A 57,671-nucleotide genomic window follows, 5' to 3' on the forward strand; every position below is an offset into this window, starting at 1 on the left:
TTGCTCCTGCTGGGCCTGTTGGACCTTGTGGACCTTGTGGACCTGTTGCTCCTGTTGGACCTTGTGGACCTGTCGCTCCTGTTGGAGCTGGAGGACCTGGTGGTAGTGGTGCTCCCGTAGGACCTGTTGGAGCTGGTGGTAATGGTAAGACTGGTGGTAATTGTGGGCCTGGTGGGCCTGGTGGTATTGGCAAATAGATACACCTCCAAAAATATTTTGACGTACACTTTATCATATTTTTGTTGGACAAGTTTGTTTGGATTTTAATACTACTTCTATTAAAAATCCGCAAAAAAACTCTACTTACTAGACTCAAAACTATCAATGATAGTTAAATGTGATCTAGTTTAGTAGAGTCAAATTTTAAAAAATTATTTTTATTTCTTCTTTTTATTAATTAATTTATAGCTACTCCTGCACTAGCATATCCAGTAACAGTATTAATAAGGCTAGCACCGTTTGCAGTTGCAGTATATACCATCATTAAACGAGTTTGTGCAGCAACTGGTATTGCTAATGGTGCAGAAATACCACTAGTGATTTGGCCTAATGAAAGCGGGCCTGCTAGAGTTGGCAACGTGACGCTTGCACCTGCTAATGGAGTAAAGTTATTACTATTTACTGGAGCACTATATAATTGTGCAGTGACCACAATATTTGTTCCTAAAAGAGCCAATGCTACTACGTTACTATATGATGCTGAAATAGACGTAATTGTACCCGCTCTAGGCATTGAGAATGCAAAATCAAGAATTTCAGTTGGCAAACCAGTTCCAGTTAAATCAATCGCTGGCCCAGGAAGTAATGCAACATTCGGAATCGAACTTCCAAATCCTACAAGACCTGCTGTACCTGCTAATCCGCCTAAAACTGTTGACATTACTACTGGTGCACCTGATGCAAACGGAATGATTGCACCTGTACCTGCTATACCTGTCGCCCCTGCTGGACCTGTTGCTCCTGCTGGGCCTGTTGCTCCCGCTGGGCCTGTCGCTCCTGCTGCACCCGGTGTTCCTGCCGGGCCTGTTGCTCCTGCTGCACCCGGTGTTCCTGCTGGACCTGTTGCTCCTGCTGCGCCTGGTGTTCCTGCTGGACCTGTTGCTCCCGGTGCTCCTGCTGGGCCTGTTGCTCCCGGTGTTCCTGCTGGACCTGCTGGACCTGTTGCTCCCGGTGCTCCTGGTGTTCCTGCTGGGCCTGTTGCTCCTGGTGCACCCGGTGTTCCCGGTGTTCCTGGTGTTCCTGGTGTTCCCGCTGGGCCTGTTGCTCCTTGTGGACCTGGTGATCCTTGTGGACCTGCTGGACCTGTTGCTCCTGGAACACCAGCTGGACCTGCTGAGCCTGTTGCTCCTGCTGGACCTGGGATTCCTTGTGGACCTGTTGCTCCCGCTGCTCCTGGTGTTCCTGCTGGGCCTGTTGCTCCTGCTGGACCTGTTGCTCCTGCTGGGCCTGTTGCTCCTGCTGGGCCTGCCGGGCCTCCTGAAGGACCTGTAACTCCCGCTGGACCTGTTGCTCCTGTTGCTCCTGCAGTACCCGGAGTTCCTGCTGGGCCCATTGGTCCCATAGGACCCATTGGTCCCATATGACCTCTTGGACCTCGGTCTCCATCTTCCCCTTCTTTTCCTCGTTTACCTCTTTCTCCACGAGGACCTTGTTGACCTTCAGGACCGCATGGACCTGTAGCTCCTGTTGGACCTGTTGGACCCATTACTGGTCTTGGAAGGAATGAAGAAATTTGTTGTAATAACTCTGATTGATCTGTGCTTTGTGTAGTATCTGGTTCATTTGGTTGATCTGATGGTTGTTGTGGTAGTGGTGGAATTGGTGGTAGTGGCAAAAAAATACACCTCTCAAAAAAATTTTAATTGTACAATTTATTGTATAAAAAAAGGACAAATTGGTTCATTCTCACCATAAAAATGAGTCAAAAAATAGGTGAATACTCTATTAAAATTATCTAATAGAATATTCACCTAAAAAAAAACCGAAAATCTAAGATTTCCGGTTTTCATTTGCTTAAAAATTATTAAATCAGTAAGTTAAATTACTAAAAAACTGATTAAAATAAACGAATTTTATTTAAACTTCACTACTATACGTTCAATAAAGTAGTATAATTAACCTCTTAATTGAGCATTATGTGTTTCTTCTACAGCTTTTAAAACTTTTGAATGAGCTTTAGTTACTTCTTCATCCGTTAAAGTGCGTTCTGGATCGAAATATGTTAATGAGAAGGCAACTGATTTTTTACCAGCTTCCATCTTATCACCTTCGTATAAATCAAAGATTGTAACATCCTTTAGAAGTCTTCCACCAGTTGAACGAATTGTAGATAAAATATCGCCAGCAAATACTTTCGAATCAACTACTAATGCCATATCTCGGTTCATTGATGGGAAACGAGGAATTACATTGTATAAAATATCATCAAATTCAGTATTTAATAGCTTTTCAAGAGATAATTGGAAAACATAAGTTTCTTTAAGATCCCACTCTTTTTGAGTAACAGGATGAACTTGACCGATAAAACCAATTTCTTCTCCGTTTAATAAAATACTTGCAGTACGTCCTGGGTGTAATTCTTCTTTCTTAGCAGCAACGTATGAAATTTTACTAGTTAAACCTAGTTCATTAAATAAACCGTCTAAAATACCTTTTACAACATAGAAATCCACAGCTTTTTTCTCGCCTTGCCAAGCATGTTGCAACCATAAACCAGTTAACGCTCCAGCTAAATATTCTTCTTCATGAGGAAGCTCGTTCTTTTCCTTTGTTAAAAATACAGAGCCTGTTTCAAATAGTTGAACATTTTCTTCCTTACGTGCAACATTATATGCAATCGCATCTAATAAATGTGGTACTAAACTGAAACGTAGCTCACTGCGTTCTTCACTCATAGGTAATGCTAAACGTACTGGTTCTGCATCTACTGTTTCTAGCGCAAAGCGTTTTACTTTACTATTGCTTGTTAGAGAATACGTAACAGCTTCGTAAAGACCTGCATGCTGTAAATACTGACGAATTTTTCTACGTTTTGCTTGGTAAGGTGTTAATTGTCCACGACTAGCAACACCTGTTGGTAAAGTAGCAGGAATATGATCATAGCCATATAGTCTTCCTACTTCTTCAACTAAATCTTCTTCTATTGAAAGATCACCACGACGACTTGGAACAGTAACCGTAAATACTTCACCGTCCCCAGTAGCTTCTAATCTTAAGCGACGGAAAATTTCTATTACTGTCTCAGCATCAATTGATGTACCAAGTACACCATTAATCTTACTTACAGAAACTGATACTTTTTTAACATCTTCAACTAAATTATCGGCAATTACAGTACCTTCTACAATTGTTCCACCAGCTAGTTCAGCCATTAACTGAGCAGCACGTTCAGAAGCAGGGAATGTACGAGAAGCATCAATACCTTTTTCAAAACGAGCACTTGAATCACTACGTAAGCCTAGGTCTTTTGAAGTTTGGCGAACACTTTGACCTCTGAAAACAGCTGATTCAATTAAAACGTCTACAGTCTCCGCGTCAACCTCAGTACTTTGACCGCCCATTACACCTGCAACTGCTACTGCTTCTTTTTCTGTTGCGATTACTAAATTATGTGGCTGTAATGTGCGCTCTTCACCATCAAGCGTAACGATCTTTTCGTTTTCTTTCGCATGACGAACGATAATTTGATTACTATTTAATTTATTAAAATCAAACGCGTGTAATGGTTGACCATATTCAATTAAAATATAGTTCGTAATATCAACCACATTATTAATCGGACGAATACCCGCACTCATTAAACGAGCTTGCATCCATAATGGAGATGGACCAATTTTTACTCCTTTAACTAATTTAGCACTATAATATGGTGCATCTTCTTTTGATTCAATTGAAACTGAAACATAGTCAGCAGTTGTAGCTGAGTCAGAACTAATCGCTGGAAGTTTCACGTCACGATCTAAAATTGCAGCTACCTCATAGGCAACACCAATCATATTTAAGCAATCAGCACGGTTTGGTGTTAAACCAAGTTCTAATACTGCATCATCACGATAAAGTACATCTAATGCATTTGCTCCTACTTCAGCATCACTTGGTAAAACAAAAATGCCATTTGAGAATTCTTTTGCAACTACTTTGCCTTCAATTCCTAATTCTTGAAGAGAGCAAATCATTCCTTCAGAAACTTCACCACGTAATTTTGCTTTTTTAATTTTGAAATTCCCCGGTAAAACAGCGCCTACCTTTGCCACGATCACTTTTTGACCCTTAGCAACATTCGGTGCGCCACAAATAATTTGTACTGGTTGCTCTTCCCCAACATCAACTGTACATTTTGATAATTTATCTGCCTCTGGATGTTGTTCACGTTCCATTACATAACCAACAACAACATTTTTAATTCCTTCTGAAAGATGATTAACACCTTCAACTTCAATACCTGCTTTTGTTATTAATTTTGCAAGCTCGTCTGGTGTAACACCACTTAAATCAACGTATTCTTGTAACCATTTTGTTGATACAAACATGTTTTGTCCCCTCCTACCTTACATTTGTTGGAATTGCTTTAAGAATCTTATATCGTTCGTATAGAAATGACGAATATCATCAATACCATATTTTAATAATGCAATACGCTCTGGACCCATACCGAAAGCAAATCCCTGAACTTCTTTTGGATTATATCCAGCCATCTCAAGTACGTTAGGATGTACCATTCCTGCACCTAAAATTTCAATCCATCCAGTGTGCTTACACATGTTACAGCCTTTCCCTCCACATTTCATACAAGAAATATCCATTTCTACTGAAGGCTCAGTGAATGGGAAGAAGCTTGGGCGTAAGCGAATTTCACGATCTTCACCAAACATTTTTTTCGCAAAAAGTTGTAAAGTGCCTTTTAAGTCACTCATTGAAATGTTTTCACCAATTACAAGACCTTCAATTTGCATAAATTGGTGAGAATGTGTAGCATCATCGTCATCACGGCGATAAACTTTACCAGGACAAATTATTTTAATTGGACCTTTTTCCACGTTTGCTTCCATTGTTCTTGCTTGAACAGGTGAAGTATGAGTTCTCATTAATGTTTCTTCAGAAATATAAAATGAATCCTGCATATCACGAGCTGGGTGACTTTTTGGTAAATTTAATGCTTCGAAATTATAATAGTCCTTTTCTACTTCTGGACCTTCTGCGATTTCATATCCCATTCCAATAAATAAATCTTCAATTTCTTGAATGACCGCTCTTAATGGGTGAGCTCCACCAGCATGAACTGGTCTTCCTGGAAGTGTTACATCAATTGATTCACTTTCCAATTTTTCATTAATTGCATTTTGTTCTAATACAACTTGCTTTGCCTCAAGTCTTTCTTGGATTGCCGCACGTACTTCATTAGCAACAGCACCCATTTTTGGGCGCTCTTCAGGAGATAAATCCTTCATTGCTTTCATTGCCTCAGTAATCGGACCTTTTTTTCCTAGATAGGCAATTCTTATTTCATTTAATGCTTTTAAATCTTGTGCTTCTTCTATTTGCTTAATCGCTTCTGCTTGTAAAGAAACTAAACGCTCTTGCATGAATAATCCTCCTATTCAAATTCATAAATTTAAACATAAAAAAACCTCGCTCCCAAAAAAGGGACGAGGATTGATCGCGGTACCACCCTAATTAACAGTTAATATGTTACAAAAAACTAACTGCTCACTTCATTCATATAACGATCTACTTAGATAGACCGAGTCGCCTTTACATTCTAAAATGGTCCCGGCGCTAGCTCAAGAGGTGAATTCAATTTGGTCTACTATAAAAGTGCTTACAGTCTACGGCACCTTTTCCCTAAATAGCGATTCAAATTTACTATTCTCTGTCAAAGCTTTTTATGTATTAAATTTTTCTTAATTAATTATATTGATTTTTTTCAATTAATGCAACTGCTCAACCTAATTATTTACTAAATGATTTGAATCATTTTTACTGTCCTAGAAAGCTCATAATGAGGCTTCTATTATTTTTCACAGGCTATACATTAGAATCCCTGCTGCAATACCAACGTTTAATGATTCAGCTTTACCATAAATCGGTATATATAGATTTTCATCAGTTAATGAAAGTAATGTTGACTTCACACCCTTACCTTCATTTCCTACAATAATGGCAAAACGATTTGTAACGTTGACTTCATTAAACGGTTTTGCATTTTGAAGCGATGTTCCGTAAACAGTTATTCCTTTATCTTTCAAATTAGAAACTGCTTCAACTAAATCACCACGTAATATTGGTAAATGGAATAATGATCCTTGGGTGGATCGAATTGTTTTAGCATTATATAGGTCACTTGTACCCGAACCTAAAATAACCCCATCAAAACCAGCAGCATCCGCTGTTCGAATCATTGTTCCAACATTCCCTGGATCTTGAACTTCATCAATTAATAATAATTTTGACACTTTCTCAAAATCAATTCTTACAAAAGAAAATTCAATAATTGCAAAAATCCCTTGAGATGTTTCTGTTTCGCTTAATTCTTTGCTAACCTCTTTAGATATATACGTAATCTCAAATGATCCTGTTGAAAAATTAGAAGGTAAGTCAATAGCTTCACTGATTAATAAATGAAGAATCGGTGCATCATTCTTAATTGCCTCCTCGACTAAATGAAAACCTTCTACGATATATTGTTTAGCTTTATCTCTTCCTTTTTTTGTATGTAGCTTTTTCCAAGCCTTTACAGAATTATTTTGTATGGAATCAATTTGTTTCATAAGTTTCCTTTACCTTTCATCGTATCTCATATCGTTTATCATACATAAAATCGTTTCCGTTTACAAATACTACATAAAGCTTAATATGAAAGGAGAATCCAAATGAATTTTAATATTCGCGGAGCAGTTCTTCACAATATTTCAGGTAATAAAAGTGATCAATTAGAAGCAACAATTGTAGATGCGATTCAAAGTGGCGAGGAAAAAGTATTACCAGGTTTAGGTGTACTTCTCGAAGTTTTTTGGAGTCACGCTTCAGAAAATCAAAAGCATGAACTTCTTACAGTTTTAGAAAATGGAGTAAGTCAGTAATCTAATCTGTTAAAAACATAGAAAAGGACTAACCAAAGTTAGTCCTTTTCATTTTTCAGTATGATTTTGGTTACTTCGTTTTACCTTTTAAATCATCGATCGAATTAATCTTCATATATTCTGGAACTACTAAGCCTAATTTTGTCCCTTTTAAATTCGGTCCAAGATCAACTAATTGTTTTTTGTACTCATTCATGTAATCTTTATGAGTTGTTGGAAGCCAAGCTGCGACCATTGCATCTGCACTTCCATCTGAGATACCAGCAAACATTGGTCCTGCCTCAACTTGTTTTAATGTAACGTCATAGCCTTGGTTTTCAAGTACTTTTCCAATCACATTTGTACTGGCAACTTCAGATTCCCATGAAACATAAACGAGACTAATTTTTTCACCATTTCCTTTTGAAGCATCTTTCGTCCAATTATTTACTTGATCTTGATGCTTTTTGATCCATTTCGCCGCTGCATTCTCAGGTTTCGCACCTTCTTGAATATCACTCATAACTTCTTCCATATCAGAAGGTTTCCATGAAAAGTTATCTAAAATCTTGTATGCACCTGGCATGTCTTCTTTTAATCCTTTTCTAACTACTGTATGAATTTCTTCATCCTTACCAAATGACCCTTTTGGATCTTCTAAATACTTTAATTTATATTTTGAAAACATCCAGTGAGGCGTCCATCCGGTAACGATAATAGGTTCTTTATTTTCATAAGCTTTTTTCAATTCAGCAGTCATCGCTGCAGAAGAACCTTCTTTTAATGTCCAATCCTTTAAGTCGTAATCCTTCATTGCTTTTTCAGTTGCTTTCATTAACCCAGCTCCTGGATCTATTCCAGTAATCTCAAAATTAACTTGTGCACCTATTTTATTTGAAGTTGATTTTTGATTCTTACCACCTGCAATGGCAACTGAAATGGCGGAAATACAAAAGATTAACGTAATTAATCCATAAACATATTTTTTAGCAATTTTTTTCCCATAAGCAGGTTGACGAAGATTTTGAGAAATTCGATCAAGAATAATTGCAACAATAACAATTGATATTCCGGCCTCAAACCCTTCACCTACTTTAATCTGAGTCACAGCACGATAAACCTCTGCACCTAATCCTGGAGCACCTACTAGTGATGAAATAACTACCATCGATAATGCAAGCATAATACTTTGATTGATACCCGCTAAAATCGTAGGTGCTGCTAAAGGTAGCTGTACTTTAAAGAGTCTTTGCCATGTTGTTGATCCAAAAGCGTTTGATGCCTCTATTAAATCATTTGGAACCTCTCGAATACCTAAATTCGTTAATCGTATTGTTGGTGGTATTGCAAAAATAACAGAAGCTAAAATACCAGGAACTACACCAATTCCGAAAAAGAGAATTGCTGGTATTAAATAAACAAATGCTGGCATTGTTTGCATAAAGTCGAGTATTGGTGTAATCACTTGTTTCACTCGATCGTTTTGCGACGTCCAAATCCCTAAAGGAATTCCAATTACAACTGTAATAACGATTGATGATAAGATCAATGCTAACGAATCAACTGTAGCATCCCAAAGTCCAAGATTATCGATTAATAATAAACCAAGTAATGTAAACAGACCAACTGTCCACCTACTTGTATAAAAAGCAAGTAATGAAATTAATATTATTAGAATAATAGATGGGCCAAGTCCTAAAACTTTAACAAGGTTATTTAAAAGGGTTTCTGTGATGTTGGTTATTGCGCCAAATAGAGGATGGAAAGTTTTAATGATCAAATCGACAATTTTATCAATCCAATCTGCTAACGGAATTTTTGGAATACCCATATATTTAACCTCCCTTTATATTTAAATCGTCTGTTTTACCCGCTAATGCACCGATAACTGCTCCACGGATAATGACACCTTTTAATCGATCATTTTTATCTATAACTGCTAATGGTAGTACAGAAGTTGCAAGTGCTCCAATTACATCAGTTAATAAAGTATCTTCATAAACAGACACAATTTCCTTCTGCATAGCTTCCTCTACCGATTTATTTTTAATAAGAGCATTTGAAGCATCTTCAGCAGTAATTGCTCCAAGTAGCTTTTGTCTACGATCAACCACAAATATACTTGAATATCCTTGGTCTCTCATTACTTGTAAAGCAACACGTGGTCCACGGTCAGGCGTAATTCTTTCAGCACGCTTCTGCACATGCGCCGCCGTTAATACTTTTGATAGGTCTACATCTTCTACAAATCGTTCAACATATTCATTGGCTGGATTTACCATGATCTCCTCAGGAGAACCAATTTGCATTATGTTACCATCTTTCATAAGAGCAATTCTGTCACCAATTCGTAAGGCCTCATCAAGGTCATGTGTTATAAATATAATCGTTTTTTTCATCGTCTCTTGCAGTTCTAATAATTCGTCCTGCATATCTTTACGAATTAATGGATCGAGCGCGCTAAATGCTTCATCCATTAATAAAATATCCGTGTCACTTGTTAGTGCCCTTGCAAGACCAACACGTTGTTGCATACCACCACTTAATTGTGATGGGAACTGATGCTCATATCCTTTTAAGCCAACTATTTCTAATGACTTTAAAGCTTTTTCAGTTCTTTCTTCCTGTGAAATATTTTGTATTTCTAAACCATATTCTGTATTTTCAAGAATTGTCTTGTGCGGGAACAGAGCAAAATTTTGAAAAACCATACTAATTTTTTTACGACGAACATCTCTTAACTGCTGAGGATTCATTTTTACAATATCCTCATCGTCTATCAAGATTTGTCCAGTAGTTGGTTCAATTAATCGATTGAGCATTCGAATTAAGGTAGATTTACCACTACCTGACAGTCCCATTACAACAAAAATTTCACCCGGGAATATTTCAAAGCTAGCATTATTTACACCAATTGTTGAGTTTGTCTGCTCTAAAATTTGCTTTTTTGAATATCCCTTTTCTAGTAACTTTATGGCGTTCTTTGGAGACTTACCGAAAACCTTTGTTACGTTCTTCACTTTAACTTTTGCTTTCATTAACTCACCTCAAAACTTATATTTATTTTGCTTCTCCGTATTTAAAATAAGGATTCTCCTCATAAAAAAAATCAGCCAAGTACTAATTAAGTCTTGGCTCCTTAAGAAACTCCATTTACAAAATTGGAGTCTAAATTTTATTTATAAGCTTTAAAAAATTCCCTAAGAAACCATTTTTCAGACTCTATTTCCGAGTATCCTTATTTGAAAAGCGTGCATTCATGATAACAATAAGATATGACAAAACTATTTCAAACAAGTTATAGGAATGATACAATTTGTTTCAGTTCGATAACGTTAAAGAAGGAAAAAGTGGGAAAATCAGGTTGGAAAGGTAAGTCGAAGAAGCGAAAAAACCTTAATAAATGGAGGTTTATGAGATACTATAACTGCAAAATTTTTGTATTTAGTTCCTCATTAGGGCTTCATGAGGTACTATAACCACAAAATCTTGGTTTTTAGTTCCACATAGGAGCTTCATGAGGTGCTATAACCATAAAATCTTGGTTTTTAGTTCCTCATAGGAGCTTCATGTGGTACTATAACTACCAAATCTTGGTTGTTAGTTCCTCATAAGGGGTCACCTAAAATACAAGATGTAAGCAATATCAATTTAAAACTACAAAAAAAATCCCTCAATAAATGAGGGATTTTTTTTTCTTAGTTATATGTTATACGATCTACTGTATCGCGATCTAATCGTTTGATTACTTCTACGATTAATTTAACTGTATTTTCATAGTCATCACGATGAAGGATTCCAGAATGAGAATGAATATATCTCGTTGGAATTGTAATTGCTAATGCTGGAACGCCTTTCATAGTAATATGCATTGAACCAGCGTCAGTTCCTCCGCCAGGCATGGATTCATATTGATATGGAATTCCAATTTCATCTGCTACATTTACTACAAATTCACGTAAATCTTTATGAGACACCATTGATGCATCATATAAAACGATTTGTGGACCTTTGCCTAATTTACCTTGTGCTTCTCTTTCAGATACACCTGGCATGTCACCTGCAACACCGACATCTAATGCAAAACCGATATCTGGTTCAATTTTATACGTAGATGTTTTTGCACCACGAAGTCCTACTTCTTCTTGTACTGTTCCAACTCCAAATACGATATTCGGATGTGCTTGGCCTTGTAATTGTTCTAAAACGTCAATTGCAATAGCACAACCGATACGGTTATCCCATGCTTTTGCTAATAATAATTTTTCATTTTTCATCGTTTGGAATTCAAAATATGGAACAACCTGGTCTCCAGGACGAACCCCAAATTCTAATGCCTCTTCTTTACTTGAAGCACCGATATCAATAAACATATCCTTAATGTCTACTACTTTTCTTCTTGCTTCTGCACTCATAATATGAGGCGGTTTCGAGCCAATAATACCTGTAATATTACCTTCTTTTGTTGAAATGGTAACACGCTGAGCAAGCATTACTTGGGACCACCAGCCACCAATTGTTTGAAAACGTAAAAATCCTTTATCATCAATTTGTGTAACCATAAATCCAACTTCATCAAGATGTCCAGCAACTTTAATTCTTGGACCATTTGGGTCTCCGGTTTTAACTGCTATTAAGCTTCCTAAATTATCAGTTACAACCTCATCAGCAAGTGGTGTAATATATTTTCTCATTACTTCACGTGGTTCGTGTTCAAATCCAGCTACGCCGTTTGCATCTGTTAGTTCTTTTAACATTTGTAACTTTGCATCTAAAGTAGACAAACTCATCCATCCTTTATTAATTAAGATTATGTACATATAACATTATACAATTTGGGATTCCTTTTGACAAAATTTTTAGATAGTTCTTCAGCCCTCGTATTAAAACATATAAATTTTATATTAATTTTCTCCAAATTATTTGTGGGGTATAATAATGAAGCTTATAAATTATTACTAGTTTTTTAAATTAACCATCTGGAGATTAATATGATAACTACTTCCGCTTTATATAAAGAAGCATTTACCTTTATATCACAATGCTATAAGGAACTCGATAAATCCGATCAAATAGAAAAACGATTAAAAATTATTGAAGCTGAAATTCGAGATACTGGTTTTTACACTCATAATTATGAAGAATTAGAGCATGGTGCGAAAATGGCATGGCGTAATAGTAACCGCTGTATCGGTAGACTATTTTGGGATAAGCTTCATGTTTTAGATGCTCGCCATATTAACGATGATAAAAGTATACAGATCGAAATATTTCATCATATAAGCTATGCTACAAATTCAGGTAAGATCCTACCTACAATTACAATTTTCAAACCAAATCTAGGAACAAATAATACTCTTAAAATCCATAATCACCAGCTGATCCGATATGCTGGCTACGAAACAGAAAATGGAATAATTGGAGACCCGAAATCGATCGAGTTTACAAAGGAATGTGAGAGTCTTGGTTGGAAAGGAAATGGTACTAACTTCGATATTTTGCCCATTGTTTATTCCTTAGACAATCATGAACCAAACTATTTTACGATCCCAAATGAAATCGTACTCGAAGTACCTATTGAACATCCTGAATATGATTTTTCCCCTCTAAATACTAAATGGTATGCTGTTCCGTTGATCTCAGATATGACTCTAGAGATTGGTGGTATATCTTATAGTACTGCCCCATTTAATGGATGGTATATGGGAACTGAAATTGGTGCTCGAAATTTTGCGGATGAATTTCGTTTTAATCTGTTGCCTAAAGTAGCAAAAATTATCGGTCAAGATACGAAAAGAAATAGTACACTTTGGAAAGATCGTGCACTAGTTGAATTAAATATTGCCGTTTTATATTCATATAAAAAAAATGGTGTTAGTATTGTTGATCATCATTCTGCTGCACAGCAATTTCTTCAATTTGAAAAACAAGAAGAGTCATGTGGCCGTGAGTTAACAGGTAATTGGAAGTGGTTAATTCCGCCTATGTCGCCTGCTACAACTCATGTATTTCATAAACGATACGATGATACAACGCTTTTGCCAAATTTCTTTCCAAGATAATCATAATTGATATAACCTTAATGAACTGACACAATTGTAGTTATTTCATTAAGGTTTTTTCTATTATTTGGTACAATATTAAATAACGGCATAATTTTCTAAAAATTAAATAAAGGAGTAATTCAATGATTTTATTTCAAAATGACAATCTTACAGTATTTCAAAGTGCATTATTTCAAACAAACTCAACAGTTGTAGCAACCGACGATTGTATTATTATTGTAGATCCAACTTGGTTACCTCATGAAATAAATGAGATAAAGGAATTTGTTGAATCAATAAAAAATGAACGATCAATTTATTTATACTTTACACATGGAGATTTTGATCACATTATAGGTTATTATGCATTTCCTAACGCTAAGACTATTGGTAGTGAAAATTTACATAACCATCCTGAAAAAGATATTAAACTATCGAAAATCCGTCAATTTTACAATGATAATTATATTAATCATGCCCAGCCAATACAATTTCCAAAAATTGATTTAATTATTAGTGAAGATGGTCAGGAAATTAAAATCGGACAAACAACATTAAGATTTTATCATTCTCCTGGGCATACGAAAGATGGTTTATTCCTTTTTATTGAAAATTTAGGAATATGGGTTACAGGGGATTATTTATCTGATTTTGAACTTCCGATTGTATTTGATAGTGTAAAAAGTTATTACAATACTTTAGATAAGGCAGAAGAACTGATTAATAAGTTTGATTTCTCATTGTTAGTTCCAGGCCACGGCCAAGTTTCATCAAATAAAGAAGAGATTGCTACTCGAATTGAGCTAGGTAGAAGTTACTTAGAAAGACTTCAAAAAGCTGTACAGAATAATAATGAGGCAGAAATAAATTTATTAGAAAAAGAGTTTTCATTTCCATCTGGTTTCACAAAATATTGTCATGAATCCAACGTCAATAACATGAAAAAAGAATTTAGTTTCGTTTAAGAAAACTATTCAAATAAAGAAAACTTGCCGATTGGCAAGCCTTAAGGCGAAGACAGAGGTTTAGTTGCACTTATACTTTATTCCTAAAATTGGATACCACGTCGAATTAACTTCCTCGTTGCCAATTTATACTTTAAAGTGAAAAAAAATCCTTAACAAATGTTAAGGATTTTTTAAACGAATTATTTTAAGTTAGCTTTTGCAGCGTTTGCTAATTCAGCAAATGCTTTTTCGTCAGCAACAGCTAGGTCAGCTAACATTTTACGGTTAACTTCGATACCTGCTAATTTTAATCCGTGCATTAAACGGCTGTAAGAAAGTCCGTTCATACGAGCAGCCGCGTTGATACGAGTGATCCATAATTTACGGAAATCACGTTTCTTTTGACGACGGTCACGGTAAGCATACATTAATGATTTCATAACTTGTTGGTTTGCAACTTTGAATAATGTATGTTTAGAACCGTAATAACCTTTTGCTAATTTAATAACCTTTTTACGACGAGCGCGTGTAACTGTACCGCCTTTAACTCTTGGCATATTGTTTCCCTCCTAGATATCTATCTAATACGTTTATCGTTCTTATTTCATGTTTGTAAGCATAAAGCGGATACGTTTGAAATCGCCTTTGCTTACTAATGAAGCTTTACGTAATTTACGTTTTGCTTTTGTAGATTTGTTAGCGAATAAGTGGCTTGTGTATGCACGACCACGTTTTAATTTACCAGATCCAGTCTTTTTAAAACGTTTTGCTGAACCACGGTGAGTTTTCATTTTAGGCATATCGTGTTTCCTCCTCAAATAAATTACTTTTCGTTTTTAGGTGCTAAGACTAAGAACATACTACGACCGTCCATTTTTGGATGTGACTCAACAGTTGCGACTTCTGCACAAGCAGTTGAGAAACGATCAAGTACTCGTTGTCCAATTTCCTTATGCGTAATAGCGCGTCCTTTGAAGCGAATAGACGCTTTAACTTTATCGCCTTTTTCTAAGAACTTAATTGCATTACGAAGTTTTGTGTTAAAGTCATGTTCATCAATTGTAGGACTTAAACGAACTTCTTTCATGCTAATAATTTTTTGGTTTTTACGGCTCTCTTTGTCTTTCTTTTGTTGCTCGAAACGGAATTTTCCGTAGTCCATAATTCGACATACAGGTGGTTTTGCCGTTGGTGCTACCATCACTAGATCAAGATTAACATTCGAAGCTAACTCAAGAGCCTCTTGTTTTGTCTTGATTCCAAGTTGATCTCCGTTAGGACCAATTAATCGAACTTCACGAGCACGAATTCCATCGTTTACCATCATGTCTTTGCTAATAGTAAAACACCTCCAAGGTATTGTAAGAATGATCTTAATTTGTATCGTTGAAGCAATCATAACCCAACAAAAAAGTGTGGGTATATAAATACACCCACACTGACAGTATCAAAGTAATTAATGATTCTGTTACCTGATAACAGCGTGTAGCGTCATCCAGGTGAGAAGCGGGTGCTTCTTCTTCAACAAATAAGTATTCTTTTCTTTCGTTACTATAACATAGCGACATGATGTTGTCAATATTCGTATGCTTTGTTCGCAACGAAATTTATTATATCAAAGAAACTTATTTATGACAATGCTTTTTTAAATTATAAATTTTCATTTCAATTTTTCCTGTGAAAACTCTTGTAATGTATGTATTAGGACTCGTTCTTGAAAGATATTTTGAAGTGTAATGATTAATGAATTATCGACTGATGAAGTGTATAAATGAATTCTTTTAGGCGCAATTGCCGTTAAGGGCAAAATTAATTCGTTATCAATATACTCTCTATTTTCCACTTGTTTGCCATATTCTTTTAATACATCTTTAGTAAGAGGTAAAAAGAGATGATCATATACGCTAAACTTCCCGTCAAAAACGATATGCACATGAGGAATTAGCGCATCCGTTTTAAGTACCTGCTGTCTTAGACTCTCAATAAGATTTTGGTATTCGTTTTCTAATTTGTACTCATCTATTGCAATTTCACAAACATAGGCTAACTGCTTATAATATTCCTTTAAACGAAATGTAATAAATGAATCGAAGCTAAAATTTACTCCATCTTTTAAATACTCAGAAAGTGCATATGAAACTAAATTTTTACTTCTACGAATTTTTTTCTGGTTTGGTATGCTTCTTCTAGTTCCTCTTAATAATGATTGTGCAATAGGTATGATTTGACTTTGCTCGTCTTCCTCATAGAAAAAAGATGTATGTAAAATGGATTGAATCCACTTATCTTCTTTTTGAAGTAAAATAAATTGTACTAGTGTCGGAACTAAAATACTTTTTATTAAATCTTCAGTGTTTTGAGGAAATGTGATTAAAATTGTATTGATTTTGTGTCTTCTTAAAATGTATGGTCTCGATTGCTTTTTTAAGCGTTTTTGTAATCGTTCGTAGACATAAGCTGCGTCAATGGGTTCATTGAAAAAAATTTCAATCACCCTGTTCCCCCCTTTCTAGCACCACCTAGTCCTATATATATTAAAGAAATAATTAAAAAATGACGCAAAATCACTTAGTAATTTGTGATTTTACGCCATTTTTTGATTTTTTTATGAATGTCTTAAATTTGAACCAGAAATTTTAACTGGTTTAGCTAAAAACTTAACACGATCTACAATACGTGCTGCTTTAACTCTTTCTTCTTCTCCACGTTGAGAATATGTTAAGTGATGCTCTAATTGATTTAAATCAGCATTAGATGTAAAGAAGGTAGGCAATTTTTCTAGCATGCGATATTGAAGAATTGTACCTAATATTTCATCTCTTGCCCAACTAGACATTTGCTCTGCACCAATATCATCTAACATTAGAACTTCCACTTTTTTTACAGCCTCAATTTTTTCCTCTAATGTGCCATCACTAATAGAGCTTTTTAGTTCGCGTAAAAATTCTGGTAAATAAACGAGCATTGAAGTTATTTCTTCCTCTGCTAGTTCATTTGCTATAGCCCCAAGAATAAACGTTTTTCCAACCCCAAATGGACCATGTAAATATAAACCTTGAGCCATTTTTCCTTTTTCATAGTTCATAATAAACTGTCTAGCAGCAGAAATTGCTTCAAAACGGCCAGGGTCTTCTAAAGACAAGTTTGACATAGAAGCTTGAAGAATATCCTTTGGTAAGTACATGCATTTTATCAATGATTCATGTTTTTTGCGTTTATCATTTTTCACACCATTTGGACAACGATCATATTGTACATCAATGCGTTTTCCTTGAATAATCAAATGAGGATGATAACCATGCACCATATTTTTACACTCATTAAAAGATGGGCAATCTTCACAATTGACACTTTGTCCAATATACTCATATAGCTTAACTAGGCTACTATCAATCATTTGATCCGTAATTTCATTTTTATGCTCATTTAAAAATGAAATTATTTTTGGGTGACTACGGACTTCTTGTCGCATTTTTTGAAATGTGTCCTGGAATTGTTTATTTTTCATTAATGCACTAAATGCGTTTTGAATAGGTTCCATCAGCGTCCTCCCATTTAACGTTTCTTTTTATTTTTAAACATTTCTAGTTCTTTTTCTAATCGTTTTCGCTCTTCATCTATCGAAGAATCATTTTGGTTATTGATTGTTGCCGTTGCAGTCTGTGAATCATTCGACTCACTCGATTGGAGCCAGTCAGGTACAATCTCAGTTCGAATTGTCTTATTTCGTCTATTACTTGAGCGAGTTTTTGCAGCAGTTGCACTCTGTTTAGTTTCTTCAAACTCTTTACGGGCAAGATCCATAGCCTGTTTAACTGTTGTTACACCTTTTCTCGCCCAATGACTTGCTATCTTAATTACGTAATTTCTAGAAAGCTTTTTATCTAAACGGATCATTACATAGTCAATTAACACATTTGCGACTCCAGGTAGAAGCTTTTGATCAATCATAATCTCTTCGATAATTTTCAAATCTGCTTCACTTGGTTCAGCTCCACCAGATATCTCCTTAAGGTACCTGCGAGGAGATATCGTTTCGAAGCAATGAATTAATTTTTCTTCTTGAGTTGATGGCTGCTCATTGATCATTAGTCTATGCTGAATGGGTTGAACTTTTTCTACAATTGTAGGCAGAGCTTCATGATGTTGGAATTGATACCAGTCTCTTGCTTCAAGTCGAAGCGTCTCAATATTGATTTTATTGTCTTCATTTAATGAGCGCATAACAATTGTTTTCATTTGAATTGGATTTATTCCATATAAAAATGCAAGTTTTAAAATTGTTTCTTTTACTTCTGTAGTAAATGCTCTTTTTGGAACAAATGAATCTGAAATTCCATCTAAAAATAAAGCATAGTCAAACTCTTCCATTTTGACAGATATTTTAATTGGCTGATTGTCTTGTAAAATTCTATGATCATGTGACGTAGAAAGATCGTTACTTTGCTGAATTTCATTTAATTGCTCAACAGTAATTGCTTGGAATACCGAATCAAATGAACGTGAAATCTCACGAAACCCTTCTTTCGAAAATGCCTGTCTACTAAAAAAGGTTTTAGTTCGTTGATATTGTGTTTTTCCAATTGTTTTAAACAGAAAAATATTTAGGATAGGGTCTTCGAAAAAAGAATGAGGATCTAGCGGAGATTGAAGCTCATATAGAAGCTTTTTTGTACTATTTTCAAATCCTTCATAAACTTTAAGTAAGCCGATTCCTTCAAGGATTAATCTTTGTTCATAAATTGATTTTAAATTACTTTTCATTCCAAGCATTAAAGAATGATGTGTTAACGTATTAGGATTAAGGTCCGTTTGTTCACATTCACTCCAAAGCGTCATATATAAACTTAAAGCTTGACTACCAATTATTGGTTGATACAACATCGTCAATACTTGCCTATGAAAATTATGTAAATACCCAGCTGCCATTACAGTATAAGGATCCGCAGGTAGAACATCCATCCAATGTTGCTTATCAATAGACATTCAAACATTCCTTTCTTGAATCAAAAGAGCGAAGTATTATTCGTCTTTACCTCGCTCTTTGTTAATTAAATCTTTTAATTCATCAATGAATACATTAATATCTTTAAATTGACGATAAACTGATGCAAATCGTACGTATGCAACTTCATCAACTTTAGATAAATGCTCCATGACCATTTCACCTAGAACTTCACTTGGAACTTCTGAAGTGCCACTATTTTTTAATTCCTTTTCAATGCTATGAATAATATCTTCTAGCTGAGATAAAGAGACAGGGCGTTTTTCACACGCTTTGATTAGTCCTCTTAACATCTTATCTTTACTAAATTCTTCACGAGCTCCCTCTTTTTTTACAACTAAAATAGGATTATCTTCAACTCGCTCAAAAGTTGTAAAACGATGCTGACATTCTTCACATTCACGTCTTCTTCTAATTGAACGACCTTCATCTACTGGTCTACTATCAAGTACTCTTGTCCCATTAAAGTTACACGTTGGACATCTCATCGTTATAGTTCAACTCCAAACACTTAATTGTTTAAACGTATTATTATAACTCTATACTATAACAAATTCAAAATAAACTAAAGTTTATTTCTTAAATGTCACAAAGCCTATTTTCGTCTTAATCAACGAAATTTCATTATTTTATGTTAATGGAAATATTTTTCACTATGTAAAGCTAGTTCATTCTCAAAATAGAGTATTGGAAACTAGAATGTTTAAATCATCTGTTTCCGCTCCATATGTAACCTAAATGAGGCATTATGCTATACTCTTTATATCAAAAAACAAAAAAGAGAGATGAAAAATCACCTCTCTCAATTCTTTTTAGTTACCATTTACAACTTTTACATTATCTACTTGAATGGGACCCATTCCTCTTGGTAACTCAACGTTTTCGCGAGTATCAGCTTCTAAAGCTTCAGCGATAAAGTTTGCAGCTACATTCGGATCAATTCTATCACCGCAAGTGTAAACATCGATACTTGCATAACCATGCTCAGGAAAACTGTGAATAGTTAAATGTGATTCTGAAATGATTACGACACCACTAACGCCATGAGGAGCGAACTTGTGAAAAGCAACTTCACGAACTTCTGCACCAGAGCGTAACGCAGCATCAACAAAAGTTTCCTCAATAAATTTCATATCATTTAATTTTTCTGTATTACAACCCCATAATTCTGAAATGACGTGACGACCCATAGTATCCATATTCATTTCCCCCTTAAAATAATTTGTCATGACTTCTATTGCGAAAGTATGATCAACTACCACGGGGGAAAGTTAGTCCAAAGAGGTCCTAACCCTTTAAGTAATTAGTTATACTTTTAGAAGTTCACGAAAGTTAGTATACTTTTTTTAAATTTGAATTGCAAGATAAATTTTATTTTTTTGTTATTTACTAAATTAATTGTGAAGAAATTGCGTCAGGCAGATTTAAAAACGCGGGAATGACAAGAAAAGCAAGTTAAATAGAAGCCATGCCTTTTAAGAGGATTTTTAACTTTTTCTGGTCTTAAAAATTTTTTCTAATCCTAGTTCAACGTTCTTCTTTCATAGATATTAAGTCATACTTCACCCTTTTATGTAGTCATAAATTCACATTATTACTCAATATGTCATACAACTTCAAAAAGACTAACCAGATAAACTAGTTAGCCTTTTGTATTCGTTTACAATTTTTTATAAGTACAATATTTTAATGATTAAACAGTTTCAAGCTTTTTTATTTTAGATGCAACGATTGACACTAAGTCAACTACGCGTCTTGAGTAGCCCCACTCATTATCATACCAAGTTAATACTTTAACTTTTGTACCATCGATTACCATTGTAGAAAGAGCATCGATAATTGCAGAGTGTGTATTTGTATTAAAATCAATTGATACTAATGGTTCGTTACAATATTCGATAATTCCGTGCATTGAACCTTTAGAAGCTGTTTCAAATACTTCATTAATTTCTTCAACAGTTACTTCTCTCTTTAAGTCAACAACTAAGTCAACAAGTGATACGTTTGGAGTAGGAACACGTAAAGCCATACCATGTAACTTACCATTTAAATGTGGAAGTACTTTAGATAATGCTTTTGCTGCACCTGTAGTTGTTGGAATAATTGATTGACTGCAAGCACGTGCACGACGTAAATCTTTATGTGGATTATCAATATTTTTTTGATCATTTGTAAATGAATGAACAGTTGTCATTAATCCATTAACAATACCAAATTGCTCATCTAATACTTTTACAACTGGCGCTAAACAGTTAGTTGTACAAGATGCGTTTGAAATAATATGATGATTTTCTAGGTCTAATTTATCATCATTTACGCCAATTACTACTGTGATATCTTCATTTTTACCAGGTGCTGTTAAAATTACTTTTTGAGCTCCTGCAGTAATGTGCATTTTTGCTTTTTCAGCATCATTAAATTTTCCAGTTGCTTCAATTACTATATCAACATTTAGCTCGTTCCATGGAAGTAACTCAGGATTTCTTTCACTAATTAATTCCACACGCTTACCATCAACGATTAAATGATCTGCATTTGCAATTACTTCACCATCAAACTTGCCATGAACTGTATCATATTTAATTAAGTGCGCTAAAGTTTCAGAAGGATAACTTGCATTAATTGCAACGATATTATAATCTCCATTTTTAATTGCTTGACGGAAAACCATGCGTCCAATTCGACCAAATCCATTTATTGCTACATTTACCATAAGTAAACCCCCAATTAAGTTATACTGTTTATTATATCCCTGCAATTAGTATAACACATAACTCGGATTTTGGTTAAACTATTTACATTATTTTATGAAATAATTTTATTTAATAGGTCTTTAACTTGTCTTTTTGTATCCTCAAAGTCACCATTGTTATTTATTACATAGTCAGCTCGTGCCGCTTTTTCTTTAACCGGTATTTGGGATGCAATACGTAAAAGTGCATCCTCTTTCGATAAACCATTACGAATCATCAAACGCTTTAGTTGATTTTCTTCCGACACTGACACTACAATTACTTTTTCCACCAATTCAATTGAGTTACCCTCATATAAAAGGGGAATATCTAAAATAACAAGTGGTTCACCTTGTTTTATGTATCGATCAGCTTGTTCTTTCATTTCACGTCTGACTTCCGGATGTACTATTTCATTGAGTTGTAAGCGCTTTTCTTTACTATTAAAAATAATACTTCCGAGAAATGGTCGATTAATTTCACCAGAATCTAAAAGAATCTCACTTCCGAAAGCCTCAACAATTTTTTTATATGCAGGTTGTCCAATTTCAACCACTTCTTTTGCAATTACGTCTGCATCAACAATTGGAACATTTAATTCCTTTAAGAATTTGGAAACTGTACTTTTTCCACTTGCAATGCTACCAGTTAGTCCAAAAATTTTACCCATCTTTTATTCTCCTAACACTAGATAAAGAGGACCAAATGGAATAAACCCATTCGGATACACTCTTTCATAATTTTTATTACATCTTCATTAATCCAATTAATATTAAAAAAACACCTGGTAAAAAAGTTAACTTTTGAAGCCACAATGTTTTCGATAACACATTTCCTAATTTCATACCAAATAATAAGAATAAAGCACTTGCAGTAGATGTTACGATTGCCGTTAATAGTGGAGAAAATCCAAGTAATGATGCACCTATACCAGCCCCAAAGGCATCAAGAGAAAGTGCAAACCCAAGTAACATCGCTTCCAATCCATTAATACTACCTGAACGATCTATGTCTGCAGTTGTAGGCTTCTTTAAAATTTTTACGACTACACCTAGAATTTCAAATTCCCAGTCAATCCCTTTATCTTCAATCTCATTCTTTTCTTCTATATTTGATCCTTTATTTGATCGGTAAAATTGAAAAAGTACCCATAAACCTATACATACAAGTACAAATCCTCCGATTCTTTTTGCTATTATTGGTGAAAAAAAGTCTGTAATTGCATGCCCAATCCCCATGGATGTCATTAAGATGATCCCTGAACAAGATGCAATTGTAATGATTGATTTTAAAGGAATTTTTACTTTTCGAAGTCCATAAGTAAAACCAACACTGCAACTATCTAAGCTTAGTGCGCATGCTAGTAGTATTAATGATAGCATATTTACCATAAAAATAGGCTCCTCTCTTTCGTACTCTTGATATAGTATGAAAGAAAGGAACCTTATGTTAATTTTTTTTAGGCTGACAGACCGGGCAAAAAGAAGTACCTCTGCCGCCAACTTTTATTTTTTCTATTGGTTGGCCGCAATTATGACACTCTAAACCCTTTCTGCCATATACTTTAATGATATCTTGAAAAGTTCCTATTTGACCTTGTGAATTTACATAAGATCGAATTGTGCTTCCACCTAAATCCACAGCCTCTTGTAAAGTTGCTGTAATGGATTCTGCAAGTATTTTTATTTGTTTAGGCTTTAATGATGATGCAGGTGTTTCCGGATGAATCTTAGCCCTAAACAAAACCTCATCAACATAAATATTGCCTAAACCGACTACTAATTCCTGATCTAATAAAACGACTTTAATTTTTCGGTTTGTATTTTCGAGCTTTTTTCTTAAATAATCAGCAGTAAATTCATCGGAAAATGGCTCTGGACCTAATTTAGCAAGTGGTGGTCCCTCATTCTCTTCACCTTTATTAAATAAATGCATTGTGCCAAATTTACGAACATCTTGATACCGAAGTTCTGTTCCATCTTCAAATAGGAATCGAACATGAGTATGAGGTGCGACAGGTTCTTCCGCTGGGAACACTCGAAATTTCCCTTCCATTCTTAAATGCGAAACAAGTGTAAAATCACTTAATTGAAATAGTAGAAACTTACCTCGACGATTTATATTTTCTACTGTTTGACCTTTTAGTAAAATCTGAAACTCATCTACTTCATTAGGTTTCTTTATTATTTTTCCCCATGAAACGATTACTGTTGAGATTGTTTTCCCAACTATTAGATCCAGTAAAGTTCGTCTGACCGTTTCAACTTCTGGTAATTCAGGCATACAAAGTCATCCTATCTATTTATTTTGCTTCAAACCAAGAATCTCCAAAATTATAATCAACCTTTAATGGCACTACTAGCTCGACAGCATGTTCCATTACTTCTGGTACGATTTTTTCTAAAATTGCTAATTCTTCTTTCGGAGCCTCTAATATTAATTCATCATGTACTTGTAAAATTAATTTTGCCTGAAGTTTTTCTGCTTTAAGACGCTCATCTAATAAAATCATAGCCTTTTTAATGATATCTGCAGCACTACCTTGGATTGGGGTATTCATCGCTGTTCTTTCAGCAAATCCACGAACATTAAAGTTTGAGCTTGAAATTTCAGGAATATAACGACGTCTATTTAAGATTGTACTTACAAAGCCATCTAGTTTAGCCTTTTGAACAATATCTGACATATAATCTTTTACTTTTGGAAAACTAGCAAAGTACTTTTCAATAAATATAGACGCTTCTTTTCTTGTAATACCTAATCCTTGTGATAATCCATAATCACTAATTCCATATACAATCCCAAAGTTAACAGCTTTTGCTTGTCTTCTCATATTACTTGTTACCTCATCAGCACTAACATGGAAAACATCCATAGCGGTCTTTGTATGAACATCAAAGTCATTTTTAAATGCATCCATTAAATTATCGTCTTGTGCTATATGAGCCAATACCCTTAATTCAATTTGAGAATAATCGGCAGCAAAGATCAGCCAGTCTTTTTTAGATGCGACAAAAGCTTTTCTAATTTTTCTACCTTCTTCTAAACGAATTGGAATGTTTTGCAGGTTAGGATCAATTGAACTTAAACGACCAGTTTGTGCCAATACTTGATTAAATCGTGTATGAACCTTGGAATCTGATTCATTTATTACTTTTAGTAAACCTTCTACATAAGTAGAATTTAATTTCCCTACTTGACGATAGTGAAGAATTAATCCAATGATTTCATGTTCTGCCTCTAATTTTTCAAGTACATCAGCAGAAGTCGAATAACCAGTTTTTGTTTTTTTACCAGATGGTAAATTTAACTTTTCAAATAATATAACACCTAATTGCTTTGGTGAATTAATATTGAATTTTTCACCAGCTAACACATAAATATTCTCTTCAAGCTCTTTTAAGGTATTAGCTAGTTCTGAACCCATCGTACGAAGAGTCTCTTCTCTAACTGTTACTCCTTCAAATTCCATATCACCTAAAATAAACGTTAATGGTAATTCTAATTCTGTTAGTAGTTCAAATTGACTATTTTTTCGCAATGATTCTTCTAAAGTTTCTTTTAATTTGCCAATAGCAATTGTTTTACGAACAATATATTCTGATAAAACTTCATCTGATGGCTTAGTTTGCTTTGCACCCTTACCATAAATCGTTTCTGCGGTTTGAATTGAAAAATCTATTTTACCATTTACAATATCAGCAAATTCTTTATTAGACTGGGCAGGGTCATATATATATGAAGCAAGTAATGGGTCGAAATTAACACCATTTAAATTAATCCCTCTCCACTTTAGTGCAACATAAGCACCTTTTGCATCATATACATTCTTGTAAACACGCTCATCCTCGAGCCATTTTTTAAATAAATCCGACTCTAACCCTACAGCTGTTGGAATAAAGAAATGACCTTTTTCATTTGAAAAACCAAATCCTTGAATTTCTTCTGTATGATAATTTTCTCCGATCATTTCAACGATTAAGCTAGAATGATTAGCTAGATGTTTCTCTTCAATTGAATCTAGTACTTCATAGTTAATCTCTTCTAGTTCTTCAATCGATTCTTTGATATCCAATTTAGCTAACAATGATGTAAAACCAAGAGATTTGAAAAATTCCGCTACTTTATTCGTATCGGCTTCCGGAAGCGTTGTGTCATTTACAGTTAATTCAATTGGTGAGTTTTTATTAATTGTCGCTAATTGTTTACTCATTAAGGCTTGATCTTTATTTTCACTTAAATTTTGAAGAAGCTTTGCTCCACTTACTTCCTCTATATTTTCATAAAGACCTTCTACTGTTTGAAACTGTTTTAAAAGTTTAATTGCAGTCTTTTCCCCAATACCTGGTACGCCAGGAATATTATCAGATTTATCACCCATTAATCCTTTCATATCAATAATTTGATCAGGTGTAATCTCATACTTTTCATGAATTGCTGCAGGAGTATATTCTTCAACCTCAGTAATACCTTTTTTAGTCATACTTACTGTAATACGATCATCGACTAGCTGTAATAAATCTCGATCACCTGAGATAACCTTTACTTCATATTCATCTTTAGAAGCTTGACCTGCAAGTGTACCAATAATGTCATCTGCTTCATAATTCTCTAATTCATAACGTGCAATTCCGTATGTATCTAATAGCTGGCGAACAAGCGGAAACTGTTCACTTAACTCTGGTGGAGTCTTTTGTCTTCCACCTTTATATTCTTTAAATGTACTATGTCTAAATGTTGTTTTCCCTGCATCAAATGCAACAAGCATATGAGTCGGTTTTTCATCTTCAAGAATTTTCATTAACATCATAGTAAATCCATAAATTGCATTCGTATGTACACCTTTATCATTACTCAAAAGTGGCAATGCAAAGAAAGCTCTATAGGCAATACTATTCCCATCAATTAAAACCAATTTCTTCTTCAAAATAGATCCCCTTCCAATTACAAATCTCACTATCATTTTATGTATAATTTTTATTTCATACTTTATCTTTTCAAGAAATTAATCGTTTCCTCATTTCCTTGCTCTTAACATTTTAACACGAACTATTCATAAAAGAAAAAGAGGTCGTCTTTGATTCAGGCATATTAAAAGTTTTTATTCACTTGAGATTAAAGTTGAATAATTATGACTTTTAAGAATGAATCGTAAGACTACCTCTGTAATTAATTTAAGTCGATTTCTCGCTCAAAAATTAGTTCAACACATGAACCTTCTATTGCTTGCTGATTGTTTACAACCTGATGAAGGCGCCAGCCACTTTTAGCATAGTTCCCAACTACATCATAATAATGACGATTTGATGATTTCGTGTTAACTTTTACAAATTCGTATTCGTACATCTGTATCCACCCTCCGATGTATGATTCAACACTCATAATTTCCCCAAAAATTATAAAAGTAATATGATCAGATAAAGAAAACTCATCGTCTGACAAGCCTTTTAGGTAGAGGCGTAGTTGCATTTATACTTTATTCCTAAAATTGGTGTTTACTTTGAGCGCGATTACTCGCTGCCAATTTATACGATCTTAAAGTGCAATAAAAAAGGTATCCACTAGTATGGACACCTTAAAGAAAAAATAAAACAGTATTAAATATAAAAAATCCCGGAAGTATAAATACTCCCGGTTTAAGACAACTCCTTGGATGAAGGGGTTTTCATCATAACTATAACAATTTTTTATTAATTATTAATAAATACAATGTAAAAACATTGTAAATGTCACATCGAAATATTTTTATTTAATGTTACAATGAATGATGTCCCATGACCTAGTTTACTTTCAACTTCGATTTTGCCTTTATGAGCTTCGACAAGATGTTTTACGATCGCTAGTCCTAGGCCTGTCCCTCCAGAGTTCCTACTTCTTGCCTTATCTACTCTGTAAAAACGTTCAAAAATACGAGATATGTCTTCCTTTCCAATTCCAACTCCTGTGTCATTGACCCTTAAAACAATATGATCATTTGTCTCAGAAGCAGTAATAAATACTTTACCACCAGCTGGAGTATAGTGAATTGCGTTATCAACTAAATTAATAATTACTTGTTTTAATCTTAACGCATCAGCATAGACAACTAACGGACTATTTAAGTATAATTTGAAGTCTATATTCTTCTCTTCTGCTTTTTGATTAAGCATTTGCTCTACATCTTCAATAACTTGTTTTGCGGATACTTCTGCAAGATCTAATTTGAAATTTTGTTGCTCAATTTTTGAAAGGTCTAACAAATCTTGAATAAGTGTCTGCATACGATCACTTTCCGTTAAAATAATCGATAAGAAGTTTTTACATAACTCATCATTTTCCATTGCTCCATCTAGTAGAGTTTCAGTAAAACCTTTAATAGATGTAATTGGCGTTTTAAGCTCGTGAGATACATTTGCAAAAAAATCTTTTCGAACTTGCTCTAATTTCTTTAATTCACTTATGTCATGGAAAACAAGAACGATTCCTTTCCACTCGTGATTTATCCCAATAATTGGTGCACCATATATTTCAAAATGTTTTCTTTCAATTGATAATGGCAGAATGATTTGCTTTCTAACTTTTATTTCTTTTAGAAAAATTTCTTCCACAATTTCAATAACTTCTTTATGTTTAAATGCGTCATAATAAAGCTCCCCCAGTATACTTCTGGAGTCAATTTTGAACGTTTCTCGATATGTTTTATTAATAAGGTTTACATGACCTCTACTATTAATTAAAACAACTCCGCTACCAATATTATGGATCAATGTGTTTAAACGATCTTGCTGCATTTCTTGTTGACTAGTCATTTCTTGTAGATTTTTTGCAAGAACATTCATTGCTTGACTTAGCATTGTTGTCGATTCATTACTTTCGGCTAATGTTCTAGCTTTATAATTACCTTTGGATAATTCTATTGCAACTTGTGTAATATCTTCAATTGGTTTTGAAAATTGATGCGAGTAACGGATCAGTAAAATTATGATAGCAAATAAAACAAAACCTAATAATGAAAATAATAACATCCAAATGCTTCGGTAAACTTCTTTGATTGACTTAGTTGAATAATCAACAATCAAAAATTGCTTATTACCATGTTTATCTGTTATTTTCTTGCCATAATATTTAGCTGCAGAATCTTTTTCGATAAATTTAGCCGCATTCTCTACTTTATCAAGTCGTTCTAAATAAACTTTTAAATTCTTTGATGATATATTCAATTCCACATTCTCATTGCTAGATTTAGCGATCAGATTATAATGATCATCAAATAAAATAATATCGATATTTAAGTCCTTAGATATCTTTTTTAACGTTTGATTAGATATATTCTTTGTTAATGGTGTATTCGACTCCATTATTGAAGCAATTAAGTTAGTCTCTTTCTCAATTCTTTGATCATAGTTTGTCATATAAAAGGATTTAAATATTTGCCCTAGTACGATACCTAATATAACAAGAATAACGATTATTATTGCAGAGAATCCATAGAGCAATTTTCGATTTAGATTACTCATTTAATCTTGGTTCCTCTAATTTATAACCTAATCCACGAATTGTTTTTATATAAACTGGTTTTTTCGAGTCTAGTTCAATTTTTTCTCTTAAATGGCTAATATGAACATCGACAATTCTAGTGTCTCCAGCAAAATCATAATTCCAAACGGCACTTAATAATTGATCTCGAGTTAATACTCTACCTTTATTTTTCGTTAAATATAATAATAACTCAAATTCCTTAGGTGTTAACTCCAGTTTTTCACCTTGGAAATATGCTTCATAGTACTCAGGTAGGATTTTTAAATCAGCTATTATTAATGTATCAGCGTCGTCGTTTGACTGTACTGGTGTCTCAGTAATTTTAGATCTTCTTAAAATAGCTTTAACTCTAGCTACAACTTCTCTTGGGCTAAATGGTTTTGTCATGTAATCATCAGCACCAAGTTCAAGTCCTAACACTTTATCAAATTCATCATCTTTTGCTGTAACCATTAAAATAGGAGTAGTATTTCTTTGAAGTCTTAATTCTTTACAAACTTCCATACCATCTTTTTTAGGTAGCATTAGATCTAGAACAATTAATTCCGGTTTTTCCTCTACAGCCTTTTGTAAACCTTCTTCCCCATCAGTAGCTGTAACAACTTGAAAGCCTGCCTGTTCTAGGTTAAATTTGATTAAAGTTAAGATATGCTCTTCATCGTCAACTACAAGAATTTTATTGTTCATTTCATATTCCTCCAGGTCATTGTTAAACCCTCATCCATTTGGTCCTATTTATTTATCTATATCTACTTTTTAATCATACTAAAAATTCTATCAGACGTAAAACGTAAAAAGCAGGGATGGAAAGTTCCTACAAAAGCAAAACAACAAAAAAAGAATGTCAGTAGACATTCTTTAAGTTAAAAATTTTCATATAGAAGAGCATTCGATTGGTTTACGGTTGGTGGAATTACTGTCAGTTTTCCATTAGCAATTTCAGTTTGTGTTTTATTTAAAACGCTTACATTAATAAATACTTCATTTAAATCTAAGTTAATTTCAACTACTTCAAAATGAATAGAAATTGTTTCATTGTGATATATATGTTGATCGAATTGTAGTTCTTTTTTAATTATATGACTTCCTGGGCCAGGTAAATGTTTTGTAACTGCTGCAGAAACTAACCCGCTTATAATAAAACTTGGAACAATCGGTTTATTATATTTTGTTTGCGAAGCATAGTTGTATTGAGTATATAATGGGTTTGTATCGCCTGTTAAAGCCAGGTATAAGTAAATATGTTTTTCATCAATATGTTCTGTTACAATTAACTTTTCACCAATTGAAATGTCTTCAAGTTTTCGTCCGATTTTTGCTTTTTTAGTTAACATATTAAACCCCCTGTTTATCTTAATATTTTAAAAATTCGATAAACAACAGCAAATTTCCTTCTTAATCGGCAAATTTTTTATAAAAAACTTATAAAAAATTTTAATATTCGTCTATTCATATTTTCCCCCTTATGGAAGATAAAATTCTATCTTTCTCCTTTATAAGTAATTTAAATACTCCGGTTAGATACTACCTTTTAAATCTGTTTACCTTGCTTGAAAATCATATGGTTTGTTGCATAAAAAATTTGTACATACTTATACCGTGAAATATCATTCGGATGCATAAGTTTTTGGTATAATTTAGTAGATAAGATGCTTAAATTGAAGTTTGGCTAAGTGAAAAGGAGAGATGGACATGTCTTATACAGTTGATTTTAAAAATGTGTCTACGGTTGGTTTAGAGTCTTCCCCAGTAGTAGATGCACTTGCTGGTTTACGCGCTAATGAAGCTCGTTATTTTATGAACAAGTACAAACATGAATTTACGGTTGTTCCTGCCAGTGAAAGTCAGGAGACACTTGATTATGTTAACCGTATTTTGAAAGAAGAACGTGATATCGTATTCGCTGCTAAACCTTTAGAAACTTCTCGTTTTCAAGTGGAAAATATTAAATTTACCTACGTCTTTTATGAGGATGGACTTTCGGTAAATGTTATGTATACCGTTGATGATCCTAAAAAGCGTGCTGTTGGTTTTAAACTTTCTGACGGAATGGAAATTCCAATGGAGTTAGTAGAGAAGTTTAAGTTTGCTAGACAGAAGTCTAAATTAGCTGGAACGATTCGTGGCTCGTATTTTGTTATTAAAGGTGAATATTAAAGTAGGCTAAAAATCAAAGACCCACAAGGTAATTAGAAATTATCTTGTGGGTCTTCTTTTTAAGCTAAAACGTTCATAACGTTTTTGACAGCTGCAACTGAACGATCTAACGCTGTTTTTTCTTCAGCGGTTAAATCTAATTCGATAATTTGTTCAATACCGTTTCCGCCAATAATTGTAGGAACTCCTAAGTAAATACCGCTATACCCATATTCGCCTTCTAAATAAGCGATTGTAGGTAACACGCGACGTTGATCCTTAAGTATAGCTTCAACCATTTCTACTAAAGATGCAGCAGGTGCATAATAAGCACTTCCGTTACCTAGTAGATTAACGATTTCTCCGCCACCCTTACGAGTACGTTCAACAATAGCATCTAAACGATCTTTTGGAATTAATTTTTCTAATGGAATACCACCAGCATATGAATAACGCACTAATGGTACCATATCGTCTCCATGACCACCTAAAACAAATCCAGAAATATCTTTAACTGATAAATTTAATTCTTGAGCTACAAACGTTCTAAAACGAGCTGTGTCAAGAACTCCAGATTGTCCAATAACGCGGTGTTTAGGAAAACCAGCTTCTTTGTATACTGTATAAGTCATTGCATCAACCGGATTAGTTAAAACAACGATTGTACAGTTAGGAGAGTATTTTACGATTTCACGAGTAACTGCTTTCATGATGTTTGAGTTAGTTGATACTAGATCATCACGGCTCATACCCGGTTTACGAGCGATACCTGCTGTGATTACTACTACATCTGAATTAGCTGTGTCAGCATAATCACTAGTACCAATAATGTTAGCATCAAATCCTTGAACTGGACTTGCTTCAAGCATATCTAAGGCTTTGCCCTTAGTAGGGTTCTCTAGTTGTGGAATATCCACTATTACTACATCCCCTAATTCTTTTTGTGCAAGCAAGAAAGCTGTTGTAGCACCAGTAAATCCAGCACCTACTACGGAAATTTTACGTCTACGAATTGACATACAAATACCTCCCTTTTGTTTACAAACACAATTTAATTATACAAGAACTGATTCCATATTTGAAATTAATTCGCTTGCAAATTCAGAACATTTCACTTCAGTAGCTCCATCCATTAGACGAGCAAAGTCATAAGTAACAACTTTTGAAGCGATTGTTTTTTCCATTGACTTAAGAATCATAGAAGCTGCTTCACTCCAACCCATATGCTCAAGCATTAATACTCCAGAAAGAATAACTGAAGATGGGTTTACTTTATCTAATCCAGCGTATTTAGGTGCTGTACCATGAGTAGCTTCAAAAATAGCATGTCCAGTTTCGTAGTTGATATTTGCTCCAGGAGCGATTCCAATTCCACCAACTTGAGCAGCAAGTGCATCAGAAATATAGTCACCATTTAAGTTCATTGTAGCTACTACATCGAACTCACGTGGTCTAGTTAAAATTTGTTGTAAGAAGATATCAGCAATGCTGTCTTTTACTAGGATTTTGCCAGCTTTTTCAGCTTCATCCATTGCTTTGTTAGCAGCATCTTTACCGCTTGTTTCTACGATGCGATCGTATTCTGCCCATGTAAATACTTTATCGCCGAATTCTTGCTCAGCAACTTCATAACCCCAGTTCTTAAATGCACCTTCAGTAAATTTCATGATATTACCTTTATGAACTAAAGTTAAAGATTTACGGTTTTCTTGAATTGCATAATTAATTGCTGCACGTACAAGACGTTTTGTACCTTCTTCAGAAATTGGTTTAATACCGATACCAGATGTTTCTGGGAAACGGATTTTATTAACACCCATTTCTTTTTGTAAGAATTCGATAACTTTTTGAACTGCTTCAGAACCTTTTTCATATTCGATACCAGCATAGATATCTTCAGTGTTTTCACGGAAAATTACCATATCTGTATCTTCAGGACGTTTAACTGGTGAAGGTACACCTTCAAAGTAACGTACAGGACGTAAGCACACAAATAAATCTAATTCTTGACGTAGAGCAACGTTTAAAGAACGAATACCGCCACCAACTGGAGTTGTTAGAGGTCCTTTAATTGCGATCATGTACTCTTCAATTAAGTTTAAAGTTTCTTGAGGTAACCATTCACCAGTAACATTAAATGCTTTTTCACCAGCAAGAACTTCTTTCCATTCAATTTTACGATTACCATTATATGCTTTTTCAACAGCTGCATCTAAAACACGTGAAGATGCTGCCCAAATATCTGGGCCTGTACCGTCGCCTTCAATAAAAGGAATAATTGGATTGTTTGGCACGTTTAATTGGCCGTCTACTAATGTAATTTTTTCAGCTTGCATTACATGCTCCCCCTTGTATAAATAAATTAAATTCATTAAAATACATGCTTTTGAGAGGAAGATTCCTCTTCCTCTCTTTACTATACCACTATTATTCGAATATTAAATACTATTTTAAGTATTCAATTACTTCCTTATGCACGCTCTTCAATTGGAATGTAAGAGTTTTTCTCTGGTCCTGTATAATCTGCACGCGGACGAATAATACGATTATTTTCATATTGTTCTAAAATGTGAGCAGTCCAGCCAGACATACGGCTAATAGCAAAGATTGGAGTGAATAAATCATGTTCAATTCCTAAGCTGTGATAAACAGATGCAGAGTAGAAATCAACATTTGGTGGAATATTCTTTTGAGTTGTAACAAGTTCTTCAATTTTTTCAGACATTGTGTACCATTTTATCTCTCCAGTAATTGCACCTAATTGACGAGACATTTCTTTTAAATGTTTCGCACGTGGGTCCCCACCACGGTATACTCGATGTCCGAATCCCATAATTTTAGCTTTAGCATCCATTTTCTCTTGAATGTAAGATTCAACATTTTCAATCTCACCGATTTCAGCTAACATTTTCATAACGCTTTCATTTGCTCCGCCGTGTAATGGACCTTTTAAAGCTCCAATTGCAGCTGTAATACCTGAATAAATATCAGATAATGTCGCTACGCAAACGCGTGCAGTAAATGTTGAAGCATTTAATTCATGATCAGCATGTAGTACTAAAGCCTTATTAATAGCTTCTTCTGCAATATCATTAGGTTTATCACCTGTTAGCATGTATAAGAAGTTAGCTGAAAATGATAAATCTTTATTAGGAGCGACTGGTTCAAGCCCCTGACGAATTCGAGAAAACGCTGCCACAAATGTTGAAATTTTAGCTTGAAGTTGGATTGCTTTAAGATAATTTGAATCTGAGTCCATTGCTTCAGCATTTTTGTCATACAATGCAAGCATTGAAATAACTGTACGTAATACAGTCATAGGATGTACATTTTTTAAATTAGTTGATTTTAAGTAAGTAATAACTTCTTCTGGTAATTCAGCATTATCTGCTAATTGAGAAGAAAGTTTTTTAAGTTGATCCTTATTTGGTAACTTGCGATGCCATAATAAATATACTACTTCTTCAAAACTTGCATATTCTGCTAATTCATCAATACCGATACCTACATACGTTAATGTATCATCAATAATAGAACTTATAGAAGTCGTAGCTGCCACAACACCCTCTAAACCACTTTTAACTGTCATATTCCCCTCTCTCCTTTACGCAAAAATTTCCCTAGTATTTAATACATATATATACTGGTATAACTCTTTTAAATTACCGAGTATACATAGAAAGGAACCCTACTATCATTTATTATAAACAATAATCTGACTTTTGTGAATGAAAACAATTTACTAAAATATAATTATTATGCAATTACTTAATTAATTCTACAATCCAAATGAATAGATATGCGATTCCAGCTCCAATTAAAGGCCCTACTGCAACCCCTTTAAATACCGCTACAGACAATACAGTACCTAGTACTAATGCTGCTGTTATTTGTGGACTAGTAGCTAATAATTGTACTCCACCTTTTGCCAAAAGAGCCACGGCGATACCAGAGAGTAGTGCGATCCAGGCAACAGGGGTTTTTAATGCATCAATCAAATTTTTAAAACCGATTTCACCCGTAGCGATTGGTACTAATACAGCAATCGTAATGATTGTTACACCTAAATTAATACCTTTTGATTGCATATAAGGAAATACTCGAACTCCTAGAGGAGTATATTTTAGTACTAACAATACTATAATTGAAATAATTAAAGATTTATTTTTAGCAATTGCACCAATTAATAATAAAACTAAGAGAAAAATTGTCGATTCACTCATTTGTTAGTATCCCCTTAATGTATAATTTATTAATAAATACTATCAAACTTTACTATTATAAAAAAATAATTCTTGATAAAATAAGACAAGAGGACTCATTTCACTTTGGAAGGAGGTAAAAGTTTGAATAGAACTTTAGTTTTTCAGATCATTCGGTTTTTATTTGTAATCGCATGTACTATTATAGGTCTTTACGTGGCACTATTCATCTCAAAACTTACATACCCTTTCATCATTGCTTTAATCATCGCATACCTTTTAAATCCACTAGTAAATTTATTAAACGAAAAAGCCAGAATACCAAGAGGAATAGCAGCATTTTTATCAATTATTTTACTTTTAGCTGTCCTAGCAGGATTATTTACATTACTAATTACGGAAATCATTTCAGGTTCAACCTATTTAATTCAAGTTGTTCCAGAAAGCTTTGAACGATTAATTTATTTCGTTGAAAATATTGTTACTGATAAGGTGATTCCTTTATATGACTTAATTATGAGTAAATATAGTCAACTCGGTGCTGGTCAACAACAAACGATTCGCACAAATATACAATCGATTGGCGATTCTGCAATTAATCTAGGGAAAGAAGCATTAAACGGAATTATTGTAGGAATTAAACTAGTAATCGCTTTATTACCAAATACTGCTACTTTAATATTCGTTTCTTTATTAGCAACATTCTTTATTAGTAAAGATTGGTACAAAATAAAAAATTTATTCGCAAAATACACCCCAGATCGAATTCAACATTACAGCAAAACTATTTTTATTGATTTACGAAAAGCTTTATTTGGTTTTATTAAAGCACATATCACTCTTATTTCTATGACGACAGTGCTAGTCTTAATCGGATTATTAATATTAAGAATTCCTTTTGCAATTACTATAGCTATTCTAATCGGTTTCATCGACTTACTTCCTTACTTAGGAACCGGCTTAATTTTCGTACCATGGATCTTATATACATTTTTGTCTAGCGATTATAAATTAACGATTGGTCTAGCAATTTTATATGGTGTTGTAATTGTCCAACGACAACTTGCAGAGCCAAAAGTTCTATCTTCAAATATTGGATTACAACCGCTTCCTACTCTAATCTCGTTATTTGTTGGTTTCAAATTTTTTGGTCTACTAGGATTGATTGCCGGTCCAGTAACTTTAGTAATTTTATCAACTTTGTATCGAGCAAGAGTCTTCCATGAAATTTGGTATTATATTAGGGGTTCGAATTAAATTCAAAATAAAAACGAGTAAGCTAACTGCTTTCTCGTTTTTACGTTGTTGAAAAAAACTTGTCAATTTATTATCAAATTTTCGTAAAAGGAGNNCCTCCTCGGCAAGCCTGCGGGTTCTCAGCCTTCCCGCTTAATAATATAATTCATTTTTTGATGATCTATTTATGATTTTAAATGTTAATATGTTTATGCAGTTTTATAATATCAACCCAATAAGATTCACTTAAAAAACGTTTAACCATTTTATATTTCAACACGCTGAAAAACGAGAAAGCTAACTGCTTTCTCGTTTTTTGTCTCTTATAAAAAAATATTTTGCATTTTTAATGTTTATTTCTTTATAAATCCAGTCCAAACAACATTACCTTTTAGCCTTTTCATGACAAAATAAATAAGTTGTTGAACAAACTTGGTTCTAATTGGTTTAATTAGTAACACGATTGCCAGTAAGTCGGTAATTGGTCCTGGAATAAAAAATAGGAGGCCAATTAGGAAAAATGATAATCCCTCTATCATGATTAAATCTGGCATTTTGCCTGCCCGAAGCTGTTCTCCGGCTTGTTGTTTAACTGTAACCCAAACGGTTCTCATGATATATATACCAATCAAAAGCGTACCGATTAGCCAAAGAAATACTGATAAGGAACCAATTACTCTACCAAGTAATGTTAAACAGATTAAATCAATTAATGGGATTAACAATAGCCAACCAACAAGTTTTTTCATGATAGTTTCACCTCTTGCTTAGAATTAAAAATATCTCTTAATAATTTTTTTCATGTCAAAAAATAAAGAGAAGGAAACTTTGTCCTTCTCTTTATTATATCTTAAAATATGCTTTTATGTCCTGTACTAACTATTCCTCTAGAAGCATCTACTGTAACAGCTTGACCGTTTACTAAGATGTTCGTTGCATTTTCAACTCCAACAATTACTGGAATTCCTAAGCTAACACCTACTACTGCAGCATGGCTAGTTAATCCACCTTCTTCAGTAATAATAGCAGCTGCTCTTTCAATCGCTGGCATCATGTCTCGATCTGTACTATTTGTTACAAGAATACTTCCTGGAGTAACTTTCGATACAGCTTCTTCACCTGTTTTTGCGATGACCACTTTTCCTGCAGCAGTTTTGCGACCAATACCTTGCCCTTGAGCGATCACGTCACCTACTACATGGATTTTCATCATATTTGTCATACCTGTTTCACCGACTGGTAGTCCAGCAGTAATAATGACAGTATCACCATTTGAAACAAATTTAGCGTCTTGAGCCGCTTCCATAGCATGTTGTAACATTTCATCAGTTGAGTTTGCTCTTTCTCTATACTCAGTTTGAACACCCCAAACTAAAGTTAGGCGGCGACAAATACGAATATCAGATGTAATAGCTAAAATAGGAGCTTTTGGACGATATTTTGAAATCATTTTCGCAGTATGTCCACTCTCAGTAGGAGCAATAATAGCGGCTACTTTTAAGTTTAAAGCCGTTGCTGCAACCGATTGACCAATTGCATCTGTAATCGTTCCTTTATTTTCTCTTTGACGCTTTTTAAATAATTCTTCGTATTGTAAGCTTTTTTCAATTCGAAGCGCAATTGAGTTCATCATTGAAACAGATTCGACTGGATATGAGCCTGCAGCAGTTTCTCCTGATAACATAATTGCATCAGTTCCATCAAGAATGGCATTTGCAACGTCACTTGCCTCTGCTCGAGTAGGTCGAGGATTACGTTGCATAGAATCTAACATTTGAGTAGCAGTAATTACTGGCTTACCTAAATTATTACATTTTTTAATTAATAGTTTTTGAACGATTGGTACCTCTTCTGGTGGAATTTCTACACCCATATCACCACGTGCAACCATTAAACCATCTGAAACCTCAAGAATTTCATCGATATTATCGATCCCTTCTTGGTTTTCGATTTTCGGTATAATTTGAATATACTCAGCGCCATGTTTACCTAAAAGCTCACGAATTTCTAATACATCAGAAGCTTTACGAACGAATGATGCAGCAATAAAATCAACTTTTTGCTCAATACCAAATTCGATATCGCTTATATCTTTTTCAGTAATACCAGGTAAATTTACACGTACATTTGGTACGTTTACACCTTTTTTATTCTTTACTAAACCGCTGTTTAACACTTTAGTACGAATATCATTTCCTTCAATACCGATTACTTCTAATCCTATTAAACCATCATCGATAAGAATTTTAGAACCAACATGTACGTCGTCAATTAATCCTTCGTAAGATACTGCAAATTTTTCTGCTGTACCTACTACTGGTTCCGTAGTTATAATAACTTCATTTCCAGTTTTTAATTCTGCTTGGCCACCTTCAAAATCTAAAGTACGAATTTCTGGACCTTTTGTATCTAAAAGAATCGCTACAGTTCTACCAGTTTTTTTTGAAGCCTCGCGGATACTTATAATTCTTGCAGCATGCTCTTCGTGAGAACCATGCGAGAAGTTTAAACGTGCTACGTTCATTCCTGCATTAATTAACTCTACTAATTTATCTACCGATTCACTAGCAGGACCAATCGTACAAACTATTTTTGTTTTACGCATTTTTTACCCTCCAAATTTATATAAAACTCTATACTATTACGAAATTTATGAAATCGATTGCCCAATTAAATCTATCTAATTAAATTGAAAGTTCTTGAGATAATTGATACATATCTCGATCAAGTTCATGCTTTTTAGATAGTGCTTCAATAATGTCATGGTCAACTAACTTATTATTTTGGATTCCAACACAACGTCCACCTTTGCCCTCCATAAGTAGTTCAACCGCTCTCGCTCCTAGACGACTTGCTAAAACTCGATCAGCAGCACTTGGTGAACCACCACGTTGAACATGGCCTAAAACTGTTACACGCGTGTCAAAGTTAGTTCGATCTTGTATTACTTTTCCAATTTCAATTGCACTTCCGACGCCTTCTGCAACTACAATGATACTATGTTTTTTACCACGCTCACTACCACGGTTTAATTTACTAATAATATCATCCATATCATAGTCACATTCAGGTATTAAAATCGTTTCTGCTCCATCAGCTAACCCTGCCCATAATGCAATATCACCTGCATTACGACCCATAACTTCTATTACATATGTACGCTCATGTGATGTCGCTGTATCACGAATTTTATCAATCGCATCAATAACAGTATTTAATGCTGTATCGAATCCAATTGTAAAATCTGTACCTGGAATATCATTATCAATTGTACCTGGAACACCAACGCAAGGATAACCATGTTCAGTCAGCTTCTTTGCACCTTGATATGACCCATCTCCACCAATAACGACTAATCCTTCAATTCCAAACTTTTTAAGCTGTTCGATCCCTTTCATTTGTCCTTCTAAAGTTTTAAATTCTGGACAACGTGCACTAAGTAGTTTTGTCCCACCACGATGAATAATATCACCAACAGAACCCAACTCAAGCTTCTCAATATTTCCATTAATAAGACCAGAATAACCTTGGTATACACCATAAACTTCTAGACCATGGAAAATCGCTTTCCTTACGACTGCACGTACAGCAGCGTTCATTCCTGGAGAGTCTCCTCCACTAGTTAATACGCCAATTCTTTTCATTATGTATTCACCTCAATGATTTTACCTTATGCATTTATTCATTTTAATAAAGTACCATGTAATGCCTTTTTAAACAATAGAAATAATGTGAACTTTTTCATAAACTTTTTTTAATGAATAAAACACTTTTAAAAAGTATGACGACATCTTTATGCATATTGCTATTTTTTACTAATTTTATAAAAAAAATACAAAAAGAGCATGCTAACATATTGTTTCACACACTCTAGAAGTTAAACTAAATATTATTGGTTAAAAGAAATTTTCCCTAACTTTGCGTGTTTTTCATATCGTTGTTGAACTAGCTCTTCCTTATCCATAGTTACCAGTGACTTTAATGTTTCGTATAAGTACTTGTCGATATATTTAGCCTGTTGTTCAACATCATTTTGTGCTCCACCTTTTACTTCAGGAATAATTTGGTCAACTACACCTAATTCTAATAAGTCTGGAGCCGTAATTTTCATTGTTTCAGCTGCCCTACGTGCTTGTGAAGAATCTTTCCATAATAATGCTGCTGCACCTTCTGGTGAAATAACAGAGTAAGTTGAGTTTTCTAACATCAGTAACTTATTACCAATTCCTAATGCTAACGCTCCACCACTACCACCTTCGCCAATTACAATACAAATAGTAGGTACTTTTAAGCCTGCCATTTCAAAAATATTTCGGGCAATTGCTTCACTTTGTCCACGCTCTTCAGCTGCCTTACCAGGATATGCACCTTTTGTATCGATAAACGCGATAATTGGTCTGTTAAATTTCTCTGCTTGCTTCATTAAACGAAGTGCTTTTCGGTAACCTTCTGGATGTGGCATACCGAAATTACGTCTAATATTTTCTTTTGTATCTTTACCACGTTGATGTCCAACGACAGTAACTGGTAATCCACGGTAAGATGCGATACCTGATACGATTGCAGCATCGTCTCCAAATAATCGATCACCATGACACTCAAAGAAATCTGTAAATAATCTATTAACATAATCTAAAGTAGTTGGTCGTTCTGGATGTCTAGCAACTTGTACGCGATCCCAAACTCCCATGTTACCGTATATTTCATTTTCTAAGGTTTTTAAACGTTCTTCTAAACGTCTGATTTCTTCAGAAAAATCAACATCATGTTGACTTGTATAAACCTTAAGTTCGTCTATTTTCGTCTTTAGTTCATGAATCGGTTTTTCGAATTCTAACATAACCACTATTGCAAGACACCCCCTTGATGTAAGTTAAGGATTGTAAATAATTTTGAACGTAATTCTAATCGTGAAATAACTGCATCAAGTTGACCATGATTCAAAAGGAATTCTGCAGTTTGGAAGTCTTCAGGTAGTTCTTCACGGATCGTTTGCTCAATAATACGTCTACCAGCAAAACCAATTAATGCTCCAGGCTCAGCAAAGTTAAAATCGCCTAAAGATGCAAAACTAGCAGATACTCCACCTGTAGTTGGATTTGTCATAATTGAAATTGCTAAATAACCTAGCTCGCTATGCTTTTTAAGCGCAGCACTAGTTTTTGCCATTTGCATTAAACTTAAAATACCTTCCTGCATACGAGCCCCGCCAGATGCAGTAAAAATAATAAATGGTGAACCGTCAGATGAAGCTCGCTCAACTGCACGAGTTATTTTCTCTCCGACAACAGATCCCATGCTTCCCATTCGGAATCTTGCATCCATAACTGCAATTACAACAGGAATACCGTCGATTTTTCCTTTTCCTGTAACAATAGCCTCGTTAAGCTCTGTTTTTTTACGATCCCCTTCAAGCTTTTCTATGTAATCAGGGAAGTGTAAAGGATTTGCAGAAACCATATTTTGATCAAACTCTTCAAAAGTATCTTCATCAATTAAGCTTTCGATTCTTTCGAATGCTGTCATTTGATGGTGATATCCACAACTATTACAAACTTTTAGGTTTTTTATTAATTCTTTTGTAATACTAATTTTTTTACATTTAGGACATTTTGTCATAACACCGTCAGGTAAATCTTGTCTCATTACTTCTGAAGGTATAGATGCATATTTTTTCTTTTTGGAAAATAAGTCTTTTATTTGCAACCTAATTCCTCCTAACTTTTTTAGTACTAAATACTAATAGGATACTATAAATGTTATACACTTTTTGTTAACATTTGTCGATAAAATTCAGCTAAATTTCGTCATTTCAACCATTTAACCAACTTGAAATTTGTAGAAAATCTTAAAAAATTAATTTAGTCATTTTTTATGAAATTCCTTTAATTTCCAACAATTTCTGCGCTTTTTTACCACATCTAAGTATTATATCAGATAAAAAAGGATAGTACTACATTACTTAATTTTAGTATTGTAATACTATCCCCATTAATATTGATATCTGGTAATAAAACTATTTAATTAAAGCTAGTTTTTTTGTTTTTTCTTCGATTTCTTTTGGGTCAACATTCAGTCTTGCAACCCCTGTTTCCATTGCAGCTTTTGCCACACTAGCAGCTACTTTTGGAGCCACTCGAGGATCAAATGGTGCTGGAATAATAAAATCTGGAGATAAATCTGCTTCACTTACTAAGCTTGCAATTGCATTTACTGCAGCAATTTTCATCTCTTCATTAATATGAGTAGCACGAACATCTAATGCTCCACGGAAAATTCCTGGGAATGCAAGAACGTTATTTACTTGGTTAGGATAATCACTTCGACCAGTACCAATTACTAAAGCTCCTGCTTCTTTTGCATCTTCAGGCATAATTTCTGGGTCAGGATTAGCCATTGCAAAAATAATAGGATTTTCATTCATTGAACGAACCATTTCTTGAGTTACTGCTCCTTTTACAGAAACCCCAATAAATACGTCTGCCCCTTCAAGTACTTCTTTAAGGCTACCTTGTATTTTATCTTTATTTGTGTATTTTGCAACTTCATTTTTTACGCTATTCATACCATTTGGACGACCTTCGTAAATCGAACCTTTTGTATCACACATAATAATTTGGCGAACACCAAAACGATACAATAATTTTAATATAGCAATACCTGCAGCTCCTGCACCATTTAGAACCACTTTAATATCTGCCATATTTTTATTCACTATTTTTAAAGCATTTACTAAACCTGCAAGTGTAACGATAGCCGTTCCATGTTGATCATCATGGAATATTGGTATATTTGTTTCACGCTTTAAGCGTTCTTCTATTATAAAGCAGTTTGGAGCTGCAATATCCTCTAAATTTATTCCACCAAATGTAGGTTCTAACAATTTTACTGTTTGAATGATTTGCTCTACATCTTGCGTATTTAAGCAGATTGGAAATGCATCAACACCAGCAAAGCTTTTAAATAACGCAGCTTTACCTTCCATTACAGGTAATGCAGCCTCTGGTCCAATATTACCTAGTCCAAGAACGGCAGATCCATCCGAAACTACACCAACCATATTACCTTTCATTGTGTATTCATACACTCTGCTTTTTTCTTCGTAAATTTCTTTACACGGCTCGGCAACACCTGGTGAGTACGCTAAACTTAGTTCTTTAGCATTTGTAACTGGCACCTTAGAAACTGTTTCTAATTTACCTTGATGTACTCTATGCATATGTAATGCTTCTTCACTTAATAATGACAAACTATTCACTCTCCCTAATGTTGACGAGTTGACTTTTCAACTGTATATTTCTTAGTGATTTTCTCTTTAAAAGGTAAAATTTTCTTTTTGTATGATATCACATGTATGTTAATAATAAATAGTTTAGAGAAGAATGTCTATTTCTTTAATACAACATTTTCATCTCCTACAATATTTCTTAACATCGAAAGACAATTCACAGAAGGATTCACATAATAGTGTTCAGATAATTGAACAGCTTTTTTATCTTCTTCATAGTAAAGCACAACTTTCGCATGCCCTTTAAACTTAGAGAGCGTTTGCTGTATTGTGTAGGAAATATTTTTATTAGTATGTCCCGTAATTTTAATAAATAAAGTATACTTCTTTTGATCGTTTATTTCTTCCATTTCTTCGATTGTAAGGACTTCATTTATTATTAATTGTTTTCTTTCATCCCGTTCATCAACTTTTGCTTTAACTACAACTACTTCTTTTTCTTTTAATTTATGACGGTATTTTTCAAAAGTAGTCGGAAATATAACAGCATCAATTGAAGTACTTAAATCTTCAACTTGTAAAAAAGCCATATGCTGTTGTTTTTTTGTTTTTGTAATCCTTAAATCCTTAATATAGACAAACAGTAGATGCTCTGTATCTTTCTTCATCATAATTGATGAAATAGTCCCGGCATCACTTTCTTTAAGCAGCTTCTCGTATTGACTAATCGGATGACCTGATAAATAAGTACCTAAAGCCTGTTTTTCAAGTTCAAGCTTAATTGAAATTTTCATTGGCTCAACTTTAATAATTTCTGGTTTAGGCACAAAATCTTCATCAAGAAATAAATCAAATTGATCTTCATTTTCAGGTCTTACTATATCCACATAATCAAAAATCATATCAATATTTGCTAATAGTGTTGCACGGTCGAGCTCAAACTCATCAAAGCATCCCGAAAAAATTAAATTTTCTATACTTTTTCGGTTTAATGCTTTTGGTGAAATTTTAATGCACACTTCAAAAAAATCTTTATATGGCCGCTTTTGTAGAATTTCTCTCACAGTTGCCATTCCTATATTTTTAATAGCTAATAAGCTATATCGAATTCCATTTCCTTCAACTACAAATGCATATTGACTTTTATTTATTGAAGGTGGATAGATTGGGATCCCTTTCAATTTTGCTTCCCCAATATAATTCGATACTTTCTCTTCACTTCCTATAAAACTCGATAAAAGTGCTGCATAAAATTCAAGAGGAAAATTTGCCTTTAAATAGGCTAGTTGATACGCGATCATACTATACGCAACAGCATGACTCCTATTAAATCCATAGTTAGCAAATTGGACAATTAAATCGTATACTTCATTTGCAACTTGTTCATCATAGCCTTTAGCTATTGCACCTTCTACAAAATGAATTCTTTCTTCGTCTAAAACTTCCTTCTTCTTTTTACTTACAGCTCTTCGAAGTAAATCTGCTTCACTTAAAGTAAACCCTGAAAGAGTTGAAGCAATTTGCATGATTTGCTCTTGATATATAATTACTCCATATGTTGGTTTTAATATTTTTTCTAAAACTGGATGAGGATACGTTACCTTTTCCAATCCATGTTTATATTGAATAAATCTAGGGATTTGCTCCATTGGACCCGGACGATATAACGCGTTTACAGCCACTATATCTTCAAACTGATTAGGCTGTAATTGCTGTAATACCCTTCTCATCCCTGATGATTCTAGCTGAAATACGCCTGAGGTATCTCCTTTACTAAGAATTTCAAATGTTTTTAGATCTTTTAACGGAATTTCTTCCAAATTAATTACTTCGCCTTTTGCTTCATAAATTAATCGACAGACCTCTTCCAATAAACTTAAGTTACGTAGGCCAAGGAAGTCCATCTTTACTAATCCAAGCTCTTCAAGGATTTCTGCAGGATATTGTGTTAAAAACACTCCATGATTCCCTTCTTGTAACGGGACAACATTTGTTAACGGAAGTTCAGAAATAATAACACCTGCTGCATGAATGCTTGTATGGCGAGGTAATCCTTCAACTTGGCAGGCTACCTCAAATATTCGTTTATGAATACCAGAATGTTCAACATGACTTTTAAATGCTTTTGATTGCTCATAAACATCTTTTAATGAGTTTCCTAGTGATGATGGAATTAGCTTCGAATACCGATCTATTTCAGTTGGTGTAAGTCCCATTACCCTAGCAATATCTCGAATGGCTGCTTTTGCTCCTAATGTTCCGAATGTAATAATTTGGGCAACATGCACATCACCATATTTTGAAGCGACATATTCAATCATTTCATCTCGTCGATGATCTGGAAAGTCAATATCAATATCTGGCATTGTAATTCTTTCTTCATTTAAAAAACGTTCAAATAGTAAATTATAATGTATTGGGTCTACATTCGTAATTTTTAATACGTAAGCCACTAAAGATCCCGCGGCGGAACCACGTCCTGGACCAACAAATATCCCTTGTTCAAGTGCATATTTAATAAAGTCCCATACAATGAGGAAGTAATCATTAAATCCCATCTTATTGATTGTATTTAATTCAAATTCTAATCTTTGTTTAAGTTCATCATTTATTTCCCCGTACCGCTCAATCATGCCATTTTCACAAACCATTTTTAAATATTCCACTGTTGAATATTCATCAGGTACTGGATACTTAGGCAATAAGGGCTGATGAAAAGGAATCGTTACATTACAACTATCTGAAATATGTATAGTGTTTTGAAATGCTTCTTCTTCGTCAGAAAACAACTTCAATAATTCGGCTTTTGATTTATAATAATATTCGTTCGAATGTAATCTTGGTCTTGATTCGTCCGATAACTTAGTACCATTTTTAACTGAAAATAATGCATCTTGAATAAGTGCATCCTCTTTTTCAATATATCGAACATCATTTGTAACAACTAGACTGATGTTTGTTTCTTTTTGTACTTGTTTAATTAATGGATATAGAGAACAATCTTCAGCTAAACCGTGATCTTGAATACTGACAAAAAAGTGATCAAAAATTGATTGATACTCTTTTAAATGAACAATAGCTCTTTCAATTTCTCCATTCAAAAGTAAGTTTTCAATTTCTCCCTCGATTCCTGGCGTCATTGCAATCACGCCGTTACTATATGCCGACAACCACTTTTTAGGAATTCCTTCTGGTGATTTTGTCCCTATAATACTTGTAAGTTTTAAAAGGTTTTGATAACCAGTCAAATCTTTCGCTAGTAAAATCATCGGATAAGACTGCTGTTCATCCATTAAAATGGAGAGTTTCACACCAATAATTGGCTTAATCCCTGCTTTTTTACACGCATGATAAAAAGGAATTACCCCGTACATGACATTTTCATCTGCAATAGCAAGCGCAGGATGTCCTTCTCTAACAGCAGCATTAATTAATTCATCTATTTTACATGCGCTTTGCAATAAACTATAAGAACTTTGAACTTGCAAATGAACAAAACTCATCTACATTCCTCCTTACCATCTTTTCAATATAATCTATTCTATCACAAAATACGAACTTACATTCTATTTTTTGTTCGTGATAATTAAAACAAATCTTTTATTTTAAACTTACTTTAATACTCATCATACACATAACACTTTGTCCATATATATTAATTGAGGGAGTGAGGAGAATTGGAGCTTAAGTTGCCATTTATACCAGCATTAATTTCAATGTATTTTATTTCATTAGGAATCATAATAGGTGGATCGATCATTGGTTCAATCGGTTACTACGTTATTGGACAGCCACCACTTAGCAGCATGTATGATTTATCAATGAAGTTACGAATTTGGGCAATTGTTGGAGCGATTGGCGGAACATTTGATACATTTTATAGTTTTGAAAAAGGATTATTTGAAGGAGAAACAATCGAATTCATTAAGCAAATTTTCATGATTATAGCCGCCATGGGAGGAACTCATACAGGTACAATCATTATCCAATGGTTTACAGGAGAACATGTTTAATGAAAGCTCCTCCAGAACAACTCTCCCACGCTTGGGCAAAATTTTTTGTAGGCATTTTTTTCGGGTTTATCATTAGTTGGCTTGTCTTTATTTATTTTTATGGTGTGACAGAAGAAGAGCAAGTAAAACAAATATCTGAATTGAAAATGCTCAATAAAGCATATTTAAGGGATAAAAATATATTTTTTGAAAATATGGAGCGAATGAACAAGGAAAAGAAACGAAATTTAACAGTTCAAGAAATCAAAGTGACAATACTAAATTACAAACAATACAATCTAAATGAATTTACGAATCTTCAACTTGTTTCTGATGTTAAGGATGACCTAAGTAATTTACTTACTCAAGATATAAAAAGCGTTTCTCAAAATCGGGAATTATTAAGACGTGCAATCGAAAACAAAGTTTATATTAAAGATGATCGGCGATTTAAACTTGAAATAGATACAATCTTCTTTGACACCGTATTAGAAATCACATTAAAAATAAAAAGCACAAAATAAATGAGAGGCTAGAATTTACGATTAGCCTCTCAAATTTATTTTTAAACTTTATTTTTCTTCCCTACAAACCTTTTTTAATTCTTCCACTACTTTTTCTGCTTCTTCCCATGAGAAGACTTTCGCTCCAGATGCAAGCGGATGTCCACCACCGTTAAACATAGCAGCTACTCCATTTATAACTGGTCCTTTTGAACGAAGACGTACTCGAATTAAATCCTCTTCTTCTAAAAAGATACCCCAAGCTTTTACCCCTTTTATATGTCCAAGTGAACTTACAGCCAATGAAGCTTGTTCAGAGTTTACATTGTATTCATCCATTAGAGCCTTTGTCATGTTTATATGACCGACTCCCTCTTCTGTTAGTTTAAAATTTTGAAGAACATATCCATTTAAATGAGCCATCTCAATTGATGTTTCATACATATTGTCATATATTTCATTAATAGAAAAATCCTTTTTTATCAAATTACTAGCTGCATGAAAAGTTCTTTCTGTTGTACTTGGAAATAAGAATCTTCCTGTATCTCCAATAATACCCGCATAAATTAGTCTCGCAGCTTTGTCAGTTACGACTAATTGTTCATTACTACTCTCTGCCAGTTCAAAAATTAGCTCACTTGTTGAACTCGCAGTAGTATCTACATGCATAATGTCACCATATGGATCTACGTTCGGATGATGGTCAATTTTAATCAGTTTCTTTCCAGTTGAATATCTCGTGTCATCTACTCGTTCAGTATTGGCAGTGTCACAAACAATGACAAGTGCATCTTTATATACTTCATCTTCAATTTCATCCATTTTATATAAATACTCTAGAGATTGTGGCAAATGTCCTACTACAAATACTTTTTTTACAGGATAACTTGCTTTAATCATCTCTGCTAAACCGCATTGTGAACCAATTGCATCTGGATCTGGGCGAACATGACGATGAATTATTATCGTATCAAACGAATGTATATCTTTTAAAATTTGTTCCTTCAACATTAAACTCTCCTTTATATGAAAACTTTTGAAATATAGTTTCTATGACTGTAAAATAGAATTATGTATTAGTCATTGAAAGGTGGAAGCTAAGTGAATAGCATTGCAACAATCGTAATTATATCTTTTCTATTCTTCTTATTTTACGTTACCAAATTTTTCTTTACAAGCGAACTATTAACAAAAAAAATTGCAGGATCGCGTGCAAGATTAACTTTTGGATTATTCCTATTGCTTTACGGTATAAATCAAATTGTAGCAAAGCTTGAATTAATAACAATTTGTGTCGGTATTATTTTCATTCTATTTGGTGTGGCAAATCTATATCGTGGATACTTACAGAATAAGCATTATAAAGCAATTGAAAATAAACAAACTGTTTAATCTTATAGTAATCTAGAAAGTGAGAAAACTTACATGATAACTGAAGAACTATTTTCATCAAAATTTGATGAACTAGTAGAATTATCACATTCTAGTATTAAACTTCAAAAACTACTTACTTTTGCAGAAGAATTAGAGAATCAAGAGGAATGGGGATATCTATATTACGTTAATATGGAATTAGCAGAAACTGCTTTTTCTATTGGTGAAATAGACTTATTTATTGATACTTTTTTGTGGTGCGTAGATTTATATGATCAAAACGAGGAACGTATCGAGCAAGAGCAAATCCTATGGCTGTACAAGTGGTTGTTAGAAATAATACCTCAGTCCCTGAGATTCTCGTTAGAAGAAATTCACCATTATTTCGAGGATTTTAAGAATCGTTTAGTGATTGCTAACTATTCTTTAAGACCTTATTTTCAAGCTCTATTTATAATGAACTTATATTTAAATCAAATTGATTACGCAAAACAAAACTATCAACTATATAAAAAATCTCCAAGGGATCATTTAAGTAATTGTGAAAAATGTGAAATGTATGGTGAAATGATTTATTTACTAAAAACTGATCATCTTCAAGAAGCGTTAAATTTGCAAAATAAAATAATGAATAGCTCAGTTGATTGTGACGAAGCGATTCACAAATCCTACTCAAAATTACTGCTCCCTTTATTAGAAGAAAGCAAAATAGATGAAGCATTAATTATTCAACAAAAAGCTTATTTTGTAACATACAATCGCACAAAATACATTCCTGAACTAAGTGAGCAAATGATTTTTTTAACTTTTTGTGATCCTGAAAGAGCAATTGAATTGTTCTATAAACATGTTGATTTATGTGATAATCTTTCGAATCTATCATATAAATTCGAGTTTTGGCTAGCAGCATTATTTATGGCGAAAAAATTGAAAATAAATGAAGATGAATTTATTTATGACTTAGAGAAATTAGAGAAAATTGTATATGACTTAGCAAAAGATTTTGATACTAGAAACGAAAATAATGAATTTGTTAATCGAGTTAATAAACTACTTTCGAATTAAAAATACGGGATGATTTTTTCATAAACTTCAAAGGCAGGGAATGGTTTCCTGCTTTTTTTTATCCCTACTTTTTTATAATTAAATATTAATGGAAGCCTAAATAGGACTCCCATTATTGTGATGTAAAAAAAAGAAGTTGTCATTTAAATAAGTAATGTCTTGTTGATTTCCACTACAGGGTGCTCGCTTTCCATGGGGCGAGATTCTCTAGCCTCCTCGGCATGCCTGCGGGGTCTCAGCCTTCCCGCTAATCCCATAGGAGTCGAGCACCCTTTCGTTCCAATCAACTTACTCATCTAAAAAAGTTTATCTTTAAAAACTTTAGAATAAGCTTTTTGAGGAAGTACTCATAAAAAAAAATCATAACCTCAATCAAAATCAAGAAGCTAAACAAAAGTCCATGAATCATGAAGAAAAAGAGGAGAAGAATTATAAAAATAGATGAAATTACATTAAAAATCAAAAACAAAAATTAAATCTTCTCAATTCATATTCAAAATAACGGTTTATACTTTTTATCAAAATCTTATCGAAACATAAACATAAATAACCCCATACCAACGAAGATCATTACTTTATCAATAAATCTTAGTGATCCATTTTTAATATTGACAATGCTTTAATTCAACACTTTAAAAAATGGAAGCCTATTAGGGCTTCCATTTTTCATCGATCTAATAACTGCATCATCATTAATGCTTTACCTACTAATATTCCTTGTTGAAATACTTCAACATCAACTTTTCCAAACTTACGACCTAATTCTAAAACTTTTGGTTTAATTTCAATTACATCATCAATTTGAACTGGTTGTACGAAGTAAATTGTAATATTTTCTACGATTAAATCCCCTTTTTTCATATCACGAACTGCTCGTTTACCTGCCTCGGTTACAATCGTTGTAAATACGCCATGTGAAAGAGTACCAATTACATTCGTCATTTGAGGAGTTACATTACATCTAATCGTAAAGTCATCATTTTTTTGATCTTTATTATTATGAAATTGACTAGTAACTATATCATCAATTGTTTCTCCCACTTGAGGTTGTCGTTGCAATTGCTGTAATGCTTCAAGTACATCTTGACGACTAATAATACCGATTAAGTTATTCGATGTATTTACAACTGGTAGCAACTCTATGCCTTCCCAAACCATCATTCTAGCAGCTGCCGCAACCGACATTTTTTCATTTACACTTATTGGTTGTCTAGTCATTACTTTATCAATTCTCTGAGTACGTTGTTCATGTATAATATCCTTTGAAGTTACAATTCCTATTAGCTTACCTCGATCATCAATTACAGGATATCTTCCATGACCTGTATCTCTGTTATGTTCATACCACTTTTCAACTTCATCAAATGGAGATAGTGTAGCTGTTTTTTCAGTTGGAATGAGTATATCCTCAACTAGTACTATATCTTTCTTAATTAACTGATCATAAATTGCTCTATTAATTAACGTCGCAACAGTAAACGTATCATAACTCGAAGAAATAATTGGCATTTTCATTTCATCCGCAAGTCGTTTTACACTTTCATCTGTATCAAATCCACCTGTTACTAAAACCGCTGATCCTTCTTTTAATGCTAATTCATGCGCTTTCACTCGGTTTCCGACGATTAATAAATTATTTGCACTAATATATCTCATCATCGCATCAAGCTGCATTGCACCAATAACAAACTTATTAAGTGTTTTATGTAATCCTTCTTTACCACCTAAAACTTGTCCATCAACAATATTAACAACTTCGGCAAAAGTTAATTTTTCAATATTTTCTTTTCTTTTCGTTTCAATACGAATCGTACCTACACGTTCAATGGTACTAACAAACCCTTTGTTTTCCGCATCTTTAATTGCTCTATATGCAGTACCTTCACTTACACTTAAATCTTTCGCAATTTGTCTTACTGATATTTTATGACCTACCGGTAGTTGTTCAATATGTTCTAGTATTTGATCGTGCTTTGTAGTCACTTACCTCACCAAGCTTTCAATGGTTGTATTAATATTTTTATTAACTATTATATAACAATTCATACCATGAAAAAAAGCACGTTTCAACGTGCTTCTAATACTGTACTAATATTTTCTTCGATGGCCTATACTACAATAGTGAAATTGTTGTATTTGGCTCATGAATGAAACCATTTTTCTTTGGTAATTTTGAAAGGAACTCATTTGGGTCTACTTGGATTGGTGGAAATGTATTATAATGCATCGGAATTACTTGCTGTGCGTTAATCCATTCAGAAGCAATTACTGCATCGTCGATTCCCATTGTAAAATGATTACCAATTGGTAAATATGCTATATCGATATTTTCATACTCACCTAATGTTTTCATACCTCTGTATAATGCAGTATCACCAGCATGATAAATTGTTTTACCAGCTATTTTTAATAAAACGCCTGATGGTGGTCCTACATTAATAATTTGTTTATTTTCTTCATCAACAATACTTGAACCATGGATTGCTTCTACTAATTTTAATTTACCAAATGAAAACTCTTTTTCTCCCCCGATATGCATAGGGACAACTTTGACACCTTGCCACGAGATCCAAGTTGCTAATTCCACAGGAGCAATAACAGTTGCATCATTTCGTTTTGCTAGTTCAACCGTGTCACCTAAATGATCGCCATGACCATGTGTTACATAAATATAATTCACTTTAATATTTTCTACTTTCACATTAGTATGTGGATTACCGTTAATAAATGGGTCAATAATAATTGAATCTTGACCGTGTTCTACTAAAATAACACTGTGCCCAAAATATGTAATTTTCAAATGAAGTCGCTCCTTTATTATAAAATTAGTCTCTACCACATTTTAACAGATTATTTTCTATTACAAAAATAAGAAATAAGTTAACTATTTTACGTAATTCGATAAAAAATGATAAAATAAGAGTGTTATAAACTGTAAAGGCTTTTTTGTTTATTGCAGTAATTTGTTTTTTAAGAAAGGATGTTACAAATGGAACACCGTATACAAAATCTATCAACTTGGTTAAAAGAGCAAGATATTCAACTAGGATTTATTACATCTACTGAGAACGTATTTTATTTAACTAATTTCCATTGTAATCCACATGAGCGTCTTTTAGCTTGTCTTGTATTTCCAAATGATGAGCCAATCCTTGTATGTCCACAAATGGAAGTTGGACATGTACAAAATGCTGGCTGGAAATATGACGTAATAGGCTTTAATGATAGTCAAGATCCTTGGGCAATGATACAAGAATCATTAGCAAAACGTAATATTACAGTTAATCGTATGGCGATCGAAAAAGAACATCTTCTTGTTGGCCGCTATGAAAGATTAGTACAACTTTTCCCTGGCGTACAATTCCTTGCAGCTGAGGAGAAATTACATGACTTACGTTTAATTAAAGATAGTGAAGAAATTCGTCGTATGCAGGTTGCTGCTGAAGCTGCTGACACGGCTTGCCAAATTATTGTTGATCGTATTGCTGAAGGCAAAACAGAAATGGATTTAATTGCTGAAATGGAATACGAGATGAAGAAAAAAGGTATTTCTAAAACTTCATTTAGCACTTTAATTTTAACTGGTGCAAACTCAGCGTTACCACACGGAAATCCAGGTACAAACCCAATTAAAAAAGGTGATTTCATACTTATGGACTTAGGTTTTATCGTTGATGGATATTGCTCAGATATTACTCGTACAGTAATGTTTGGTCAACCAAATGAGCAACAACGAGAAATTTATGAAACCGTTTTAAAAGGTCAACTTGCTGCAATCGAAGTGAGTAAACCAGGCGAGGTATTAGGAAATGTTGATCGCGCTGCTCGTCAAATTATCACAGACGCTGGGTATGGCGAATATTTCGTTCACCGAATTGGTCACGGATTAGGTATTGGTATCCACGATTACCCATCAGTAAATGATTCAAATACTGGTATTATTAAAACCGGCATGTCATATACAATTGAGCCAGGAATCTATGTACCAAATGTTGGTGGAGTTCGTATTGAAGATGATATCGTTATTACAGAAACAGGTGCAATGACATTAACGAAGTTCCCTAAAGAATTAATCATCCTATAATATGAATCAAGACGGATTAATAAATATTCGACAAGTACTTCCGTCAGACATCCCTATTATGCATACATGGGAATGTGATAATGAGATTGGTAAGCTTGTAGGAATAGAAAAACCACGTTCTTTAGATGAATTGGTACAAGGCTATGAAAAATATTTTGACGGACTTAAACCTAATCTCCACTTGTACACAATCGAATACAATAGTATTTGTGTTGGAAGAATTGAATTAGGAAATCTTGATCAAGAGAATAATCATGCCGCTTTTGGAATCGTAATTGGAGATCAATCAATGCAAAATAAAGGAATTGGTTCATTTGCTTTAAACTATCTACTAAATTATGCTTTTAATGAATTAAAACTCATAAAAATATATGGTGAAGTATACGAATATAATATCGCTTCACAAAATTTCCTTACAAAATTAGGCTTTCATTTAGATGGTATATTGCGCAAGCACGAGTTTTTCAAAGGCGCTCATCGTGATATGTATCAATATAGCATGTTGAAAGAAGAATATAATTTGAGTTGGGAATAAATACCAAATAAAAACCCCTTTCTTCATTAAGATGAAGAAGGGGGTTTTTCATTATACATTATGAAGGTTCGTATGTTGTAACGGCACACCACTCATTGATACATTTCGTTCAATTAGATGATATTGTTTACCATTTATTATAAAAAGTCTATTTCCTCTGTAATCAACTGTTTTACCTTGGCTTTCTAATTCAGCCTTCACAGCCTTCGCATATTCATTTAGATTTAAATAACGCTCATCTAAATCTAATGTAATATTTTGATTACGATAACCCATTAGCCAGTTAAACCCGAAAAAACCTGCAATCAGAAAAATAAGGATAATACTATATTCCAATACTCTCACTCTTTTTTTACATAAAATGGAAATTATGATATCATTTTACTATAAAAATAAAGTGAATGTTAATAGAATTAGAATAAAATAAAATCCCTTTACCGATTTCGATAAGGGGATTTTACTTTTTATTAGTTTGTAGAAACAGATGTACCTTGTAATAAAGTAGTTGCTTCTTTATATTCTAAGCCGTGAGCTTCCGCTACTGCTTCGTAAGTTACATATCCATCAAGTGTATTAATACCTTTGAATAATGCAGAGTTATCTAAGCAAGCTTTTTGATAACCTTTGTTAGCAATTTGAACTGCATAAGGTACTGTAACATTTGTTAATGCCATTGTAGAAGTACGAGGTACTGCACCAGGCATGTTTGCTACAGCGTAGTGTACTACTCCATGCTTCTCATATGTCGGGAAATCATGAGTTGTAATACGATCTGTTGTTTCGAAAATACCACCTTGGTCAATTGCAATATCAACTACAACTGAACCTGGTTCCATTGATTCGATCATTTCTTTTGTAACAAGTTTTGGCGCTTTTGCACCTGGAATTAATACTGCACCGATTACAAGATCAGATTCTTTAACCGCTTCAGCAATATTGTAAGGGTTTGACATTAAAGTCGTAATTTGATGACCAAAAATATCATCTAATTGACGTAAACGATCTGGATTTAAATCAATCATCGTTACATGAGCACCAAGACCAACAGCTACTTTAGCAGCATTTGTTCCTGCTACACCTCCACCAATGATTGTAACTTTTCCACGACGTACTCCTGGTACTCCACCTAATAAAATACCTTTTCCGCCTTTATTTTTCTCAAGGAATTGAGCACCGATTTGAGCTGACATACGCCCTGCTACTTCACTCATCGGAGTTAATAACGGTAATGTATTACCAACTTGTACAGTTTCGTATGCAATTCCTACTACTTTATTATCAATTAAAGCCTTAGTTAATTCAGGCTCTGGAGCTAAATGTAAGTATGTGAATAAAATTAATCCTTCACGGAAATATCCATATTCGCTTGGAATTGGTTCTTTAACTTTCATAACCATTTCATTATTCCAAGCCTCTTCAGCTGTTTCAACAATTGTTGCGCCAGCATTTACGTATTCTTCATTAGTAAATCCTGAACCAAGTCCAGCATTTGTTTCAATGTAAACTGAATGTCCATGTCCAACTAAGTTCATTACTCCAGCTGGTGTCATTGCTACACGATTTTCGTTGTTTTTTATTTCTTTTGGTACCCCAATACGCATGTTATTTCCCCCTGAAATATATTTAATTCGTGCCTCTTAGGATGAGCTCTATTTATTAAAAAATAATACATTTTTATATTAACACAAAACATATAGTGCAGAAAATGAAAACGCTTAATTTCGTTTAATAAATATTAATTCAGAATCTTTTTTACTATAAATTATGCTTTAAAAATGGAATTGTCCCACGAATTCTCATGATAATGGAATATGTCTGTATTTATTAATGACATCCAAGCCACCAGTGACTTCAAATATATCACCTGTTATAAAATCAGACTCTTCCTTACACAAAAATTGCACCATTCTTGCTATATCTTCTCCAGTACCAGATCTTCCAACTGGTGCAAGACCTTTTCCATCCTTACTCGCTTCAGTTTGATTTGCTTCTTTCATATCACCAAAAATATC

53 protein-coding genes and 2 other annotated features (1 of these 55 running past the window's edge) are annotated in these 57,671 nt (G+C 33.8%); of the genes, 11 read left to right on the top strand and 42 right to left on the bottom strand.

The window, feature by feature from the left end:
* The 5 genes from CN946_RS20965 to CN946_RS20985 form a co-directional block, all read right to left on the bottom strand.
* Positions 1-193 (bottom strand): hypothetical protein (locus CN946_RS20965; protein ID WP_176547400.1); only part of this gene is annotated, 193 nt, incomplete at its 3' end.
* A gap of 204 nt (positions 194-397) precedes the next feature.
* Positions 398-1,834 carry an exosporium glycoprotein BclB-related protein gene (locus tag CN946_RS20970; RefSeq protein WP_098862848.1) on the bottom strand — a complete coding sequence of 479 codons (1,437 nt, stop codon included), beginning with the start codon at positions 1,832-1,834 and terminating at the stop codon, positions 398-400.
* Between the two features lie 280 nt (positions 1,835-2,114).
* Positions 2,115-4,529 carry a phenylalanine--tRNA ligase subunit beta gene (gene pheT / locus CN946_RS20975; RefSeq protein WP_098862849.1) on the bottom strand — a complete coding sequence of 805 codons (2,415 nt, stop codon included), beginning with the start codon at positions 4,527-4,529 and terminating at the stop codon, positions 2,115-2,117.
* Between the two features lie 18 nt (positions 4,530-4,547).
* Positions 4,548-5,582 (bottom strand): phenylalanine--tRNA ligase subunit alpha, encoded by a 1,035-nt coding sequence (pheS, locus tag CN946_RS20980; RefSeq protein WP_098862850.1) that lies wholly within the window; start codon positions 5,580-5,582, stop codon positions 4,548-4,550.
* A gap of 56 nt (positions 5,583-5,638) precedes the next feature.
* Positions 5,639-5,885: a binding site (T-box leader), on the bottom strand.
* Between the two features lie 132 nt (positions 5,886-6,017).
* A complete protein-coding gene (locus CN946_RS20985) occupies positions 6,018-6,767 on the bottom strand; it encodes a TrmH family RNA methyltransferase (protein WP_098862851.1) in 750 nt (249 codons plus the stop codon).
* Between the two features lie 102 nt (positions 6,768-6,869).
* Here CN946_RS20985 and sspI point away from each other — a divergent pair, with 102 nt between their 5' ends.
* Positions 6,870-7,079 (top strand): small acid-soluble spore protein SspI, encoded by a 210-nt coding sequence (gene sspI, locus CN946_RS20990; RefSeq protein ID WP_098862852.1) that lies wholly within the window; start codon positions 6,870-6,872, stop codon positions 7,077-7,079.
* A 70-nt stretch (positions 7,080-7,149) separates the two neighbouring features.
* Here sspI and CN946_RS20995 read toward each other — a convergent pair whose 3' ends face one another.
* From CN946_RS20995 to CN946_RS21005, 3 genes are all read right to left on the bottom strand, one after another.
* A complete protein-coding gene (locus tag CN946_RS20995) occupies positions 7,150-8,889 on the bottom strand; it encodes a glycine betaine ABC transporter substrate-binding protein (RefSeq protein ID WP_098862853.1) in 1,740 nt (579 codons plus the stop codon).
* A gap of 4 nt (positions 8,890-8,893) precedes the next feature.
* Entirely contained in the window at positions 8,894-10,096 is a 1,203-nt protein-coding gene (locus tag CN946_RS21000; RefSeq protein ID WP_098862854.1) for a quaternary amine ABC transporter ATP-binding protein, read from the bottom strand.
* 660 nt (positions 10,097-10,756) lie between these two features.
* On the bottom strand, positions 10,757-11,842 hold the full coding sequence (locus CN946_RS21005) for a M42 family metallopeptidase (protein ID WP_098862855.1): 1,086 nt from the start codon (positions 11,840-11,842) through the stop codon (positions 10,757-10,759).
* Between the two features lie 207 nt (positions 11,843-12,049).
* On the opposite strand from CN946_RS21005, the gene CN946_RS21010 reads away from it, so the two are divergent.
* Both CN946_RS21010 and CN946_RS21015 read left to right on the top strand, forming a co-directional pair.
* Entirely contained in the window at positions 12,050-13,120 is a 1,071-nt protein-coding gene (locus CN946_RS21010) for a nitric oxide synthase oxygenase (protein WP_098862856.1), read from the top strand.
* Positions 13,121-13,245: 125 nt separating this feature from the next.
* Entirely contained in the window at positions 13,246-14,067 is an 822-nt protein-coding gene (locus CN946_RS21015; protein WP_098862857.1) for an MBL fold metallo-hydrolase, read from the top strand.
* A gap of 182 nt (positions 14,068-14,249) precedes the next feature.
* On the opposite strand, the gene rplT is transcribed toward CN946_RS21015, so the two are convergent.
* The 17 genes from rplT to CN946_RS21100 form a co-directional block, all read right to left on the bottom strand.
* Entirely contained in the window at positions 14,250-14,606 is a 357-nt protein-coding gene (rplT, locus tag CN946_RS21020; RefSeq protein WP_025568430.1) for a 50S ribosomal protein L20, read from the bottom strand.
* A 42-nt stretch (positions 14,607-14,648) separates the two neighbouring features.
* Positions 14,649-14,849 (bottom strand): 50S ribosomal protein L35, encoded by a 201-nt coding sequence (gene rpmI, locus CN946_RS21025; RefSeq protein ID WP_025568429.1) that lies wholly within the window; start codon positions 14,847-14,849, stop codon positions 14,649-14,651.
* A 23-nt stretch (positions 14,850-14,872) separates the two neighbouring features.
* On the bottom strand, positions 14,873-15,376 hold the full coding sequence (infC, locus tag CN946_RS21030) for a translation initiation factor IF-3 (RefSeq protein ID WP_069034593.1): 504 nt from the start codon (positions 15,374-15,376) through the stop codon (positions 14,873-14,875).
* A gap of 74 nt (positions 15,377-15,450) precedes the next feature.
* Positions 15,451-15,577: a sequence feature (ribosomal protein L20 leader region), on the bottom strand.
* Positions 15,578-15,709: 132 nt separating this feature from the next.
* Positions 15,710-16,543, bottom strand: coding sequence for a sporulation protein YtxC (gene ytxC, locus CN946_RS21035; protein ID WP_098862858.1), 834 nt, complete (start codon positions 16,541-16,543; stop codon positions 15,710-15,712).
* Between the two features lie 111 nt (positions 16,544-16,654).
* Positions 16,655-17,590, bottom strand: a complete 936-nt coding sequence (gene dnaI / locus CN946_RS21040; protein WP_098862859.1) for a primosomal protein DnaI — start codon at positions 17,588-17,590, stop codon at positions 16,655-16,657.
* 14 nt (positions 17,591-17,604) lie between these two features.
* The gene (locus CN946_RS21045) at positions 17,605-19,035 is read right to left on the bottom strand and encodes a replication initiation and membrane attachment family protein (protein WP_098862860.1); all 1,431 of its coding nucleotides are present in this window, start codon (positions 19,033-19,035) and stop codon (positions 17,605-17,607) included.
* Positions 19,036-19,071: 36 nt separating this feature from the next.
* Positions 19,072-19,542 (bottom strand): transcriptional regulator NrdR, encoded by a 471-nt coding sequence (nrdR, locus tag CN946_RS21050; protein ID WP_025568424.1) that lies wholly within the window; start codon positions 19,540-19,542, stop codon positions 19,072-19,074.
* A gap of 324 nt (positions 19,543-19,866) precedes the next feature.
* A complete protein-coding gene (gene speD, locus CN946_RS21055) occupies positions 19,867-20,253 on the bottom strand; it encodes an adenosylmethionine decarboxylase (protein WP_088013420.1) in 387 nt (128 codons plus the stop codon).
* Between the two features lie 494 nt (positions 20,254-20,747).
* Positions 20,748-21,767 (bottom strand): glyceraldehyde-3-phosphate dehydrogenase, encoded by a 1,020-nt coding sequence (locus CN946_RS21060; protein ID WP_098862861.1) that lies wholly within the window; start codon positions 21,765-21,767, stop codon positions 20,748-20,750.
* 92 nt (positions 21,768-21,859) lie between these two features.
* Positions 21,860-22,456: a dephospho-CoA kinase gene (gene coaE, locus CN946_RS21065; protein ID WP_098862862.1), complete on the bottom strand. Its 597-nt coding sequence runs from the start codon at positions 22,454-22,456 to the stop codon at positions 21,860-21,862.
* Between the two features lie 76 nt (positions 22,457-22,532).
* Positions 22,533-23,216 carry a sporulation membrane protein YtaF gene (gene ytaF, locus CN946_RS21070; protein ID WP_286134016.1) on the bottom strand — a complete coding sequence of 228 codons (684 nt, stop codon included), beginning with the start codon at positions 23,214-23,216 and terminating at the stop codon, positions 22,533-22,535.
* A 19-nt stretch (positions 23,217-23,235) separates the two neighbouring features.
* The gene (gene mutM, locus CN946_RS21075; RefSeq protein ID WP_098426581.1) at positions 23,236-24,069 is read right to left on the bottom strand and encodes a DNA-formamidopyrimidine glycosylase; all 834 of its coding nucleotides are present in this window, start codon (positions 24,067-24,069) and stop codon (positions 23,236-23,238) included.
* Between the two features lie 19 nt (positions 24,070-24,088).
* On the bottom strand, positions 24,089-26,749 hold the full coding sequence (gene polA, locus CN946_RS21080) for a DNA polymerase I (RefSeq protein ID WP_098862863.1): 2,661 nt from the start codon (positions 26,747-26,749) through the stop codon (positions 24,089-24,091).
* Positions 26,750-26,955: 206 nt separating this feature from the next.
* Positions 26,956-27,132 (bottom strand): DUF4177 domain-containing protein, encoded by a 177-nt coding sequence (locus CN946_RS23620; RefSeq protein ID WP_167555369.1) that lies wholly within the window; start codon positions 27,130-27,132, stop codon positions 26,956-26,958.
* 383 nt (positions 27,133-27,515) lie between these two features.
* Positions 27,516-29,282, bottom strand: a complete 1,767-nt coding sequence (gene pnpS / locus CN946_RS21090; protein WP_098862865.1) for a two-component system histidine kinase PnpS — start codon at positions 29,280-29,282, stop codon at positions 27,516-27,518.
* A complete protein-coding gene (locus tag CN946_RS21095; protein ID WP_056472254.1) occupies positions 29,275-29,991 on the bottom strand; it encodes a response regulator transcription factor in 717 nt (238 codons plus the stop codon). The genes pnpS and CN946_RS21095 overlap by 8 nt, the downstream gene beginning before the upstream one ends.
* A gap of 176 nt (positions 29,992-30,167) precedes the next feature.
* Positions 30,168-30,638: a MaoC/PaaZ C-terminal domain-containing protein gene (locus CN946_RS21100; RefSeq protein ID WP_098862866.1), complete on the bottom strand. Its 471-nt coding sequence runs from the start codon at positions 30,636-30,638 to the stop codon at positions 30,168-30,170.
* A gap of 358 nt (positions 30,639-30,996) precedes the next feature.
* Between CN946_RS21100 and CN946_RS21105 the strand changes: the two genes are divergently transcribed.
* Positions 30,997-31,461 carry a hypothetical protein gene (locus tag CN946_RS21105; protein ID WP_025568414.1) on the top strand — a complete coding sequence of 155 codons (465 nt, stop codon included), beginning with the start codon at positions 30,997-30,999 and terminating at the stop codon, positions 31,459-31,461.
* A 59-nt stretch (positions 31,462-31,520) separates the two neighbouring features.
* On the opposite strand, the gene mdh is transcribed toward CN946_RS21105, so the two are convergent.
* The 4 genes from mdh to CN946_RS21125 form a co-directional block, all read right to left on the bottom strand.
* On the bottom strand, positions 31,521-32,459 hold the full coding sequence (gene mdh, locus CN946_RS21110; RefSeq protein ID WP_098862867.1) for a malate dehydrogenase: 939 nt from the start codon (positions 32,457-32,459) through the stop codon (positions 31,521-31,523).
* Positions 32,460-32,495: 36 nt separating this feature from the next.
* Positions 32,496-33,776: an NADP-dependent isocitrate dehydrogenase gene (icd, locus tag CN946_RS21115; protein WP_098862868.1), complete on the bottom strand. Its 1,281-nt coding sequence runs from the start codon at positions 33,774-33,776 to the stop codon at positions 32,496-32,498.
* Positions 33,777-33,910: 134 nt separating this feature from the next.
* Complete coding sequence (citZ, locus tag CN946_RS21120) at positions 33,911-35,029, bottom strand: citrate synthase (RefSeq protein ID WP_098862869.1); 1,119 nt, start codon at positions 35,027-35,029, stop codon at positions 33,911-33,913.
* Between the two features lie 175 nt (positions 35,030-35,204).
* Positions 35,205-35,663, bottom strand: coding sequence for a DUF441 domain-containing protein (locus CN946_RS21125; RefSeq protein ID WP_098862870.1), 459 nt, complete (start codon positions 35,661-35,663; stop codon positions 35,205-35,207).
* Between the two features lie 123 nt (positions 35,664-35,786).
* Between CN946_RS21125 and ytvI the strand changes: the two genes are divergently transcribed.
* On the top strand, positions 35,787-36,899 hold the full coding sequence (gene ytvI, locus CN946_RS21130) for a sporulation integral membrane protein YtvI (protein ID WP_098862871.1): 1,113 nt from the start codon (positions 35,787-35,789) through the stop codon (positions 36,897-36,899).
* Between the two features lie 332 nt (positions 36,900-37,231).
* Here ytvI and CN946_RS21135 read toward each other — a convergent pair whose 3' ends face one another.
* The 7 genes from CN946_RS21135 to dnaE form a co-directional block, all read right to left on the bottom strand.
* Positions 37,232-37,627 (bottom strand): FxsA family protein, encoded by a 396-nt coding sequence (locus CN946_RS21135; protein ID WP_098862872.1) that lies wholly within the window; start codon positions 37,625-37,627, stop codon positions 37,232-37,234.
* Positions 37,628-37,728: 101 nt separating this feature from the next.
* The gene (pyk, locus tag CN946_RS21140) at positions 37,729-39,483 is read right to left on the bottom strand and encodes a pyruvate kinase (RefSeq protein WP_098862873.1); all 1,755 of its coding nucleotides are present in this window, start codon (positions 39,481-39,483) and stop codon (positions 37,729-37,731) included.
* 79 nt (positions 39,484-39,562) lie between these two features.
* Positions 39,563-40,522, bottom strand: coding sequence for a 6-phosphofructokinase (gene pfkA, locus CN946_RS21145; protein ID WP_098426570.1), 960 nt, complete (start codon positions 40,520-40,522; stop codon positions 39,563-39,565).
* A gap of 245 nt (positions 40,523-40,767) precedes the next feature.
* Positions 40,768-41,724, bottom strand: coding sequence for an acetyl-CoA carboxylase carboxyl transferase subunit alpha (gene accA / locus CN946_RS21150; RefSeq protein ID WP_483295413.1), 957 nt, complete (start codon positions 41,722-41,724; stop codon positions 40,768-40,770).
* Complete coding sequence (accD, locus tag CN946_RS21155) at positions 41,724-42,524, bottom strand: acetyl-CoA carboxylase, carboxyltransferase subunit beta (protein ID WP_098232217.1); 801 nt, start codon at positions 42,522-42,524, stop codon at positions 41,724-41,726. The genes accA and accD overlap by 1 nt, the downstream gene beginning before the upstream one ends.
* A gap of 370 nt (positions 42,525-42,894) precedes the next feature.
* Positions 42,895-44,097, bottom strand: coding sequence for an NADP-dependent malic enzyme (ystJ, locus tag CN946_RS21160; protein ID WP_175403520.1), 1,203 nt, complete (start codon positions 44,095-44,097; stop codon positions 42,895-42,897).
* 167 nt (positions 44,098-44,264) lie between these two features.
* Positions 44,265-47,609 (bottom strand): DNA polymerase III subunit alpha, encoded by a 3,345-nt coding sequence (gene dnaE, locus CN946_RS21165; RefSeq protein ID WP_098862874.1) that lies wholly within the window; start codon positions 47,607-47,609, stop codon positions 44,265-44,267.
* A 174-nt stretch (positions 47,610-47,783) separates the two neighbouring features.
* Between dnaE and ytrH the strand changes: the two genes are divergently transcribed.
* Positions 47,784-48,119 (top strand): sporulation membrane protein YtrH, encoded by a 336-nt coding sequence (ytrH, locus tag CN946_RS21170; protein WP_056472224.1) that lies wholly within the window; start codon positions 47,784-47,786, stop codon positions 48,117-48,119.
* The gene (gene ytrI / locus CN946_RS21175; RefSeq protein ID WP_098862875.1) at positions 48,119-48,622 is read left to right on the top strand and encodes a sporulation membrane protein YtrI; all 504 of its coding nucleotides are present in this window, start codon (positions 48,119-48,121) and stop codon (positions 48,620-48,622) included. Before ytrH ends, ytrI begins: the two co-directional genes overlap by 1 nt.
* Positions 48,623-48,670: 48 nt before the next feature.
* Here ytrI and CN946_RS21180 read toward each other — a convergent pair whose 3' ends face one another.
* Entirely contained in the window at positions 48,671-49,609 is a 939-nt protein-coding gene (locus tag CN946_RS21180) for a DHH family phosphoesterase (RefSeq protein WP_098862909.1), read from the bottom strand.
* A 93-nt stretch (positions 49,610-49,702) separates the two neighbouring features.
* Here CN946_RS21180 and CN946_RS21185 point away from each other — a divergent pair, with 93 nt between their 5' ends.
* Complete coding sequence (locus CN946_RS21185) at positions 49,703-49,993, top strand: YtpI family protein (RefSeq protein WP_098862876.1); 291 nt, start codon at positions 49,703-49,705, stop codon at positions 49,991-49,993.
* A gap of 33 nt (positions 49,994-50,026) precedes the next feature.
* Positions 50,027-51,040, top strand: coding sequence for a hypothetical protein (locus tag CN946_RS21190; protein ID WP_098862877.1), 1,014 nt, complete (start codon positions 50,027-50,029; stop codon positions 51,038-51,040).
* A gap of 666 nt (positions 51,041-51,706) precedes the next feature.
* Here the strand turns inward: CN946_RS21190 and CN946_RS21195 are convergent.
* Both CN946_RS21195 and CN946_RS21200 read right to left on the bottom strand, forming a co-directional pair.
* Positions 51,707-53,023, bottom strand: a complete 1,317-nt coding sequence (locus tag CN946_RS21195) for a DRTGG domain-containing protein (RefSeq protein ID WP_098862878.1) — start codon at positions 53,021-53,023, stop codon at positions 51,707-51,709.
* Between the two features lie 130 nt (positions 53,024-53,153).
* Positions 53,154-53,840 (bottom strand): metal-dependent hydrolase, encoded by a 687-nt coding sequence (locus CN946_RS21200; RefSeq protein ID WP_098862879.1) that lies wholly within the window; start codon positions 53,838-53,840, stop codon positions 53,154-53,156.
* A 189-nt stretch (positions 53,841-54,029) separates the two neighbouring features.
* Between CN946_RS21200 and CN946_RS21205 the strand changes: the two genes are divergently transcribed.
* Positions 54,030-55,124, top strand: a complete 1,095-nt coding sequence (locus CN946_RS21205; RefSeq protein ID WP_098862880.1) for a M24 family metallopeptidase — start codon at positions 54,030-54,032, stop codon at positions 55,122-55,124.
* Between the two features lies 1 nt (position 55,125).
* Positions 55,126-55,659 carry a GNAT family N-acetyltransferase gene (locus tag CN946_RS21210; protein WP_098862881.1) on the top strand — a complete coding sequence of 178 codons (534 nt, stop codon included), beginning with the start codon at positions 55,126-55,128 and terminating at the stop codon, positions 55,657-55,659.
* A 51-nt stretch (positions 55,660-55,710) separates the two neighbouring features.
* On the opposite strand, the gene CN946_RS21215 is transcribed toward CN946_RS21210, so the two are convergent.
* The 3 genes from CN946_RS21215 to CN946_RS21225 form a co-directional block, all read right to left on the bottom strand.
* Positions 55,711-55,995 carry a hypothetical protein gene (locus tag CN946_RS21215; protein ID WP_286134013.1) on the bottom strand — a complete coding sequence of 95 codons (285 nt, stop codon included), beginning with the start codon at positions 55,993-55,995 and terminating at the stop codon, positions 55,711-55,713.
* A 131-nt stretch (positions 55,996-56,126) separates the two neighbouring features.
* Positions 56,127-57,260 (bottom strand): alanine dehydrogenase, encoded by a 1,134-nt coding sequence (gene ald, locus CN946_RS21220; protein WP_098426560.1) that lies wholly within the window; start codon positions 57,258-57,260, stop codon positions 56,127-56,129.
* 195 nt (positions 57,261-57,455) lie between these two features.
* Positions 57,456-57,671, bottom strand: the 3' end of a protein-coding gene (locus CN946_RS21225) for an SDR family oxidoreductase (protein ID WP_098862882.1). Its footprint extends 558 nt past the window's final position; 216 of the gene's 774 nt are visible here — the last part of the coding sequence; its start codon lies off the right edge, out of view; the stop codon is at positions 57,456-57,458.

This window comes from Bacillus sp. AFS053548, from assembly GCF_002575105.1.
Taxonomy (GTDB): domain Bacteria; phylum Bacillota; class Bacilli; order Bacillales; family Bacillaceae_G; genus Gottfriedia.

Coding starts and splice junctions, on each gene's coding strand:
- pheT (WP_098862849.1), bottom strand. CDS start 4,529: ATGTTTGTATCAACAAAATGGTTACAAGAATACGTTGATTTAAGTGGT.
- pheS (WP_098862850.1), bottom strand. CDS start 5,582: ATGCAAGAGCGTTTAGTTTCTTTACAAGCAGAAGCGATTAAGCAAATA.
- CN946_RS20985 (WP_098862851.1), bottom strand. CDS start 6,767: ATGAAACAAATTGATTCCATACAAAATAATTCTGTAAAGGCTTGGAAA.
- sspI (WP_098862852.1), top strand. CDS start 6,870: ATGAATTTTAATATTCGCGGAGCAGTTCTTCACAATATTTCAGGTAAT.
- CN946_RS20995 (WP_098862853.1), bottom strand. CDS start 8,889: ATGGGTATTCCAAAAATTCCGTTAGCAGATTGGATTGATAAAATTGTC.
- CN946_RS21000 (WP_098862854.1), bottom strand. CDS start 10,096: ATGAAAGCAAAAGTTAAAGTGAAGAACGTAACAAAGGTTTTCGGTAAG.
- CN946_RS21010 (WP_098862856.1), top strand. CDS start 12,050: ATGATAACTACTTCCGCTTTATATAAAGAAGCATTTACCTTTATATCA.
- CN946_RS21015 (WP_098862857.1), top strand. CDS start 13,246: ATGATTTTATTTCAAAATGACAATCTTACAGTATTTCAAAGTGCATTA.
- rplT (WP_025568430.1), bottom strand. CDS start 14,606: ATGCCAAGAGTTAAAGGCGGTACAGTTACACGCGCTCGTCGTAAAAAG.
- rpmI (WP_025568429.1), bottom strand. CDS start 14,849: ATGCCTAAAATGAAAACTCACCGTGGTTCAGCAAAACGTTTTAAAAAG.
- infC (WP_069034593.1), bottom strand. CDS start 15,376: ATGATGGTAAACGATGGAATTCGTGCTCGTGAAGTTCGATTAATTGGT.
- dnaI (WP_098862859.1), bottom strand. CDS start 17,590: ATGGAACCTATTCAAAACGCATTTAGTGCATTAATGAAAAATAAACAA.
- CN946_RS21045 (WP_098862860.1), bottom strand. CDS start 19,035: ATGTCTATTGATAAGCAACATTGGATGGATGTTCTACCTGCGGATCCT.
- nrdR (WP_025568424.1), bottom strand. CDS start 19,542: ATGAGATGTCCAACGTGTAACTTTAATGGGACAAGAGTACTTGATAGT.
- speD (WP_088013420.1), bottom strand. CDS start 20,253: ATGGATACTATGGGTCGTCACGTCATTTCAGAATTATGGGGTTGTAAT.
- CN946_RS21060 (WP_098862861.1), bottom strand. CDS start 21,767: ATGGTAAATGTAGCAATAAATGGATTTGGTCGAATTGGACGCATGGTT.
- coaE (WP_098862862.1), bottom strand. CDS start 22,456: ATGGGTAAAATTTTTGGACTAACTGGTAGCATTGCAAGTGGAAAAAGT.
- mutM (WP_098426581.1), bottom strand. CDS start 24,069: ATGCCTGAATTACCAGAAGTTGAAACGGTCAGACGAACTTTACTGGAT.
- polA (WP_098862863.1), bottom strand. CDS start 26,749: ATGATAGTGAGATTTGTAATTGGAAGGGGATCTATTTTGAAGAAGAAA.
- CN946_RS23620 (WP_167555369.1), bottom strand. CDS start 27,132: ATGTACGAATACGAATTTGTAAAAGTTAACACGAAATCATCAAATCGT.
- pnpS (WP_098862865.1), bottom strand. CDS start 29,282: ATGAGTAATCTAAATCGAAAATTGCTCTATGGATTCTCTGCAATAATA.
- CN946_RS21095 (WP_056472254.1), bottom strand. CDS start 29,991: ATGAACAATAAAATTCTTGTAGTTGACGATGAAGAGCATATCTTAACT.
- CN946_RS21100 (WP_098862866.1), bottom strand. CDS start 30,638: ATGTTAACTAAAAAAGCAAAAATCGGACGAAAACTTGAAGACATTTCA.
- CN946_RS21105 (WP_025568414.1), top strand. CDS start 30,997: ATGTCTTATACAGTTGATTTTAAAAATGTGTCTACGGTTGGTTTAGAG.
- mdh (WP_098862867.1), bottom strand. CDS start 32,459: ATGTCAATTCGTAGACGTAAAATTTCCGTAGTAGGTGCTGGATTTACT.
- icd (WP_098862868.1), bottom strand. CDS start 33,776: ATGCAAGCTGAAAAAATTACATTAGTAGACGGCCAATTAAACGTGCCA.
- citZ (WP_098862869.1), bottom strand. CDS start 35,029: ATGACAGTTAAAAGTGGTTTAGAGGGTGTTGTGGCAGCTACGACTTCT.
- CN946_RS21125 (WP_098862870.1), bottom strand. CDS start 35,663: ATGAGTGAATCGACAATTTTTCTCTTAGTTTTATTATTAATTGGTGCA.
- CN946_RS21135 (WP_098862872.1), bottom strand. CDS start 37,627: ATGAAAAAACTTGTTGGTTGGCTATTGTTAATCCCATTAATTGATTTA.
- pyk (WP_098862873.1), bottom strand. CDS start 39,483: ATGCGTAAAACAAAAATAGTTTGTACGATTGGTCCTGCTAGTGAATCG.
- pfkA (WP_098426570.1), bottom strand. CDS start 40,522: ATGAAAAGAATTGGCGTATTAACTAGTGGAGGAGACTCTCCAGGAATG.
- accD (WP_098232217.1), bottom strand. CDS start 42,524: ATGAGACAAGATTTACCTGACGGTGTTATGACAAAATGTCCTAAATGT.
- ystJ (WP_175403520.1), bottom strand. CDS start 44,097: ATGCATAGAGTACATCAAGGTAAATTAGAAACAGTTTCTAAGGTGCCA.
- dnaE (WP_098862874.1), bottom strand. CDS start 47,609: ATGAGTTTTGTTCATTTGCAAGTTCAAAGTTCTTATAGTTTATTGCAA.
- ytrI (WP_098862875.1), top strand. CDS start 48,119: ATGAAAGCTCCTCCAGAACAACTCTCCCACGCTTGGGCAAAATTTTTT.
- CN946_RS21190 (WP_098862877.1), top strand. CDS start 50,027: ATGATAACTGAAGAACTATTTTCATCAAAATTTGATGAACTAGTAGAA.
- CN946_RS21205 (WP_098862880.1), top strand. CDS start 54,030: ATGGAACACCGTATACAAAATCTATCAACTTGGTTAAAAGAGCAAGAT.
- CN946_RS21210 (WP_098862881.1), top strand. CDS start 55,126: ATGAATCAAGACGGATTAATAAATATTCGACAAGTACTTCCGTCAGAC.
- ald (WP_098426560.1), bottom strand. CDS start 57,260: ATGCGTATTGGGGTACCAAAAGAAATAAAAAACAACGAAAATCGTGTA.